General features: G+C 65.7%; 61 protein-coding genes and 1 tRNA gene (2 of these 62 only partly in view). 31 read left to right on the top strand and 31 right to left on the bottom strand.

The window, feature by feature from the left end:
* Positions 1 to 705: the 3' portion of an MBL fold metallo-hydrolase gene (locus tag FPZ61_RS05430; RefSeq protein WP_185465310.1), read on the top strand. The gene continues 75 nt to the left of window position 1, outside the view; only the last 705 of its 780 coding nucleotides appear in the window; its start codon lies off the left edge, out of view; its stop codon occupies positions 703 to 705.
* A gap of 31 nt (positions 706 to 736) precedes the next feature.
* On the opposite strand, the gene FPZ61_RS05425 is transcribed toward FPZ61_RS05430, so the two are convergent.
* Positions 737 to 1,576, bottom strand: a complete 840-nt coding sequence (locus tag FPZ61_RS05425; protein WP_185465309.1) for an Npun_R2479 family HD domain-containing metalloprotein — start codon at positions 1,574 to 1,576, stop codon at positions 737 to 739.
* A gap of 193 nt (positions 1,577 to 1,769) precedes the next feature.
* On the opposite strand from FPZ61_RS05425, the gene gorA reads away from it, so the two are divergent.
* The 3 genes from gorA (at position 1,770) to FPZ61_RS05410 (ending at position 4,333) form a co-directional block, all read left to right on the top strand.
* Positions 1,770 to 3,137 (top strand): glutathione-disulfide reductase, encoded by a 1,368-nt coding sequence (gene gorA / locus FPZ61_RS05420; RefSeq protein WP_185465389.1) that lies wholly within the window; start codon positions 1,770 to 1,772, stop codon positions 3,135 to 3,137.
* A gap of 108 nt (positions 3,138 to 3,245) precedes the next feature.
* Positions 3,246 to 4,079, top strand: coding sequence for a response regulator transcription factor (locus FPZ61_RS05415; protein WP_185465308.1), 834 nt, complete (start codon positions 3,246 to 3,248; stop codon positions 4,077 to 4,079).
* A gap of 38 nt (positions 4,080 to 4,117) precedes the next feature.
* The gene (locus FPZ61_RS05410) at positions 4,118 to 4,333 is read left to right on the top strand and encodes a hypothetical protein (RefSeq protein WP_185474770.1); all 216 of its coding nucleotides are present in this window, start codon (positions 4,118 to 4,120) and stop codon (positions 4,331 to 4,333) included.
* 33 nt (positions 4,334 to 4,366) lie between these two features.
* Here the strand turns inward: FPZ61_RS05410 and FPZ61_RS05405 are convergent, their stop codons facing one another.
* On the bottom strand, positions 4,367 to 4,954 hold the full coding sequence (locus FPZ61_RS05405; RefSeq protein WP_185465306.1) for a ferritin: 588 nt from the start codon (positions 4,952 to 4,954) through the stop codon (positions 4,367 to 4,369).
* Between the two features lie 175 nt (positions 4,955 to 5,129).
* On the opposite strand from FPZ61_RS05405, the gene FPZ61_RS05400 reads away from it, so the two are divergent.
* Both FPZ61_RS05400 and FPZ61_RS05395 read left to right on the top strand, forming a co-directional pair.
* Positions 5,130 to 5,402 (top strand): hypothetical protein, encoded by a 273-nt coding sequence (locus tag FPZ61_RS05400; protein ID WP_185465305.1) that lies wholly within the window; start codon positions 5,130 to 5,132, stop codon positions 5,400 to 5,402.
* 99 nt (positions 5,403 to 5,501) lie between these two features.
* On the top strand, positions 5,502 to 6,791 hold the full coding sequence (locus FPZ61_RS05395; protein WP_185465304.1) for an FAD/NAD(P)-binding oxidoreductase: 1,290 nt from the start codon (positions 5,502 to 5,504) through the stop codon (positions 6,789 to 6,791).
* Here FPZ61_RS05395 and FPZ61_RS05390 read toward each other — a convergent pair.
* Positions 6,779 to 7,609: a lysophospholipid acyltransferase family protein gene (locus FPZ61_RS05390; RefSeq protein WP_185465303.1), complete on the bottom strand. Its 831-nt coding sequence runs from the start codon at positions 7,607 to 7,609 to the stop codon at positions 6,779 to 6,781. The two genes, FPZ61_RS05395 and FPZ61_RS05390, sit on opposite strands and share 13 nt — an antisense overlap.
* A 114-nt stretch (positions 7,610 to 7,723) precedes the next feature.
* Here FPZ61_RS05390 and FPZ61_RS05385 point away from each other — a divergent pair, with 114 nt between their 5' ends.
* Positions 7,724 to 8,218 carry a hypothetical protein gene (locus tag FPZ61_RS05385; protein ID WP_185465302.1) on the top strand — a complete coding sequence of 165 codons (495 nt, stop codon included), beginning with the start codon at positions 7,724 to 7,726 and terminating at the stop codon, positions 8,216 to 8,218.
* On the opposite strand, the gene cysK is transcribed toward FPZ61_RS05385, so the two are convergent.
* Together cysK and FPZ61_RS05375 are read right to left on the bottom strand one after the other, a co-directional pair.
* Positions 8,152 to 9,138 (bottom strand): cysteine synthase A, encoded by a 987-nt coding sequence (gene cysK, locus FPZ61_RS05380; protein ID WP_185465301.1) that lies wholly within the window; start codon positions 9,136 to 9,138, stop codon positions 8,152 to 8,154. The two genes, FPZ61_RS05385 and cysK, sit on opposite strands and share 67 nt — an antisense overlap.
* 48 nt (positions 9,139 to 9,186) lie before the next feature.
* A complete protein-coding gene (locus FPZ61_RS05375) occupies positions 9,187 to 10,233 on the bottom strand; it encodes a calcium/sodium antiporter (protein ID WP_370594267.1) in 1,047 nt (348 codons plus the stop codon).
* Between the two features lie 260 nt (positions 10,234 to 10,493).
* On the opposite strand from FPZ61_RS05375, the gene FPZ61_RS05370 reads away from it, so the two are divergent.
* Positions 10,494 to 12,188 (top strand): SulP family inorganic anion transporter, encoded by a 1,695-nt coding sequence (locus FPZ61_RS05370; protein ID WP_370593380.1) that lies wholly within the window; start codon positions 10,494 to 10,496, stop codon positions 12,186 to 12,188.
* 689 nt (positions 12,189 to 12,877) lie between these two features.
* Here FPZ61_RS05370 and FPZ61_RS05365 read toward each other — a convergent pair.
* The 4 genes from FPZ61_RS05365 to FPZ61_RS05350 all read right to left on the bottom strand — a co-directional run bounded on the left by FPZ61_RS05365 (position 12,878) and on the right by FPZ61_RS05350 (position 17,757).
* Complete coding sequence (locus FPZ61_RS05365; RefSeq protein WP_185474763.1) at positions 12,878 to 13,027, bottom strand: hypothetical protein; 150 nt, start codon at positions 13,025 to 13,027, stop codon at positions 12,878 to 12,880.
* Positions 13,028 to 13,134: 107 nt separating this feature from the next.
* Positions 13,135 to 14,304, bottom strand: a complete 1,170-nt coding sequence (locus tag FPZ61_RS05360) for a GTP-binding protein (RefSeq protein WP_255441388.1) — start codon at positions 14,302 to 14,304, stop codon at positions 13,135 to 13,137.
* Between the two features lie 67 nt (positions 14,305 to 14,371).
* Positions 14,372 to 15,961, bottom strand: coding sequence for an iron uptake porin (locus FPZ61_RS05355; protein WP_185465298.1), 1,590 nt, complete (start codon positions 15,959 to 15,961; stop codon positions 14,372 to 14,374).
* A 767-nt stretch (positions 15,962 to 16,728) separates the two neighbouring features.
* Positions 16,729 to 17,757 carry a metal ABC transporter substrate-binding protein gene (locus FPZ61_RS05350; RefSeq protein WP_185465297.1) on the bottom strand — a complete coding sequence of 343 codons (1,029 nt, stop codon included), beginning with the start codon at positions 17,755 to 17,757 and terminating at the stop codon, positions 16,729 to 16,731.
* Between the two features lie 159 nt (positions 17,758 to 17,916).
* Here FPZ61_RS05350 and FPZ61_RS05345 point away from each other — a divergent pair, with 159 nt between their 5' ends.
* A complete protein-coding gene (locus FPZ61_RS05345) occupies positions 17,917 to 18,612 on the top strand; it encodes a metal ABC transporter ATP-binding protein (protein WP_185465296.1) in 696 nt (231 codons plus the stop codon).
* Between the two features lie 11 nt (positions 18,613 to 18,623).
* Here FPZ61_RS05345 and FPZ61_RS05340 read toward each other — a convergent pair whose 3' ends face one another.
* Positions 18,624 to 19,037 carry a transcriptional repressor gene (locus FPZ61_RS05340; protein ID WP_185465295.1) on the bottom strand — a complete coding sequence of 138 codons (414 nt, stop codon included), beginning with the start codon at positions 19,035 to 19,037 and terminating at the stop codon, positions 18,624 to 18,626.
* Positions 19,038 to 19,108: 71 nt separating this feature from the next.
* On the opposite strand from FPZ61_RS05340, the gene FPZ61_RS05335 reads away from it, so the two are divergent.
* Positions 19,109 to 19,903, top strand: coding sequence for a metal ABC transporter permease (locus FPZ61_RS05335; protein ID WP_185465294.1), 795 nt, complete (start codon positions 19,109 to 19,111; stop codon positions 19,901 to 19,903).
* A gap of 16 nt (positions 19,904 to 19,919) precedes the next feature.
* Here FPZ61_RS05335 and FPZ61_RS05330 read toward each other — a convergent pair whose 3' ends face one another.
* From FPZ61_RS05330 to FPZ61_RS05315, 4 genes are read right to left on the bottom strand one after another with little or no spacing between them, the layout of a single operon-like run.
* The gene (locus FPZ61_RS05330) at positions 19,920 to 21,335 is read right to left on the bottom strand and encodes a hypothetical protein (RefSeq protein ID WP_185465293.1); all 1,416 of its coding nucleotides are present in this window, start codon (positions 21,333 to 21,335) and stop codon (positions 19,920 to 19,922) included.
* Complete coding sequence (locus FPZ61_RS05325; RefSeq protein ID WP_185465292.1) at positions 21,332 to 22,072, bottom strand: TIGR03943 family protein; 741 nt, start codon at positions 22,070 to 22,072, stop codon at positions 21,332 to 21,334. Before FPZ61_RS05325 ends, FPZ61_RS05330 begins: the two co-directional genes overlap by 4 nt.
* Positions 22,048 to 23,019, bottom strand: coding sequence for a permease (locus FPZ61_RS05320; protein WP_185465291.1), 972 nt, complete (start codon positions 23,017 to 23,019; stop codon positions 22,048 to 22,050). The genes FPZ61_RS05325 and FPZ61_RS05320 overlap by 25 nt, the downstream gene beginning before the upstream one ends.
* Positions 23,019 to 23,486, bottom strand: coding sequence for a 6-carboxytetrahydropterin synthase (locus tag FPZ61_RS05315; protein WP_185465290.1), 468 nt, complete (start codon positions 23,484 to 23,486; stop codon positions 23,019 to 23,021). Before FPZ61_RS05315 ends, FPZ61_RS05320 begins: the two co-directional genes overlap by 1 nt.
* A 42-nt stretch (positions 23,487 to 23,528) precedes the next feature.
* On the opposite strand from FPZ61_RS05315, the gene hisIE reads away from it, so the two are divergent.
* Positions 23,529 to 24,239, top strand: coding sequence for a bifunctional phosphoribosyl-AMP cyclohydrolase/phosphoribosyl-ATP diphosphatase HisIE (hisIE, locus tag FPZ61_RS05310; RefSeq protein WP_221629797.1), 711 nt, complete (start codon positions 23,529 to 23,531; stop codon positions 24,237 to 24,239).
* 26 nt (positions 24,240 to 24,265) lie between these two features.
* A complete protein-coding gene (locus tag FPZ61_RS05305) occupies positions 24,266 to 24,616 on the top strand; it encodes a hypothetical protein (protein WP_221629796.1) in 351 nt (116 codons plus the stop codon).
* Here the strand turns inward: FPZ61_RS05305 and FPZ61_RS05300 are convergent.
* Complete coding sequence (locus FPZ61_RS05300) at positions 24,613 to 25,353, bottom strand: matrixin family metalloprotease (protein ID WP_255441387.1); 741 nt, start codon at positions 25,351 to 25,353, stop codon at positions 24,613 to 24,615. The two genes, FPZ61_RS05305 and FPZ61_RS05300, sit on opposite strands and share 4 nt — an antisense overlap.
* 7 nt (positions 25,354 to 25,360) lie before the next feature.
* A complete protein-coding gene (locus FPZ61_RS05295) occupies positions 25,361 to 25,867 on the bottom strand; it encodes a DUF2214 family protein (protein WP_185465289.1) in 507 nt (168 codons plus the stop codon).
* Between the two features lie 189 nt (positions 25,868 to 26,056).
* On the opposite strand from FPZ61_RS05295, the gene FPZ61_RS05290 reads away from it, so the two are divergent.
* From FPZ61_RS05290 to FPZ61_RS05270, 5 genes are all read left to right on the top strand, one after another.
* Positions 26,057 to 26,980 (top strand): sigma-70 family RNA polymerase sigma factor, encoded by a 924-nt coding sequence (locus tag FPZ61_RS05290; protein WP_185465288.1) that lies wholly within the window; start codon positions 26,057 to 26,059, stop codon positions 26,978 to 26,980.
* 95 nt (positions 26,981 to 27,075) lie between these two features.
* Positions 27,076 to 27,498, top strand: a complete 423-nt coding sequence (locus FPZ61_RS05285) for a YkvA family protein (protein ID WP_185465287.1) — start codon at positions 27,076 to 27,078, stop codon at positions 27,496 to 27,498.
* Complete coding sequence (locus FPZ61_RS05280; RefSeq protein ID WP_185465286.1) at positions 27,498 to 27,854, top strand: hypothetical protein; 357 nt, start codon at positions 27,498 to 27,500, stop codon at positions 27,852 to 27,854. The genes FPZ61_RS05285 and FPZ61_RS05280 overlap by 1 nt, the downstream gene beginning before the upstream one ends.
* A 107-nt stretch (positions 27,855 to 27,961) precedes the next feature.
* Entirely contained in the window at positions 27,962 to 28,189 is a 228-nt protein-coding gene (locus FPZ61_RS05275; RefSeq protein ID WP_370593379.1) for a hypothetical protein, read from the top strand.
* Positions 28,189 to 28,680: a phosphate-starvation-inducible PsiE family protein gene (locus tag FPZ61_RS05270; RefSeq protein WP_185465285.1), complete on the top strand. Its 492-nt coding sequence runs from the start codon at positions 28,189 to 28,191 to the stop codon at positions 28,678 to 28,680. The genes FPZ61_RS05275 and FPZ61_RS05270 overlap by 1 nt, the downstream gene beginning before the upstream one ends.
* Here the strand turns inward: FPZ61_RS05270 and FPZ61_RS05265 are convergent.
* Together FPZ61_RS05265 and FPZ61_RS05260 are read right to left on the bottom strand one after the other, a co-directional pair.
* Entirely contained in the window at positions 28,571 to 29,155 is a 585-nt protein-coding gene (locus tag FPZ61_RS05265) for a Nif11 domain/cupin domain-containing protein (RefSeq protein ID WP_185465284.1), read from the bottom strand. The two genes, FPZ61_RS05270 and FPZ61_RS05265, sit on opposite strands and share 110 nt — an antisense overlap.
* 10 nt (positions 29,156 to 29,165) lie before the next feature.
* Positions 29,166 to 29,645 (bottom strand): GNAT family N-acetyltransferase, encoded by a 480-nt coding sequence (locus FPZ61_RS05260; RefSeq protein WP_185465283.1) that lies wholly within the window; start codon positions 29,643 to 29,645, stop codon positions 29,166 to 29,168.
* 167 nt (positions 29,646 to 29,812) lie between these two features.
* Between FPZ61_RS05260 and FPZ61_RS05255 the strand changes: the two genes are divergently transcribed.
* Together FPZ61_RS05255 and FPZ61_RS05250 are read left to right on the top strand one after the other, a co-directional pair.
* Positions 29,813 to 30,046, top strand: coding sequence for a DUF3136 domain-containing protein (locus tag FPZ61_RS05255; protein ID WP_185465282.1), 234 nt, complete (start codon positions 29,813 to 29,815; stop codon positions 30,044 to 30,046).
* A 25-nt stretch (positions 30,047 to 30,071) separates the two neighbouring features.
* The gene (locus tag FPZ61_RS05250; RefSeq protein ID WP_185465281.1) at positions 30,072 to 30,482 is read left to right on the top strand and encodes a c-type cytochrome; all 411 of its coding nucleotides are present in this window, start codon (positions 30,072 to 30,074) and stop codon (positions 30,480 to 30,482) included.
* 43 nt (positions 30,483 to 30,525) lie between these two features.
* Here the strand turns inward: FPZ61_RS05250 and FPZ61_RS05245 are convergent, their stop codons facing one another.
* Positions 30,526 to 30,795, bottom strand: a complete 270-nt coding sequence (locus tag FPZ61_RS05245; protein WP_185465280.1) for a YciI family protein — start codon at positions 30,793 to 30,795, stop codon at positions 30,526 to 30,528.
* 258 nt (positions 30,796 to 31,053) lie between these two features.
* Here FPZ61_RS05245 and FPZ61_RS05240 point away from each other — a divergent pair, with 258 nt between their 5' ends.
* Together FPZ61_RS05240 and FPZ61_RS05235 are read left to right on the top strand one after the other, a co-directional pair.
* Positions 31,054 to 31,239, top strand: a complete 186-nt coding sequence (locus FPZ61_RS05240; RefSeq protein WP_185465279.1) for a hypothetical protein — start codon at positions 31,054 to 31,056, stop codon at positions 31,237 to 31,239.
* 199 nt (positions 31,240 to 31,438) lie between these two features.
* Positions 31,439 to 31,723 (top strand): FeoA domain-containing protein, encoded by a 285-nt coding sequence (locus FPZ61_RS05235; protein ID WP_185474762.1) that lies wholly within the window; start codon positions 31,439 to 31,441, stop codon positions 31,721 to 31,723.
* On the opposite strand, the gene feoB is transcribed toward FPZ61_RS05235, so the two are convergent.
* Genes feoB through FPZ61_RS05210 form a run of 5 tightly spaced genes read right to left on the bottom strand, consistent with a single transcriptional unit; the run spans position 31,659 to position 35,575 of the window.
* On the bottom strand, positions 31,659 to 33,467 hold the full coding sequence (feoB, locus tag FPZ61_RS05230; protein ID WP_185465277.1) for a ferrous iron transport protein B: 1,809 nt from the start codon (positions 33,465 to 33,467) through the stop codon (positions 31,659 to 31,661). The two genes, FPZ61_RS05235 and feoB, sit on opposite strands and share 65 nt — an antisense overlap.
* Positions 33,464 to 34,117 carry a DUF938 domain-containing protein gene (locus FPZ61_RS05225; protein ID WP_185465276.1) on the bottom strand — a complete coding sequence of 218 codons (654 nt, stop codon included), beginning with the start codon at positions 34,115 to 34,117 and terminating at the stop codon, positions 33,464 to 33,466. The genes feoB and FPZ61_RS05225 overlap by 4 nt, the downstream gene beginning before the upstream one ends.
* Before the next feature lie 8 nt (positions 34,118 to 34,125).
* Positions 34,126 to 34,956: a tryptophan synthase subunit alpha gene (gene trpA / locus FPZ61_RS05220; protein WP_185465275.1), complete on the bottom strand. Its 831-nt coding sequence runs from the start codon at positions 34,954 to 34,956 to the stop codon at positions 34,126 to 34,128.
* Positions 34,957 to 35,000: 44 nt separating this feature from the next.
* Positions 35,001 to 35,336, bottom strand: a complete 336-nt coding sequence (locus tag FPZ61_RS05215) for a DUF3007 family protein (RefSeq protein ID WP_185465274.1) — start codon at positions 35,334 to 35,336, stop codon at positions 35,001 to 35,003.
* Complete coding sequence (locus FPZ61_RS05210) at positions 35,333 to 35,575, bottom strand: NAD(P)H-quinone oxidoreductase subunit L (protein ID WP_185465273.1); 243 nt, start codon at positions 35,573 to 35,575, stop codon at positions 35,333 to 35,335. Before FPZ61_RS05210 ends, FPZ61_RS05215 begins: the two co-directional genes overlap by 4 nt.
* A gap of 69 nt (positions 35,576 to 35,644) precedes the next feature.
* Between FPZ61_RS05210 and FPZ61_RS05205 the strand changes: the two genes are divergently transcribed.
* Together FPZ61_RS05205 and FPZ61_RS15865 are read left to right on the top strand one after the other, a co-directional pair.
* A tRNA-Leu gene (locus tag FPZ61_RS05205) sits at positions 35,645 to 35,728 on the top strand.
* Positions 35,702 to 36,277, top strand: a complete 576-nt coding sequence (locus FPZ61_RS15865) for a rhodanese-like domain-containing protein (protein WP_185465272.1) — start codon at positions 35,702 to 35,704, stop codon at positions 36,275 to 36,277. The genes FPZ61_RS05205 and FPZ61_RS15865 overlap by 27 nt, the downstream gene beginning before the upstream one ends.
* 10 nt (positions 36,278 to 36,287) lie before the next feature.
* Here the strand turns inward: FPZ61_RS15865 and FPZ61_RS05195 are convergent, their stop codons facing one another.
* Together FPZ61_RS05195 and FPZ61_RS05190 are read right to left on the bottom strand one after the other, a co-directional pair.
* On the bottom strand, positions 36,288 to 36,923 hold the full coding sequence (locus FPZ61_RS05195) for a hypothetical protein (RefSeq protein WP_185474761.1): 636 nt from the start codon (positions 36,921 to 36,923) through the stop codon (positions 36,288 to 36,290).
* A 98-nt stretch (positions 36,924 to 37,021) separates the two neighbouring features.
* Complete coding sequence (locus FPZ61_RS05190; RefSeq protein WP_185465270.1) at positions 37,022 to 37,261, bottom strand: DUF3136 domain-containing protein; 240 nt, start codon at positions 37,259 to 37,261, stop codon at positions 37,022 to 37,024.
* Between the two features lie 421 nt (positions 37,262 to 37,682).
* On the opposite strand from FPZ61_RS05190, the gene FPZ61_RS05185 reads away from it, so the two are divergent.
* Positions 37,683 to 38,030: a 4a-hydroxytetrahydrobiopterin dehydratase gene (locus tag FPZ61_RS05185; protein ID WP_185465269.1), complete on the top strand. Its 348-nt coding sequence runs from the start codon at positions 37,683 to 37,685 to the stop codon at positions 38,028 to 38,030.
* 18 nt (positions 38,031 to 38,048) lie between these two features.
* Here the strand turns inward: FPZ61_RS05185 and FPZ61_RS05180 are convergent, their stop codons facing one another.
* From FPZ61_RS05180 to FPZ61_RS05170, 3 genes are all read right to left on the bottom strand, one after another.
* Entirely contained in the window at positions 38,049 to 38,939 is an 891-nt protein-coding gene (locus FPZ61_RS05180; protein ID WP_185465268.1) for a transglutaminase family protein, read from the bottom strand.
* Positions 38,940 to 39,439: 500 nt separating this feature from the next.
* Entirely contained in the window at positions 39,440 to 40,453 is a 1,014-nt protein-coding gene (locus FPZ61_RS05175) for a sensor domain-containing diguanylate cyclase (protein ID WP_185465267.1), read from the bottom strand.
* A gap of 78 nt (positions 40,454 to 40,531) precedes the next feature.
* Complete coding sequence (locus tag FPZ61_RS05170; RefSeq protein ID WP_185465382.1) at positions 40,532 to 41,668, bottom strand: PQQ-dependent sugar dehydrogenase; 1,137 nt, start codon at positions 41,666 to 41,668, stop codon at positions 40,532 to 40,534.
* A 139-nt stretch (positions 41,669 to 41,807) separates the two neighbouring features.
* On the opposite strand from FPZ61_RS05170, the gene FPZ61_RS05165 reads away from it, so the two are divergent.
* From FPZ61_RS05165 to FPZ61_RS05145, 5 genes are all read left to right on the top strand, one after another.
* Positions 41,808 to 42,413, top strand: a complete 606-nt coding sequence (locus FPZ61_RS05165) for a succinate dehydrogenase cytochrome b subunit (RefSeq protein ID WP_255441382.1) — start codon at positions 41,808 to 41,810, stop codon at positions 42,411 to 42,413.
* Positions 42,413 to 44,323, top strand: a complete 1,911-nt coding sequence (locus FPZ61_RS05160; RefSeq protein ID WP_185465265.1) for a fumarate reductase/succinate dehydrogenase flavoprotein subunit — start codon at positions 42,413 to 42,415, stop codon at positions 44,321 to 44,323. Before FPZ61_RS05165 ends, FPZ61_RS05160 begins: the two co-directional genes overlap by 1 nt.
* Complete coding sequence (locus FPZ61_RS05155) at positions 44,320 to 45,066, top strand: succinate dehydrogenase/fumarate reductase iron-sulfur subunit (protein ID WP_185465264.1); 747 nt, start codon at positions 44,320 to 44,322, stop codon at positions 45,064 to 45,066. Before FPZ61_RS05160 ends, FPZ61_RS05155 begins: the two co-directional genes overlap by 4 nt.
* Before the next feature lie 49 nt (positions 45,067 to 45,115).
* Positions 45,116 to 46,645, top strand: a complete 1,530-nt coding sequence (locus tag FPZ61_RS05150) for a bifunctional orotidine-5'-phosphate decarboxylase/orotate phosphoribosyltransferase (protein WP_185465263.1) — start codon at positions 45,116 to 45,118, stop codon at positions 46,643 to 46,645.
* A 125-nt stretch (positions 46,646 to 46,770) separates the two neighbouring features.
* Entirely contained in the window at positions 46,771 to 48,054 is a 1,284-nt protein-coding gene (locus FPZ61_RS05145; protein ID WP_255441381.1) for a cation:proton antiporter, read from the top strand.
* Here the strand turns inward: FPZ61_RS05145 and pyrC are convergent.
* Both pyrC and FPZ61_RS05135 read right to left on the bottom strand, forming a co-directional pair.
* Entirely contained in the window at positions 47,991 to 49,121 is a 1,131-nt protein-coding gene (pyrC, locus tag FPZ61_RS05140; protein WP_185465261.1) for a dihydroorotase, read from the bottom strand. The two genes, FPZ61_RS05145 and pyrC, sit on opposite strands and share 64 nt — an antisense overlap.
* A 53-nt stretch (positions 49,122 to 49,174) precedes the next feature.
* The gene (locus tag FPZ61_RS05135) at positions 49,175 to 50,614 is read right to left on the bottom strand and encodes a TrkH family potassium uptake protein (protein WP_370593378.1); all 1,440 of its coding nucleotides are present in this window, start codon (positions 50,612 to 50,614) and stop codon (positions 49,175 to 49,177) included.
* A 95-nt stretch (positions 50,615 to 50,709) separates the two neighbouring features.
* Here FPZ61_RS05135 and FPZ61_RS05130 point away from each other — a divergent pair, with 95 nt between their 5' ends.
* A complete protein-coding gene (locus tag FPZ61_RS05130) occupies positions 50,710 to 51,780 on the top strand; it encodes an amino acid ABC transporter substrate-binding protein (RefSeq protein ID WP_185465260.1) in 1,071 nt (356 codons plus the stop codon).
* Positions 51,777 to 52,509, top strand: partial view of an ABC transporter permease subunit gene (locus tag FPZ61_RS05125; RefSeq protein ID WP_185465259.1) — the 5' portion only. It continues 257 nt past the right edge of the window; the window shows 733 of its 990 coding nt (coding positions 1-733); its start codon is at positions 51,777 to 51,779; its stop codon lies off the right edge, out of view. Before FPZ61_RS05130 ends, FPZ61_RS05125 begins: the two co-directional genes overlap by 4 nt.

Genomic DNA, 52,509 nt, shown 5'->3' with positions numbered 1-52,509 from the left:
CCCTGGCTGACGGGGCCCCTGGAGTTTCCGCCCGGTCCCTGGTTTTTTAGGGCCGAGCTGAACCAGCCCTGGCCTGTTCCTGAGCGCCTGGATCTGCTGCTGCTCACCCAGGGACTGCCCGACCACTGCCACGCGCCGACCCTGGCCTTGCTGGATCCCTCCCTGCCGGTGGTGGGGTCCGCCAGCGCCGCCGAACGCGCTCGCCGACTGGGCTTCCTGTCGGTGACGTCCCTTGCCCCTGGGGAGCGGCACCAGGCCGGTGAGCTGACCGTCACCGCCAGCGCAGGGGCACCCGTGCCTCAGGTGGAAAACGGCTACCTGCTGGAACACCCCAAAGGCAGCCTCTACGTGGAACCCCATGGCTACCTCTCCGGCGACCTGCCGGCCCAGCCTCTGGATGCCGTGGTCACGCCTGTGCTCGATCTGGGCCTGCCCCTGGTGGGGGCCTTCGTGAAGGGAATGCAGGTGCTCCCAGAGGTGCTCGAGCGGTTTCAGCCCAGGGTGGTGCTGGCCAGCACCACTGGCGGTGAGGTGCGTTACGAGGGTGCCCTGACCAGGATTCTCTGGCAGAAGGGCAGCGTTGAACTGGCGGCCAGGATGGTGGAGTCCCGCCATGAACCCAGCAGAGCCGATTCAGAGCCTGGGCCGAGCTCTCGCTTGATCGATCCGGTGCCAGGGGTGAGTTACGACCTGATGGAGATCTGAGATCGCCAGTTCAGCAGAGGCCCTGGGCCGCTCAGGGCATCGTCAGCAGCTCGTGCTCCACCATGAAGATGTTCCCGTAAAGGTTGGCAAGAATGTCCTTGCCGGCCTGGGTCAGCTCCAGGTAAGGAATTGCCGTCCTGATGTAGGGGAAGACCTGGCCCCAGTAGAAGGTGGGATAGGCCTTGAGCAGCTGGCCGGGATTTTCACAACCCAGCACCTTGTTCACACCTGTTTCCTCGAATTCCCAGAACAGGGCGGGGATCTTGTTGAGATAGCGGGGATCGCTCAGCTGGCCGATCAGGTCAGAGGCCCTCACCAGACCGGGCATGTGGGTGGTGCACTGGTGGTCGGTGGAGGCTGGAACAGGGAATCGGGTGAGCTCGATGTTGCGCTTGATCGTTTCCGCATCAATCAGCCCGTGGCCACCAAAGCGCTCCTCGATGAACAGCTTGCCGCGATCGATGTGGTGGGGGGTGAGTGCGGCACAGGTGGCGCCTTCCTTCAGGCTGATTGATCCGCCATCCACCCCCGTGGCATAGAAGCCATCCTCGTCGTCACGGCAGACTCCCTTGATGTAGCCGATGTCGTGGCAGAGGTGCGAAATCGTGAAATGCAACCAGTCGTCGGGGGTGATGCCCCCTTCGCGAAGATGCTTGCCGTAAAGGATGTGCTGCCCTACCAGGGTCACCATGATGGTGTGCTCAACGTCGTGGTAGAGCGCATCCCCGGTGGCGATGTTCTCAAGGGCCATCGAGGCTGCCCAGGAAATGATTTCCTCGTACTCCCGCTTGAGCGTGCCGTAGGAGGATCGGTAGGTGGCGATCAGACGCTCCTGCACGTCTTTGATCATCAACCGAGTCGCGTTGAACATCGTTTCTGGAGACGGACAACCCGCCGGCTTCGTCGTTTCAAGTTAGGCATCACCCATAGCCGTTGCACGGATCGCTGGCCGGGCTCCGATCCGTCATCCTGGATGGATTGCAGCACCTTCGGCCGTGACCACCACCCCTGTCGATGCCGCCATCGAGCGCGCCTCTGACCCTGAAACCTGGCGCGACAAAACAGTGGGCGCTGAGAGCGACCACTTCGATCTGGTGGTGATCGGGGCTGGATCAGGTGGGCTGGCCGCCGCCAAACGCGCCGCCGGCCATGGGGCCCGGGTCGCTGTGGTGGAAGGGGATCGGGTGGGCGGCACCTGCGTGATCCGGGGCTGTGTGCCCAAGAAACTGCTGGTCTATGGATCGGCCTATCGGCACCTGCTGGCCGATGCGGCCAGCTACGGCTGGAGCGTGGGGGAGTCTCGTTGCGATCCAGGACGACTGCTGGCGGCGGTCCGCGCTGAGGTGGACCGGCTCAATGGGTTGCACATCGGCTTCCTCGAGCGCGCCGGGGTGGAACTGGTCACTGGATGGGGGCGCTTTCTGGATGCCCATCACGTGGAGGTCAGCCGTCCTGACGGCAGTCGACGGGTGCTGCACGGGGCACGCGTACTGATCGCTGCGGGAGGGCGACCGCACCGCCCTGCGATCCCTGGGGCTGAGCTGGGCTGGGTCAGCGATGACATGTTTCTGCTGGAAGACCTGCCCCAGAGGGTGCTGATCGTGGGCGGAGGCTTCATCGCCTGTGAATTCGCCTGCATCCTTCATGGTCTCGGTGTGGTGGTGGACCAGTTCGTGCGCGGGGATCACCTGCTGCGCGGCTTTGACATGGAACTCAGCGACGTGGTGCGCGAGGGCATGGAAGCCGCCGGCATCAACCTCCACTTCGCCCAGACCCTCACGGCCATTTCCGGCCAACCCGGTGATTTGATCGCCACCACCAGCGACGGGCTCCAGGAACCCTGCGGTGGCGTGCTGCTGGCCACCGGCCGCAAGCCCTTCCTGGCCGGTCTGGAGCTGGGAGCCGCCGGCGTGCGCATCGATGCTGAGCGCATCCCCGTGGACGGTGATCAGCGCACCAACGTGCCCCACATCTACGCCGTGGGGGACATCACCGACCGCATCAACCTCACGCCTGTGGCGGTGGATGAGGGCCGTGCGTTCGCCGACAGCCTCTACGGCGGCCGCCCCCGCCAGGTGGACCATGACCTGGTGGCCAGTGCCGTGTTCAGCCAGCCGGAGCTGGCCACGGTGGGGCTGAGCGAAGAACAGGCCCTCGCCCGCTACGGCCCCGACGGAGTGCGCCTCTACAGGGCTCGCTTTCGCTCCATGGCCCAGGCGCTGCCCCAGAGTGGACCCCGTTGCCTGCTCAAGCTGGTGGTGGAGGTGGCTTCAGGCCGGGTGCTGGGCTGCCACATGGTGGGTGAGCACGCAGCCGAGATCATTCAGATGGCTGCGATTGCCATCGGCATGGGGGCGACCAAGGCCGACTTCGATCGCACCATGGCGCTGCATCCCACCGTGTCTGAAGAATTTGTGACGATGCCCGAGTGAGGGAATCCTGGAGGGTCACTGGGGCCACGATGGTGTCAGCGGATGGAGACATCGGCAAAATTGACTACTTTCGTGGAGAACTCAAGACCACGGTGACGCACCGGTCCAATGTCGGCCCTCGTTCTGCTCATCGACCATGAAAGGGTTGGCCGTGATCGCCTGGCCACCCAGCTTCACGATGCGGGCTTTCATGTGCTTGTGGCCGATGATGGCCATCAAGGCCAGGCCATGGCCCTGCAGGCCAATCCCCAGTTGATCGTGGTGGAGCTGCTGCTGCCGGGAATCGATGGGCTGACGATCATGCAGCGGCTGCGGCGCGATCGGCGCACCAGCCGAACGCCCATGCTGGTGCTCACCGCCCTCAGCAGCCTCGATGACAAGCTGAGAGGCTTCAACTCCGGTGCCGACGATTACCTGACCAAGCCCTACGCCCCGGAGGAGCTTCTGGCCAGGGTCAAGGCACTGCTCCGCGGACGTGCCACCACACCCCAGCTGGTGCGGGCCTCCGAAGTGCTCAGCTACGGACCGCTCACCCTGGTGCCTGAGCGCTATGAGGCTGTCTGGTACGGAAGTCCCATCCGGCTGACACGCACCGAATTCGAACTCCTCCACTGCCTGCTGCAGCGTCATGGCCAGGTGGTGCCCTGGGCTGTGATCCTGAAGGAGATCTGGGGCTATGGGCCCGAGAAGGACGTGGAATGCATCCGGACCCACATCCGCCACCTGCGCGGAAAGCTGGAGGTTGACCGCCATAGACCGGCCCACATCAAAGCGATCTACGGAATCGGCTACTGCCTGGATCTTCCCCTTGATCCTGCTCAGCCGGCCGATGGCGCTCAGGCTGGCCTCGCTCTGGTGGGAGAGATCTTCGACCCGGCTGCTGGGATCAGCGCCGCGCCCCCTCTGCGCCTGGAGCAGAGGGGGCGGCGGCGCAGGGCCTGAGACGCCGATGTCACATTGATCACACCAGCCGGTGGTGTTTGTACGCGACCACCTGTTCAGCCGCGCTTGGATGGATCGAGGATTTCTCCACTCCGACCCTTCCTGCCGTGAACGACGTCTGTCCCTCGATCGATCCTTGCCTGGAGCGGGTGACCTGCCCGGTGATGGCCATGGCCAAATCGAAGAGCAAAGGCTGCAAAGCCAAGAAATGCTCCAACTGGAAGGGTGGCCGCTGCCGCTGCGGTCGCGACTGAGGGCCTCTGCAGGGTCCGGGTTTCAGGTTCGGTTCAGGCCGCAGCCGCTGCCGGCGCGTTCAGGGATTGATCCAGGATCATCAAGGCACCGAAATCGGTGCCGCAGTGGCGCACCTGAGCAAGCAGGTGCGCGACTTCGTTCTCTGCATCCACCTGGCTCTTGATCATCGGATCCAGAAAGATGGACGTACGGTAATCGCCGCAACGCTCGGCCAGGCTGTACAACTGCTGCAACGAAGTGGTGACTTCGGCTTCCATCTCGAAGACCGACACGAGCACGTCCTCAACGTTCGTCCATGTCTGCCGGGGCTGGGGCAGGGCGGCCAGCTCAACAGGCTGAGAGCGGGCCACCAGATAATCGACGAACAGCCCAGCATGGATCCTCTCACCATCAGATTCAGCTCTGGCGTAGCCGGCGAATCCGTTCAACTCACGCTGGATGAACCACACACCAAGTGACCAGTATGTGTAACTGGCCATCAATTCCATCTGGAGATGATTGCACAAACCCTGGTGCAATTCAGCCTCCATCTCCTGCGCGACTGGCCGACGTGGCAGAAGGGGAGCCGCGGACAGACTGCCGGCGCTGCTGCCGGCGCTGACAGGGTTGCTGATCACCATGAGGTCCATTTCACGACAACCACCCTACAAAGGGAGCCGGCACCCCTGCCTGACATCCATCTCTGTCCCCGCAGGACCCCCCGGCTGGTCCTGAACCGGACCCCCTAGGCTCCTCCCCAACCTCTGCGTGAAGTCGAACTCCCGCATGATTCCGGATCGCTTCGAACCAGCGGCCATGCCGGCCGATCTTGCCTCCCTCACACGCCTGTGCTGGTGTCTCGGGGTTCGCAGTCGTCAGGCCATCAAGGATCTCAGCACCTGCTCCAATCCTCAGCTCCGGGCCCGGCTGGAGCACCACCTGTTGCATCTGCGCCTGCAGGCCAACGCCATGGCACGGCATGCCGAGCTGATGGTCGAGTCGCTGGATTCAATCCACTGGGAAGTGGCGTTGTTGCATGAGGTCATGCGGCGCAATCGCCGTCTTTTCACCTTGGCCTCTCTGGTCTGATCGATCGGGAGAGCGTGCGGCCATGGGTGGGAGGACGCCCACAGCCCGTTGGCGAGGGGCTGCTTCGGGCCCTAGACAGGAGCGGTGAGATCAGATGACATGCGTCCTTCGAGCCAGTCGCGGCAGCACCACCAGATCCTGATTGTCGGAGGAGGCGCGGCGGGAATCACGGTGGCAAGCCAGTTGCTTCTTGCCCAGAGCGGACTGGATGTGGCGATCCTGGAGCCCTGCACCGATCACTACTACCAGCCCGGTTGGACCCTGGTGGGGGGAGGCATGATGACGCGGGAGCAGACCCGACGTGAAGAAGCTGAGCTGATTCCGACCGGTTGCAGCTGGATTCAAGCGGCGGCGGCTCGCTTTGAGCCTGAAGCCAACCAGGTGATCACCACTGACGGTGACACCATCTCCTACGACGCCCTGGTGGTGGCCACCGGCCTGCAGTTGTGCTGGGAACGCATCAAGGGTCTGAAGGATGCACTCGGTCGCCAGGGGGTCACCAGCAACTACTCCCGTGAGCACCTCCCCTACACCTGGGAGACCATCCGCAGCTTCCAGGGCGGCACCGCGATCTTCACCTACCCGGACACACCGATCAAGTGCGCCGGAGCTCCCCAGAAGATCATGTACATGGCCGACGACATCTTCAAGGCCACCAGCGGGGTGGGAGTGAACACCAAGGTGGTGTTCGCCACCGCAGGGCCCGGCCTCTTCGGTGTTCCTGTCTATGCCCGGGTGCTGAAGAAAGTGGTGGAGGAACGGGGCATCCAGGTGCTGCTTCGCCACAACCTCAAGGAGATCAGGGCCGATGAGCAGGTGGCGGTCTTCGAGGTCAGCGATCCGGAGGGGACAATCTCCCGCGAGGAGATCCCATTCTCGATGATCCATGCGGTGCCGCCGATGGCGGCCCCGGACGTCATTGCCGATAGCCCACTGGCCACGAGTGCTCCCGGCGGCTGGGTGGAAGTCGACAAGTTCAGCACCCAGCACGTCCGCTACCCCAACGTCTTCTCCCTGGGGGATGTGTCGTCGCTGCCCACCTCCAAGACCGCCGGGGCGGTGCGGGGTGAGGCCCCCGTGCTGGTCGCCAATCTGCTGGCCCACCTCGCCGGCAAGCCCCTGCAGGCCCGCTACGACGGCTACAGCGTCTGCCCGCTGATCACCGGCTACGACAAGGTGGTGATGGCCGAGTTCGACTATGACCTGGAGCCCGTGAGTTCCTTCCAGATCGACCCCACCCGCGAGCGCTGGAGCATGTGGCTGATGAAGACCAAGGGCCTGCCCTGGATCTACTGGAACCGGATGCTCAAGGGTCGGCCGCATGAAAGCCGCTTCCTCAAGCCCCTCAAACCCCTGGTCCAGGCCCTCGGACTGGCCTACAAGGGCTGATCGGCCAGCTCATCGAGCTGCTCCTGCATCTCCGCCACCACCCGCGCGTAGCAGGACTGCACGTAAGACCGGTCACGGCTGGCGGCATGGCCACTGCGCTCGAAGCGGATCGGCCGGCAGACGCGGGTGTGGATCTTGGCGGGCAGGGGCAGGTTGGGCAGCGGGCCCACGGCCAGGCCCCAGGGCAGCCCAAGGTAGAGCGGAAACACCTCGGGGTCGATGCCGAACAGCCAGGGAAGGCCGCGCTGATGCCAGCGCTGCATCGGTTCGTAGCAGTCCTCGAGAACGATCAGGGTGTCGTGGCTGCCCCAGGAGATCAGCGGCACGATCGGCACGTCGTGCCACAGGGCCAGCCGGATGAAGCCGGTGCGCCCCCTGAACTGGATGGTCTGGCGAAGCCGATGGGGACGGAAGGCATCCTGGCCCCCACCGGGGAACACCAACAGGCTGTCGCCCCGCTCCAGCACGGCCTTGGCCAGCCGGGGGTAGTAGGGAATCGCCCCGGTGCGGGCGGCCAGTTGCGCCGCCTGGGGGAACACCTGCCAGACCTTGGGGTGGGCGAGGCCGTACACGCGCCGCTCCAGACCGATGCGCCGGAACCAGTCGCGCATCAGCATCGGCAGATCAGGACTGGCCAGGCCACCGTTGTGGGAGCCCACCAGCAGCATCGGGCCTGCTGACGGAATCCGCTCCCAGCCACTGGTGCTCACCCGGAAATAGTGCTGGTAAAGCCAGTCCCAGAGTGGAAGCAGGCGCTGGATCACCCTCGGATCCCGCTCGGCTCCGGGCGCGGCGAACGCCGGGGGGCCATCAGGCATGGGAATGGGGTCGGAGCAAGGCCCTGACCCTAGGGGCGACGGCCGAGGGCGCCAAGGTTTCTGTTGGCTGCACCTGCCACTCTGGCCAGACTGAGATCAACACCACCGTTGGCCATGACAGCTGCGATCGACCGTCCCCTGCGGCTGCGGGCCCTGTGGTTGGCCTGGCTGCTCTGCATGCTCTTCCACGTGGATCTGGGGTTGATGCCCCTGTTCCATGGACTCTCGCCGGAGATCGAAAGCCATCTGGCCCAGGAACGGTTGCCGCTGCTGTTCACCGGGATGATGCTCTATTTCCTGGTGCCCGTGATCGCTGTGGTGCTTTTGGCTTACAGCGCCAGTGATCCCCGGCACCCTGAGCCCTGGCGGTCGTGGCGAAGGCTTCACTTCTGGCTGAGCGTGGTGTACACCCTCACCAATCTTCCCCATCTGGTGGCCGACATCCTGGTGCCCGACTCGAGGGGGGATCAGGTGGCACTGATGCTGGTTCTGGTGGTGATCGGGCTGCTGATCAACCGCGAGGCATGGTGCTGGTGGCGCGACTACCGGCCGGCTGGAGCCAGGCCGGCCGCATCGAACACCCCTTCGAACAGCACCGAGCTGAGGTAGCGCTCTCCGGAGTCGGGCAGCACCACCACGATCGTCTTGCCTGCGAAGCTCTCCTCGGCAGCCAGGCGAAGGGCGGCCGTCGTGGCGGCTCCGCAGGAGATGCCTGCCAGGATGCCCTCTTCGCGCATCAGCCGCCTGGCCATGGCCACGGCTTCCTGGTCGCTGACCGCCTCGACCCGATCCACCATCTGAAGATCAAGGTTTTCAGGGACGAAGCCGGCGCCGATCCCCTGGATCTTGTGGGGGCCGGGCTGGGGTGGCTCGCCGGCCTTGGCCTGGGCGATCACAGGGCTGTTCACAGGTTCCACGGCCACCGAGAGCAGCGACTGCCCGCGGGTGGCCTTGAAGTAGCGGCTGACCCCGGTGATGGTGCCGCCTGTGCCGACCCCTGCCACGAGCACATCCACATGGCCGTCGGTGTCGTCCCAGATTTCCGGTCCGGTGGTGTCGTGGTGAATCTGGGGGTTGGCGGGATTGGCGAACTGCTGGAGCAGCACATAGCGATCGGGATCGGAAGCGGCGATTTCATGGGCACGGCCCACCGCGCCGGTCATCCCGAGCTTGCCCTCAGTGAGCTCGAGCCGCGCGCCATAAGCGGTGAGCAGCTTGCGGCGCTCCAGGCTCATCGATTCGGGCATCGTCAGGGTGAGGGGGATGCCCCTGGATGCAGCCACGAAGGCCAGGGCGATGCCGGTGTTCCCGCTGGTGGGCTCGATCAGCTCCTTGCCGGGTCCGAGCCGCCCATCCTTCTCGGCCTGCCAGATCATGGCGGCACCGATCCTGCACTTGACCGAATAGGCGGGATTGCGCCCTTCAATTTTGGCCAGCACCGTCGCCCGGCTGTCACCGACCACCCGGTTCAGCTTCACCAGGGGGGTGCGGCCGATGCTCAGGCTGCTGTCAGCGAAAATCGATGCCATCGAGGACACGGGAACTTCGTGCACCTTCGCACCCTCGGGCCGTGAAGATCAATTGTCCTGCCAGGCCTCTCTCTGGTCCTGATGCCAGTGGTGCCACACCCGAATCGCCAGCAGGGCCACCAACACAGGAATCACAACGAAAAGGCTGAAGCTGCGCAGAGGGGAGGCCAGGTCGGGCGCAGTGAGGGGAAGGATCTGCTCCACCATGTAGAGGCCGTAGAGGCCCACCAGCAACACCCCTTCCCGTCGGGAAATCTCACCTCCGGTCCAGAAGATGGGCAGCAGAGCCACGGTGGTGGCCACCATGATCGGCAGATCCGAGCGAATCAAGGCGGGATCGACAGACAGCCCTCGCCCTCCGGAAACGAAGGCGCAGCTTCCAAGAATCAGGAGCTGATTGAGCAGGTTGCTGCCCACCACATTGCCGATGGCGAGATCGGTCTTGCCCCTGATGGCCGCCATGATCGAGGTCACCAGCTCCGGCATCGATGTGCCGGCCGCCACGATCGTGAGGCCGATCAGGGTCTGACTCACCCCCAGGCCCAGAGCGATCGCGGAGGCGCCCTTCACCAGGATCTGGGATCCCCACACCAGCAGGCCCAGCCCGGCAGCCAGTCGGATCAGGGCTGGGCCATAGCCGCCGTGCGCGTCAGCCGGATCGACTCCGTTGTGGTCTTCGGCCTGCTCTTCCCGGGCCGTGCGCGTTTCCCAGATGGTGTTGATCACCAGGGCGAACAGCAGGGCCAGGCCGGCCTGCCAGGTGACCCGCCCAGCCGAGGCCATGCCCCAGACCGCCATGGACACCGCCAGCAGCAGAGGCACATCCCGGCGAATCAGGCGGCTGTGCACCCGCATCGGCAGGATCACGGCGCTGATGCCGAGCACCACCAGCACGTTGAAGATGTTGCTGCCCACCACGTTGCCCAGCGCCAGATCGTCGATGCCCTGGAAGGAGGAGATCAGACTGACGAACAACTCAGGGGCGCTGGTGCCCAGGGCCACCACGGTGAGACCGATGACCAGCTGAGGAACTCCCAACAACAGGGCGAGAGCCACTGAGCCCTGAACGAAAAGTTCGCCGCCGCCGAAGAGCATCAGGATGCCCACCACGACCTCGATCACACTCAGCAAGGTGGCTCCTCGTGGAACCTGATTCTGCCTTCTGACGACCAGGACGCAGCAGCCGATTGCCGATCGCCTGAACAGGTGGCTGGAAGCGAACGGCTCTGATGGATCGGCTGTGCTCTGGGGCACAAAGGCTGTGGATTGTCACAAGCTGAGCCGATCGAGTGGACCGCAAGGAGCGCGGTCCCCCCCGGACCTTAAGGTTCGCCCCATTCATGTGAGGGGAACGAGTGGCAATCGCCCGCCCACTGACCTGGCTGAATCAGATCAGTTCGCAACACATCAAAGGGGATGTCTTCGGCGGTGTCACTGCGGCTGTTGTGGCTCTGCCGATGGCCCTGGCCTTCGGCGTGGCCTCAGGAGCCGGTGCGGTTGCAGGCCTTTGGGGGGCCGTGCTGGTGGGGCTGTTTGCCGCGCTCTTCGGCGGGACCCCCACCCTGATCTCGGAGCCCACGGGCCCGATGACGGTGGTGATGACGACGGTGATCGCCAGCCTGACCTCGCAGGCCTCCAACCCCGAAACGGGTCTGGCGATGGCCTTCACCGTGGTGATGATGGCCGGGGCATTCCAGATCCTCTTCGGGATCCTGAAGCTGGGCCGCTACATCACGATGATGCCCTACACGGTGATCTCGGGCTTCATGTCCGGCATCGGCTTCATCCTGATCATTCTTCAGATCGGTCCCTTCCTGGGTCAGGCCATCCCCAAGGGCGGAGTGATGGGAACCCTCTCAGCCCTGCCCCAGCTCCTTGCCGGGGCGAGGCCGGCGGAGGTGATCCTGGCGGTCGTCACCCTGGCAATCATCTGGTTCACGCCGGCCCAGGTGAAGCGCTTCGCCCCACCCCAGCTGGTAGCCCTGGTGGTGGGAACCCTGCTCTCCCTCACTGTGCTCAATGCCGGCAGTGGCCCTGAGGCGGAAGCGATTCGGCGCATCGGTGAGATTCCGAGCGGCTTCCCCCGACTTGTGGTCCCCCAGTTCGAGCCTGATCTGTTCAAGCTGATGGTGGTGGATGCCCTGGTGCTGGGTCTGCTGGGCTGCATCGATGCCCTGCTCACCTCCGTGGTGGCCGACAGCATCACCCGCACGGAGCACAACTCCAACAAGGAACTGATCGGCCAGGGACTGGGAAACATCGTCTCCGGTCTGTTCGGCGGCATTGCCGGTGCAGGAGCCACCATGGGCACCGTGGTGAACATCCAGACGGGTGCACGATCGGCGCTCTCCGGCATCACCCGAGCCCTGGTGCTGATGTTGGTGATCCTGGGGGCTTCCGGTCTGGCTGCTTCCATCCCGATGGCCGTGCTGGCTGGCATTGCCCTCAAGGTCGGCATCGACATCATCGATTGGAGCTTCCTGCGCCGCGCCCACCATGTGTCGATCAAGGGGGCGATGATCATGTATGGCGTGATCCTGCTCACTGTCCTTGTGGATCTGATCGTGGCCGTAGGTGTCGGCATCTTCGTGGCCAACATCCTCACGATCGAGAAGATGAGCACCCTGGAGACGAAGTCGGTGAAGGCAATCAGTACCGCCGACGATGACCTCAATTTGCCAGAGAATGAAAAGGCTCTTCTCGATCAGGGAGGCGGCAAGGTTCTCCTCTTTCAGTTGATCGGTCCGATGATCTTTGGTCTGGCTAAAACGATCTCCCGCGAGCACAATGCCATCAAGGAGTGTCAGTCAATCGTGTTCGATCTCAGCGAAGTGTCTCACATGGGGGTGACCGCATCCCTGGCTCTCGAGAATGCCGTGAAGGAGGCGATCGAGAAGCAGCGCAATGTCTACCTGGTGGGGGCTGAAGGGAGCACCCTCAAGCGCCTCAGGAGCCTCAAGGTGTTTGGTCTTCTGCCCTCCGACCACGTGGAAATGAGCCGGGCTGAAGCCCTGGCGGATGCGTTGGAAACCACGGCTGGAGCGGTCTGATCAGGTCAGTGATCAGCTCAGGAGTGCGGAAGCAGGAGGTCCCCCTGTCCCGGTGGGTCAGATTCATCTCCTCCATCGAATGACTGTGGCCCATGCTGTTGACCCGTCCAAACTGGGCAGCCATCCAACGCAACTTGTGGATCAGTCGGTCATCGGCCCTTGGACGGCGACTTTCGAGGTACAGATGGGAGAGCGCGCAGGTCTCGTTACGGCATTCAGATGTTGTCTGAGTTCCGAGAATTAGATCACCGGGCCCCCAGAGAGCATCAAGGTGATCAACTCAGCTTCCTGATTTCAGGTCACCTGCCTGACATAGCCATCGCTGATCAACCAAATCATCCCTGTCGGCAATACCGAATTGGGCTTGAGATTCAGGACAGGAGTCTGTCCGCGCATGAGTGGTTGCAACACTGGACAACAATGCGCAAGGGAATTCATCCAGACGGATCGTCGAAGTGGCTGATTGGAAGCGAACAGACTGATTCTTGCTCCACTTCAAGTGGGCCAAACATAGAAGCACCCCAATCGATTTGGACCCCTCGTTCAGACAGGATCCACAATTCATGGAATCAGCCGCGTTATTCAGTAGGTCTGCAGATGCAAAAAACCACCGAGGCCTCCTGGCTCCGGTGGATTGATGGGGGGCGGGGGCCGTGGGAACCCGGAGACTGTGGGGAGAGACCCTGGAATCAGCGGCGGTTGGAGCGTGAGACGCGAACCGGGCCCAGCACGGGTTGCATCATGCCACCGCCGCCACTGTCGTCGTCCGAGTCGGTGGTGAGCCAGAAGGCGAGACCGAACAGCGCGAGAACGCTGGAGACAAGCAGCAGTTCGGCCATCGATCAGGGCTCAGGGTGCTCACAACCTAGCCAGAATCCATGGCCCTGCTGTGACCGATGCTGCGATCGGACCCTCCCAGGCCATGGGTACGGGTTCCGGGAGGGCCTCAGGCGAAGCCCTGGCCAGCGTCCTTGGCCACACAGGCCTGAAGCTGGCGGCGCAGGCGCTTGTGATCCAGATCCTTGCCAATCAGGACCAGCTGGTTCTTGCGCTCACCCGTCCAGTCACCGTCGTCGATCGAAAAACGCTTCCCAGCCAGGTGGAAGACGTGGCGCCGCTCGCTTTCGTTGAACCAGAGGATCCCTTTGGCCCTGAAGACTTCCGTCGGCAGCAAATTATCGAGAAAATTCTGGAATTTGCGCAGGGCGAAGGGCCCATCGCTGGAGAAGGAGAGCGAGGTGAAGCCCTCGATCGCGAGGTGATCGGCTGGATGCTCAGCTGATCCCGCATCATGCTCGTGGCTATGGGCGTGATGGCTGTGGTCATGATGGCTGTGGTCGTGGCTGCAGTGGCCATGGTCGTGGTCACAGTCGCCATGGTCGAGCTGGTCCGCACCCTGGGGCTCGGCGGCGACTGTGGCGTCTCCGTCCACCACCCGGTCGGATTCGAACAGGCCCACGCTCAGCAGCAGCGGCAGGGCCACGTCTCCTTTGACCGAGCGCAGGATGCGGGCATCCGGTTTGAGGTTGCGCAGGAGGCTTTCCAGCTGCTGCAACTTCGGCTCGGGCACCAGATCGCACTTGTTGAGCATCAGGATGTCGCCGTAGATCACCTGGGCGCGGCCCACTTCGCTCTCGAAGCTGCTCTCTTCGAAGTTCTCGGCATCGATCAGGGTGATGATCGAATCCAGGCGGGTGGTGTCGCGCAGCTCACTGCCCAGAAAGGTCATCGCCACCGGCAGGGGATCGGCCAGCCCGGTGGTTTCCACCACCAGATAATCCACAGGCTCCGGGCGCTCCAGGATCCGCTCCACCGCTTCCAGCAGCTCGCCGTTGATCGAGCAGCAGATGCAGCCATTGCTGAGCTCCACCATGTCTTCACCGGTGGCGATGATCAGGTCGTTGTCGATGCCGATTTCACCGAACTCATTGACCAGCACAGCGGTCTTCAGACCGCTCTGGTTGGTGAGGATGTGGTTCAGCAGGGTGGTTTTGCCGGCACCGAGGAAGCCCGTGAGGATCGTTACCGGCAGAGAGCTGGGCGCCGGATCAATTCCGGCGACCAGGGGGGCTGCTGAGGGTTGACTCGAGCTGGCGGGAGTGGCGGTGGTGGTCATGGAGAAGGAATGGTGCCGCAGGGGAGCGCAGCGGCCTAGAAGGTGTGGCAGCAGTCTGACGCCTGGCTCAGAACTGGAAGCTGGTCTTCACCAGGCCTCCCAGCTGGCTGAAGCTCTCCCCTGATGGGGTGCCCTGGCCGAGGGGCCGGCTCAGATAGAACAGGGCCGGAGTGACCGAAATCGAGTCGCTGACCTGGAATCTGTACCACCACTCCCAGACGAAATTCTGATCCTGAGGCGTTGCTCCACCCTGCAGGGCCGTTGCAAACACAGGCTGGCCGACCGCCAGGCCCAAAGCGTTCCCCCTGGCGAACACATCGCTCCACTGGAGGCCCAGCATCCACGACTGGCTTGTGGCGAGAGCACCGTCGTCCTGGGTGTCGTCGTAGGAGGTGGTGTTGAGGCCCCAGCCGGCGCTGATCGAGGGGATCCAGCCTGAGGCGGCGGGCTGCCAGTAGCCACTCAGGCCGAAGGCGTTGGTGTGGCTGCCCGGCTCTGCACCAGCGGTGCTGGCGAAGGGCGTGGCGCCAGGCACCTCCACGCTGCTCTGCAGATAGGAATAGGTGGCCGCCAGAGCCCACTGCTCCTTGCGGTAGCCGATCTGAACGGTACCGGTGCCCGCGGAAGCGCTGGTGCCGATCCCCCCCACGTTCGGGTTGCCCAGGTTGCCGTTGGCGGCCACGTAGCTCCCGCTGACGCTCCAGCCATTGCTCTGCCACCAGAGGCCGGCTCCGGGGCCGAGATTCTTGTTGTAGGCCGCCGGCGCCCCGTTGAGGGTGAGCACGTTCAGGATGGTGTCGGTTGGATACACGCTGGGCCAGAGGGCAAGCATGTCCTCCTGCCCCACCCGGCCGCCGAGTGTCGCGGTGAACCCACTGCCCAGCGGGAACTGGTAGTAGAGCTTGTCGATACCGAGGGAATCGGCACCCGATGCTTCCTGGAAGGCGATCTCCAGGCCGGAGAGGTTTCCGGTGGGCCCGGCCCCACCAAAGGCCGAGTCTCGGAAGTTGCCCGCCCGCAGAATCGTGCGCAGCAGGTCCTTGCCAGTGAAGCTGGTGTCGAGAGTCAGCTGGAGGTCATAGCTGAACGTGGTGGCACCCACCTCGGCTCGGGCGGCGTTCACGGTATCGCTGGAGCTGCCATTGAAGGCATTGGCCCCCACCACGAAGGTGGCCAGGCCGCTGAGTTTGGTGGTGGTGGAGAACTGGTTGGCCTCCAGCTCACCGACCTTGGCCTCGAGGTTGTCGACCCGGCCGCGCAGGATGGCGAGTTCCTTCTCGAACTCCTTGAGCAGACCGCGCAGTTCGTCGGTCACCTCGGTGATCCGATCGAGACAGGCGTTGAGCAGAGCAGCGGCTTCCCAGCGGCTCAGCGGCTTCCTGCCACGGAAGATGCCATCGGGGTAGCCAGCGACGCAGCCATAGCGCTCGATCAGGTTCGAGAGCGCCTGGTAGGCCCACTCGGTGGGCTGCACATCCGAGAACTGGGTGATGCTGGTGACCTGGTCCTGGCTGTTGTCGAAGGAGCTGTTGGCGTATCGATTGATGCCGTCGAGGTTCAACTCAGCCGCCATTGCCTCAGGGCAGGGGTGGGGGGCAACAGGGGACAGCAGTGCAAGGGCGACTGGAGCGACCAGGCGCAGCAGCAGGTGAGTCATCGGTGGCGAAGGGCTCAAAAGTGACCTGGAGGATCCGGCCCGAGGCGTCGAGGCAACGCGTCGGTCTCCCAGGAGTCGGCATGAGAATGATAACGATTATCGCTTGACTCTTCGTCGTTCTGCGCCGGTTGTTGCTCTGGCGTTGTCGCTCTGGTGATGGGCGGGGCGGGCCAGCACCCTTCCTTTGGCTCGGGATCAGCGGCCCAGAACTTGGTCCACTCATTCGAGAGCGTATTGACCTGCAAAGTGAAGACGCCACTCCCATTGGGCGTTACCACCCGTGGTCAGGCAGGGCATCGGATTGCGCTTCATTTGAGCGATCTGGGCTTCGCTCTGCTCCTAAAAGAGTAAAAGATTCAGCCTGACATGTTGTTGATGGCTGCCAAAGGCCAGGTCGGCGGTCTTTCAGGCACGGCAGGTAGATGACAGGCCCACCGCTGCGCAGCACAGCCAGCAATGGTCACGAGAATGAGGCCTGTTGGAGATTGCGGTCGGGTCCCATCTGAGAGGCTGTCGCGCCAGCCATGGGGTTCACATGGCCAGCTGGAAGGGTCACTGCTCCGCCAGTGATTCCAACCCCCAGAGCGAAGACAATGACAGGCTGTGCTTGGACCATTGGAGCCGCGAACAGTCCACGAAAAGATTAGTAAGGAATCTGACTTTGTATTGCCCTGCGTCGAGTAAAAACGACGTTCTGTGAGATAAGATACGTCGCTGGGTGATCATGACTCCTTGATCATGACTCCTTGATCATGTCTCCTTGATCATCAGTTGATCTGCGACCAGGCTCGTACCAGGGCCTCACCCCCCTGGCGGTCGCAACGGCCGCCCCAGCCATCGACGATCGTGCAGGTGTTGCGCACCAGGGTGGCCATCAGGCTGAGGGGACCTTCGGGACCCATGGCCAGGCCATCGGCGGCCAGGGGCACCGCAGCGATCGGCACACCGCTGAGTTCGCTGATGCGCTGGAGCGTTCTCGCGGGAGGGCTCTGCTCGGCGAAGAGGCGCGGGGTGGAGCCGGCACGGAGAGTTTCGACGACCTGGCGGAAGGCGTCGGGCCGCAGTGCCTCACTGGTGCTGGTGGCATCCACCAGGGGCAGTTCATCGAGGCCGTAGGCCAGAGCCAGGCTGGCGAAGGCGCGGTGGCTGCTGGCCAGGGGAGGCCAGGGCCTGGGGATGGAGTTGAACTGGACCCGATTCCAGGCGTCAAGGCGCTGGAGCAGCGCGCCCATGGCCTTGGAGCGCCGCTGGATGCCCTCAGCTGCCGGCGGATCCAGCTGACTGAGTTGGTCCGCGATCACCGCCGCCATGGCCTCCGCCTGGCGGGGATTGTGCCAGAGATGTGGGTCCTGGCCGCCGTGATCGTGGCCGCTGTCGCTGCTGTGGTTGTGATCACTGGCGTGGTCTTGGTCGCCTTTTGGCGTGAGTCTGGGGGGCTGGGGCACCGCCTGCTCGGACACGGCCACCGCCCCCGGCAGACCCGCCAAGGCCGGGGTGAGGCCGTAGCCGCTGATCAGCAGCAGCCCGGCGCTGGTGATCTGGGCTTTCTGCTCGGGGCGGAGCCGAAAGTCGTGGGGATCATCGCTGGGCTGCAGCAGGCAGCTCACACTCAGCTTGCCGGCGGCCAGCCGCTGGCTGAGATCGCAGAGCACACCATCAGCCGCCACCACCTGAGGCGGATCCGGGCTTCGGCTGCAGGCCAGCAGGGCAATCCCCAGGCCTGCGCAGACCAGCAGCAGCGCCGGTGGGAGCGGCTTCCCCCAGGGGGACGGCCAGGGGCCCGGGCCGGGGGCCATGGGTGGCGGACTGCGTCGCACTGAGTGCAGGCAAGGCCTAAGAATGATAACAGTTCTCATCTCAGACCGCTCTCAGGCCCTCGCTCTCACCGGACTTGCGGCAGCCGGTCGCCTCGGTCGTCGGTAGGTTGCGACAACGTTTCCCCTCTGCCGGTGCCGATGGCCCTCGAGGCCCGTCATCTCAGCGTGCGCCGCGGCGAGGGACTGGCCCTGGAGGACATCAGCTTTCGCCTGGACCCTGGCACCCTCACCGCCCTGGTGGGACCCAATGGCGCCGGCAAGAGCACCCTGCTTCAGGCGATCGAAGGCCAGATCCCCCTGCTCTCCGGCGAACTCCTGCTCGATGGTGCAGCGCTCACCCCCCGCCGGGCCCGGCGCCAGCTGGCCCTGATGCCTCAGCGGGGGGAAATTGCCTGGCACTTTCCGATCAGCGTGCGTGAGCTGGTGGGCCTCGGCCGGCTGATGGCGGCCCGCCCCGGCTGCTGCGCCGTTGAGGCGGCTCTGCAGCGGGTGGGGATTGATGCCCTGGCCTCGCGCCGCCTTGATCAGCTCTCCGGCGGCCAGCAGCAACGGGCCCTGCTGGCCCGCCTGCTGGTGCAGCCCGCTTCGGTGCTGCTGCTGGACGAACCCTGCGCGGCGATTGATCCCCCCTCCCGCACCCAGTTGCTGCAGGTGATGGGCCAATTGCGTGATGCTGGCTTCACTCTGCTGGTGAGCAGCCACGACTGGGGCCACGACCTCGATGCCTACGACCGCGTGCTGGTGATTGACCGGCGGTTGCTGGCCGATGGTCCCCCGGCCTCAGTGCGCCACTCCCTTGGCGACCTGCGCCTGGGTAACCATTGCTGCGGCTGATGGCGCTGTGTTCAGGTGTCTGCGCTGGCGGAGTGGCGACAGCGCGGACAGCGGCCGAAGTATTCCAGGGTGTGGAACAACAGCTCAAAGCCCTGGGCCGCCTCGGGCTGGGGCTGGATGCCATGCATCGGACAGTGGTCCAGCGGCAGCGTCAGGCCGCAGGACACGCAGGTGAGGTGATGGGTGTCTCGCTCCCGGGGGGCATAGAGGGCCTCACCACTGGGCAGGTGGCGGCAGCGGGCCAGACCCAGGCGCTGGAGCTGGCGCAGGTGCCGGTAGACCGTGGCCAGTCCGATCGGCTGGCCGTTGAGACGCAGGCGCTGGTGCAGCTCCTGACCGGAGAGTTCCTCGCTGCTCTCGCGCAGCATCGCCAGCACGCTCACCTGTTTGGCGTTGAGCTGCTGGCTGTCCGCCTCGGAATCCATCGGTGTCTGACCCGGCCCCTGGGCGGGATCCTATGCAGACCCCCCCAGTTCCTCCGCCCAGAAGCAGCCCGATGACCGCGACCTGGTGGATGCTGCCCCTGGCTCTGGCCCTGCTCAGCGGCCTGCTCTGTCCCCTGGCGGGCACCCTGTTGCTGGTGCAGGGTCGCCTGTTCCAGGCCAATCTGATCTCCCATGCCGTGCTGCCCGGACTGGCGGTGGCCCTGGCGCTGGGCCTCGACCCAGGTCTGGGCGGGGTGGTGAGCGGAGTGGCCGGCGCCCTGCTGGCGGAGCGTTTCAGCCGGCCCGCCAGCTCCGGAGGCCGTGGCGATGAGGCGGTGCTGAACACGGTGCTGGCCGGATTCCTGGGCCTTGGGGTGCTGCTGATTCCGCTGTTGCGCATCCGTGTGAACCTCGAAGCGGTGCTCTTCGGTGATCTGCTCGCTGCCGGAGCGCCGGATCTGCTGCGCACCGGCCTGTCGCTGCTGGCGGTGCTGGGGCTGCTCTGCTTCCGCTACCGCCAGCTGGTGTTCCTGGGTGTGGACCCCCTCGGGGCGGCCAGTTCCGGGCTGGCGGTGGGACGCCTGCGCCTGCTGCTCACCGTTGTGACTGCGCTCACGGTGGTCAGCGCCATGACGGCGGTGGGGGTGGTGCTGGTGATCGCCCTGATGGCGGCTCCTGCCCTGCTGGCCCTGGAGGGGGCGATCAGCCTGCGCCAGGCCCTGCTGCGGGCGGCCCTGATCGGGGCCCTGCTGGCCGGCTGCGGCTTTGTGCTGGCGATTCAGCCAGCCATCAACCTGCCGCCGGGGCCACTGATCGGGGTGCTGAGCCTGCTGCTGCTGCCGCTGGTGCTCCGGCGCAGGGGCTGAGTGGCAACCGTCGGATTCAGGCGGCCTCCAGCCAGCTCACCCGTCGCACCGGTCCGTCGAGCACGCTCAGTTCGAGGCTGGTGGCATCGAGCAGGGCGGCCCTGGGCTCGGGGCGTGGTTGGCCCATGGCAGTGCCGGGGCTGACCAGGGGACGCAGGGCGAGCAGCAACCGGTCGGCGGTTGGGTCATAGCTCAGTCCGGTGCCCGGCTCCAGTTCCCAGCCCTTCAGGGTCAGCCGTCGTTCGCCACCGGCGCCGCCCAGGGCCAGAACCGTCAGCTCCGGCCGCTCGATCCCGTCGAGCAGCAGCGCCCAGACCCGCTCACCGCCCCTGGAACAGGCGCTGGCCAGCAGGGCCTCCTGACCCAGCCAGAGGGTTCTCGGGGCCTGGGCCGGCTCCACCAGCTCCAGGGAGCGGCGGAAGTCAGGCCAGTGTCGTGCGAGCAGGGCCCGGCCCGCCACGGGACAGAAGCTGCTGAGGTCACGGCTGCCGGGCAGCAACTGGCGGCGGGCCGGGCGCGGCGGCAGGGTCCTCAGGGTCAGACCATCGGCCTCGGGCACGATCATCGAGCCCCCCTGGGGCACCAGCGCCACCGGCCCTCGGGCCTCGAGGTCCAGTCGCCGGCGCGAGCCCGACCTCCCCCAGAGGACCACCTCCTCCTGAGGGGGCTCCAACGCCTGACTCCACTCCTCCCCTGGATCATCCCTGCCCCGGGAAGCGGGTGCCGCCTGAACCAGCAGATCGCCATTGTCGTTGCTGCTCAGCCTGGCGTAGACGAAGCTCTGTGAACTGAACGGCTGCAGCTGACCCGGATGGGCCGACCCCAGGGCACTGGATCGCCTGGCCAGGTGGCTGCGGCGCAGGTCGAGCCGCCAGACCCGGTGCCGTCCCTGCTGATCCCGGCTGACCACTCCGAGGCCCGAGCCATCCCCGAGAGCCACCGCCTGGGAGATCGCGGGCCAAACCGGCGTGAGCGACTTCCAGTGGCCATCAGGTGTGCGCAGACGCACCTGCTCGCCTCCCGCCACGGGCACCACCGCCAGCAGGTCAGGGCGGGGATCCCAGAACCAGCGCTGAAGCGGAAGGGCCAGGCCCCGTTGGTCGACCCCCTTCAGCCGAAGCTCCAGAGGCTGATCGATGCGGGTCCCCACGTCCGGCAACAGCAGCAGTGGGTTCCCCTCCCCCTGGATCGTGAAGGGCAGTGCCGGTAGCAGTCGACTGCTGCCGGCCACACTGAGAGCCCGCATGGGCCGGCTGAATCGCAGGCTCAGGGCCGCGGGGCCTGAACTGGCACTGGCCTGGCGCAGCTCCAGCAGCCTCGGAGGACGATGCCAGAGCAGCTGCTGCTGCAGCAACGCCAGGGCGCCGGCCGCCAGCAGCAGCACCATCAGTCGCCGCTGCCGGCGCCACCAGCCCAGGGGGGACTGCCTCATGGCTCCAGGGGTTGGCGAGGCCGGGGAATGGCCTTCACCCGATCGGCCCTGACCACGCTGCGCTGGCGACCAGCCACGGTCTCGCTCTCCATCACCCCCTCCACGCTCAGCCACTGGTCAGCCCGGGGAGTGGGCCGGTCATCGGGCCAGCGCACCGGCAGGCCGACAGGTACGGCATCCACCAGGCAGCAGCGCACCAGAAGGCGGGCCAGGTGGGGCTCCTCGCCCGGCATGGGCAGCACGAAGCCGCTGATCCGCACGGAATTCCCCGCGTGGAGGCTCGGGTCAGGATCACTGCGCAGCAGACGCACCCAGTCGGTGAGGCTGCGCTGGGCCGGGGGCAGCACGAAGCTCAGGCCTGGTTCCTCCAGCAGGTTGGCCTGCCGGTTGGCGGCCAGATCGGCAAAGGAGGGCCTGGGGGGGAGGGCCAGCACCGCCAGGGCTGCGCCGATGCTCAGCCATGTGGTCCAGCGCCCGCACGTCCTGTTGTCGTCCCCCCGGCGGCCCCTGATCTCCACGGCGGCCATCAGCAGGAGCAGGATCCCGCTGGCCCAGACGAGGGGATGAAACACGGCCCGCAGCAGCAGATCAAGGCGTCCGCTCAGGGCGCTCTGCAGGAGCGCGATGCCCCAAAGGGCCAGGGCCAGGGCCTTTAGCACCTTGGGCTCCAGGCGCTGCAGAAGCCCGGAACCGGCGGGCCGGCGCCTGGGGATCAGAGCAGGAGAAGGTTGACCCATTGGCTGATCAGTAACACCACCAGGGACGCTGCCCCGGCCGTGAGCAGAATGGCGCGGGGCCGCAGCAGAACGCCGAACAGCCCCACCAGCTTGAGGTCCATCACGGGGCCGAGCAACAGAAAAGCCAGCACCGCCCCGGGGGTGACCTGCGCCGCAAAGCCCAGGGCCAGGAAGGCATCCACGCTGGAGCAGACCGACACCACCAGGCTGAGCAGCATCAGGCTCAGGATCGAGAGGGTGGGGGCGCCTCCCACCGCGATCAGCCACTGGCGCGGTACCAGGGTCTGCACCAGGGCGGCGATGGCGCAGCCCATCACCAGCAGCAGACCCAGCTCCAGAAACTCGGCTCCCCCATGGGACAGCACCTGGCCCAGGGGTGGGCGCCGAGTGGTTCCGAGCGTGGTCGTCCCTGCTGCGGTCGCGGGGCTTCCGATCAGGCCGCCCCGTCGCTCCAGCAGGTTCACCTCATCAAGGGGCTGGCTCAATCGCCGCTCCTCCAGGAGAGCCGGCTGCAGCAGCTCGGTGTCGGGGAGCAGTCTCAGCAGTGTGGCCAGGGCCACCGCGATCAGCACGGCCCCCAGGGGACGTGCCGCCAGCAGCCAGGGCTGATCGGGAAACGCCGCCCAGGTGCTGGCCAGCACGATCGGGTTGAGAACCGGCGCTGCGAACAGAAAGCCCAGAGCGGTGGCCACCGGCGCCCCTTTCACCAGGAGATGCCGGGCCATGGGGACGTTGCCACATTCACAGGCGGGAAGGGCAAAGCCCAGGGCGGCCCCGCTGAGGGGGCCCATCAGCGGGTGGGATGGCAGGGACCTCACCCACCGCCCCCCCGGGCTGATCCAGCGGGCCAGGCTGGAGAGGACCACACCGATCAGCAGAAAGGGCATCGCCTCCACCAGCAGGGCCTGGAACAGGGCCCAGGTCGTGGCCAGCCGCTCCACGTTCATCACAGCAGGGCCTGGGCGAACCACCCAGGGGTGGCCTCGAAGCAGGCGGCGTTGCGGACGTCTTCGCGGGCTTCCACCTTCCAGCAGCAGCTGCGGCCGTCGTCGCGGGCTAGCAAGAGTTGATTGGCCCATGTCCAGACCAGCTCGGCGCTGCTCTCCATCCCGACATTCGCCATCACCCGCAGGTCGAGGGCACCCTGGGCGTGCAGGGCCTGCCACTGCTCCAGGAGGGGATCATCGGCGTTCACCAGAAAGGTGTGATCGAACTGCCCGGCCAGCTGCGCCTCCAGCTCGCGCAGCCCGGAGAAGTCGACCACGAACCCGTTGGCATCGAGCTGGCGGGCGCGGAACCAGCAGGTGAAGCTGCGGCTGTAGCCGTGCACGAACCGGCAGTGTCCCTGGTGCCGCCACTGCCGATGACAACAGGGGTAACCGCTGAATTGTTTCGAGCAGGTGTACGAGGCCATCGCTGAGATGGGAGAGGATCGCAACAGCCGGACTCCCCTCCCTTGGAGGCATCATTTCAGCCCCACAGCCCGATCGGTGGCGACCCGGCCTCCTGGCTGGATCAACTGCGCTTCGATGACGCCGGATTGATTCCCGCCATTGCCCAGGACTGGCTGGATGGCGCCGTGCTGATGCTGGCCTGGATGAACCGCGAGTCGATCGCCCGCACGCTGGCCACGGGTGAGGTGCACTACTGGAGCCGTTCCCGAGCCGAGTTGTGGCACAAGGGCGCCACCAGCGGCCATCTGCAGCGGCTGCGGGGCCTCCGCTACGACTGTGACAGCGATGTGCTGCTGCTGACGGTGGAGCAGGTGGGCGATGTGGCCTGCCACACCGGCTCCCGCAGTTGCTTCTTCACAGCGGGTGGCTCTTTGGAGAGCAGGAATCCAGAGCCTGCGGATCCTCCGGCCGATGCCTGCAGTGAGCTGGCGCGGCAGATCCAGGATCGCCACGATCATCCGGTGGAGGGGAGCTACACCAACCGCCTGCTGGCGGGAGGCGACAACCGCATCCTCAAGAAGATCGGCGAGGAGAGCGCCGAGTTCGTGATGGCCTGCAAGGACGACGAGGCCGACGGCATCGCCGGGGAAGCGGCTGATCTGATCTTTCATCTGCAGGTGGCCCTGGCCCATCACGGGGTCGAGTGGCGTCGGGTGCTGGAGGTGCTGGCCGCCCGCCGCGGCGCCCCACGCCGCAGTCAGGGCCGCGAATAGGGTCGGATCACTTGCGGCAGGCACCCTTGCTTCCTCCAGCTCAGGACCCTTCCGCCAACTGCGGCGGCCGCCCGCCGCTTCTGGCCACCGGCGTCGCTCCCCTGGGGATCATCTCGATCGGGATCGTCCCGATGGGTGTGGTGGCCATCGGTGTGGTGCCGATGGGGGTAATCAGCCTCGGGGCCGTCTCCATGGGTCTGGTGTCGGCCGCAGTGGTGAACATGGGGGTGCTCACCGCCGGGGTCACCACCATGGGGGTGTGGTGGGCCGGCCTCGAGGGCCATGGACTGGTGCGACTGAACCCACCGGCCTCGCCACCTGTGTCCCTGCCGGTGGATCCGGCCGGTGCCCCGTCACACCACCATCACCAGCCTTAGGGACGCGCCCCGAAGCGGCTGGGTTGCTTGTACAACCAGCGCACCGTGGCCCGGTCACGGGCGCTGAGGGTCAGCACCGGCCGGGGGCCAGGCACCGCAGCCATGGCATCGGCAGGCTGATCACTGTGGCCCCAGAGCCCGATGGCGTGGCCCAGCTCGTGCAGCGCCGTGGCCTGCAGGGCTTCCTGGCGCTGATCAGGGCTGATCAGCACCACCACCCGAGGCTCCAGGCGCCACTGCCCCTGCCGTTGAACCTCCACCAGTTCCAGCTGGGCCCGCCCATGGCTGGCCCGGCGGCGGCGACCCTGGGCATCCAGCAGCGGTGGACGGCGCCGCTCGATCAGGATCTGGGCCCGGCTGGAATCGCTCACCTGCACCAAGGTCAGTTCCGAGCCCCAGCTGGCCAGGGCGGCATCGACCGCCTGCTGCCAGCGATGCTCGAAGCGTGATCCAGGACCCTCTTCCCCCAGGGGCTCCACCCACACGCACCAGCGATCAAGCCGCGGCCAGCCCAGAGGAGTGGTCTCCAGCCGGTGGCGATAGTCGGGGCCACCGTCGGCCAGGACAGGGTCCTGCTGCTGGGCTGAACTGCCTTCATGGGCGGCCGCGGCAGCGGGGGAGACCGTGGCGGGTCGGCTGGCGCTGGCGGCAGGGCAGAGCTCCTGGCGGTCTGGAATGGCCTGAGCAGGGCCGGCCATCACCAGGGCCAGAAGGGCCAGGCAGGGCAGGGCGCGCATCTCAATCTCAGCCCGGAAGTCCCACACCGCGGGCCATCAGTGTGGCCAGCAGGGGGATGGTGGCAAAGCCCACCAGTTCGATGTTCAGGATCCAGCCGAGGCGGCTGGCGAGAGCCTGGCTCACCTTGGGGAGATCCCCCTTGCGCAGCGGGATGGCCCAGAGGATGTAGGTGACTGTGGGATACAGCGAGAGAGCACCCACAGACAGGTAGACCCCCACCTTCCACCAGAAAAGAGGGTTTTCCGTGTAGAAGCTGCTGCCCTGGCCGTAGTGCAGCACCCGCAGGATTCCGCTCAGCAGCACCAGGAGAGCCGCAAGGCCATAGACGATGTCGGTGATCACCATGGTGATCGCCACGGACCGATCCGGATCCGGGCGAATCAGGCGGCGTTCCAGCACCAGAGCCCCGAAACAGACCATGAAGCTGAGGTAGTGGACATAGGCCACCGCAGCACTGGGAAGCACGCCGGTGGGCAGGACCAGGGCGGCAGGCAGATGAACCAGGGCTGTCATGGCCGGGGTTGGGCTTGAACGGCCCATGACCGTAGCGAGGCAGGGGCGGCGTCGAGCCGAAGCGCCCCTGGCGTGAGCCAATCGAAGTGAATTCCAAAAACCGAAGCAAGTTGGAAGTTGGAAACCTTTCCGGTGGTTTTGGGATGTGTGAAATTTCGCCTTAGATTCAACAAAGCTTCGAGGCAGATCATGGTCAGTTCGCTGAGTGCCTTTCTCGGAGAGATCGGACGTCACCAACTACTCACCCCATCCCAGGAGCTCACCCTCGGCCGCAAGGTGCAGGCGATGATCGCCCTCAACGAGCGCTGCTCCCAGGCCGGTGGCAGTGGTGAAGCCTGCGACTACAGCGATGTGGAGCGCCGCACCATCCGCACCGGTGAACGGGCCAAGGATCAGATGATCACGGCGAATCTGCGCCTGGTGGTGAACCTGGCCAAGCGCTACCAGGGCAAGGGCCTTGACCTGCTCGACCTGATTCAGGAAGGAACCCTTGGCCTGGTGCGGGCCGTCGAGAAGTACGACCCGACCCGGGGTCATCGTTTCAGTACTTATGCTTATTGGTGGATCCGTCAAGGCCTCAATCGGGCTCTGTCCACCCAGAGCCGCACGATCCGCATTCCGGTGAATGTGAATGAAAAGCTCACAAAACTTCGTGCTGCCAAAGCACGGTTGCTGCAGGCCAATGGCCTCTCCGCATCCCCGAAGGAACTGGCCACGAGCATGAATCTTCCGCTCACTGATGTGGAAGATCTCCTGGCCTGCGAGCTGCGCAGTGTCACGGTCAGCCTGCAGGGGGTGGTCAAGTCCAAGTCGGATCCCACTGAGCTGGTCGACGTCCTCCCCAGCAACGAGATGCCCCCCCTGGAGAGAGCCGAGCTGGCCGAGCGCAGTGCATCCGTGTGGCGGTTGCTCGATGTCTCGAACCTCACCCCCCGTGAGCGCGCTGTGGTGATGCTCCGCTTCGGACTCGACGGCAGCCACGAATGGCGCACGCTCGCCGAGGTGGCCCGGCAGCTGGGCTGCAGCCGCGAATACTGCCGTCAGGTGGTGCAGCGAGCCTTGCGCAAATTACGCAAGGCCGGTGTCCAGAGCGGTCTCGTGGAAGCCGGCTAGGGAGAGATCACCGCCCCAATCCGGCCTGAAACCGTCCTTGTGCTCTCCATCAAGGTTGAGGATGATGCCGGGGTTCGTTGCTCCCCGAGCGAGCCATGGCTCCAATCGACGCCGGTTTTTCTGACCCCTCCGAAGGGTCCCCCTATGCCGGGGAATCCAGCGCTGGGGATCAGTCCACCGTGGAGGCGGAGGTGCTGGAAAGCACCGTTGTCGATGAAGGGGTGCTGCAACGCCTGCTGCGCAGGGCGGGTCGTGCCATTGCTCTGCCGGCCCTGGAATGCCTTGAACTGCTGCTGGATGGCAACACGCCTTCCCAGGTGAGGCTCACGATGCTCGCGGCCCTCACCTATCTGTTGCTTCCGCTCGATCTCATCCCAGATTTCATTCCCGCAGCCGGTTTCAGCGATGATCTGGTGGCGCTCACGGCCCTCCTGGGACTGACGGGCCGTCACCTCACTCCTGACATCCGGACCCGGGCACGCCGCAAACTGGATCGCTGGTTCCCCCCCGGCCGTTGATGCCTGACCACAGCAGCGAGGCCCGGGCCCTTGCGGGCATCGCCTCCCTCGACACCGCTCAGCTGGAGGATCTGCAGAGCTTCCTCAAGGACTGGCTTCGCCACCGGGGACGGACGCAGGCAGACCTGCGCCGCGCACTGCGCGCCGAGTCGATCCGGATGCCTGTTCTGCTCGAGACCCTCCAGGACCTTCACGCTGAGGCAGGTCTCACTGCCTTGGCTGCACGGCTCTGCGGCATCGATGAGCTGTGGCAACGGGAAGAGGGAGGGCCCGGAAGCCCGAACGAGGCAGGGGAGGATCCCTTCAGCCAATTGGATCTGCTGCTGGAAGAGATCCGACAGGATCAGCGGATCTAGCCTTCAGAAGGCAGAGTGGGCTCAGCCACGTCATTCATATCTCCATGGCGCCAACGCCCCAAAAGCCTCTGGCGAGTCCGCGATTCCGCCTGCAGTCCTTTGTTCCCGTGGCCGCAACGGTCCTGGCACTCCTCTCCAGTGCGCCCACGGCTCTGAGGGCCCAGAGCCTCCGCTACAACCTCGGGCCGGGCAGCAACGTGGGTGTTCCCACCCAGGTGGAGCCCACCGACTGCGTCACCGATCCCACCGATGGGGCGGTCACCTGCGACACCAAGCTCAAGAACCCTCCGGGTGATACCCCCGCGCGACCCAGATTCGAGCCGTTCAACAACTGATGAGCAGGTTGTCCGGCCTTTTCGACGACGAGACGTTCCTGGCCCTCGTCGATCGCTTCGAGCGTCAACTGGCCAAGGCGCTCTCAGCTCTGCTCTGCGTGGTGCTGATCGCCGCCTCGGCCCAGCTGTTCCTTCGGGTCTGGCAGGAATTCTTCAACCCCAGCACCGGCTGGCTCGGGAACGATCTCATGGGGATCCTCGGGGATGTGCTCACCGTGCTGATCGCCCTTGAGGTGCTTCAGAACGTCACGGCCTACCTGCGACACCATGTGGTGCAGATCGAGCTGGTGCTGCTCACGGCCCTCACCGCCGTGGCGCGGAAGGTGATCGTGCTTCAGCCGGGGGCGGAGGACAAACCTCTTCTGCTGGTCGGACTGGGGGTCACGGTGGTGAGCCTGTCGGCGGGCTACTGGCTGGTGCGCTCTTCCACACTGATGGGGAAGGTGTCCAGAAGAGGGCGAACCAAAGTGTTCCGGGAGCCGGATCTGTAGCCACCACCCTGTGGCGGCGCCGGGGGGCGATCAGTAGGCTGTCTCCGGCCACCAAATCGCGGGCTTCTTCCTCATCCTCGAACTGCAACCTGGCACTGCCACGAAGCAGCAGGATCCATTCGGATTCCAGCTGGTCGTACCAATGGCCGGCTCTGGTGCTGTGGGAGCAGGAGTGAATGCGCTCCAGGCGCAGACCTGAGTCGTCCAGCAGCACATCCACCCGCTCCTCGCCCGATGGGGGGCAAGGGCTCTCGAGCAGGTTTCCCAACCCATCCTTGCGCTCGGCGCCGGCGGCAGGTTCACCCCAGCGCCTGCCGATTTCATAGCCCTGCGCCCGGGCCAGGGACACCACCTCCTGGTGGCTGGAGCACGCCCTCAGGGCCTGGCGCAGTTCAGGCCGGGCCTCGCTGAGGGCGATGAAGGCATTGAGCTGGAGCACTTTCTCCAGAAAGACCTGCAGCTGCTCCTCGGCCATGGCTGCGCGGTCAGTCGGGGGGCAGGTCCTTGACCATACGGAAACGGCGGAAGGGCACTGACCCGATCGTGAGCTCCTCGGTCCAGTCCACCGACCAGCCCTCCCGCTCGAACAGAGGACGGGAAAGGAAGCTGGCTTCGGTGCGCAATTGTCGGCTGCCAAACCCCCGCGCCAGTGATTCCAGGGCCCGCAGCAGCGCAGTGGCCCGGCCCTGGCGACTGGCCCGTCCGCGGCAGTAGAGCAGCGAGATGCGATCGGCGGGCTCCAGCACGGCGAAGGCCTCGATCACGGCACCGGCGCCGGAGCAGCTGGCCAGGCCAACCCCCCGCTCCAGGATGGTCTCGAACGGGGAGCTTTCGAGCACCACATCCGCCCAGGCCTTCACCTGCTCGGGTGTGTAGAGCAGCGGCGCCTGGCTGAGCACGGCGTCGCGATAGACCTCACGCACCGGCTCGAGGTCATGGGGGGTGAGGGGTCGCAGGCTGTGCATCGGCAGGCCCCGGGCTGGATGCTGGGAGGGTATCGGGGCAGCCCAACGTTTTGAGACAACTTTCTGGCGGGCCATGGGCAGAGCCCAGGCCCCCAGGCGAGCGCTGCATACCGTGGAATCAGGTTCAGCGCCTGCCCGTGCCCGCACGGGGCGCGCCAGGGATCGCCATGGCCGACTCACGCCCGCTCAGCATCGGTGAACTGGAGGCTGGCTTCTCGGCCTACTGCCAGGCCCTGCGCCGCCTCGTGGCCGATGGGCGCACCCTGGAGCGCATCGAGCGCACCCTCTGCTGGCACAACCTGAACGCGCTGCACAGTTCCCTGCCCCAGCGCTACCGATCTCCACAGGATCTCTACCGCCGCTACGTGCGTGCCCTTGCAGCCGAGCAACCGCCAGACTGAATCTCCCGAAATGGACCGAACCCGGATGTCCGCGATTCCCACCTCAGCTTGGTCCGTCAAGGCCTGGCGCCGGCTGCTGGGGTTCCTGGCGCTGCTCGCTCTGGTGCTGCTGATCTGGTGGCCGCGGCCCGTGTGGGGTGAATCCCTGGCAACCGCCAGCGGCCCTTCGGGGGAGAGCCTGTTCGCGAACCATTGCGCCGGATGCCACGTCAACGGCGGAAACATTCTTCGCCGCAGCAAGACCCTCAGGCTCAGAGCCCTGGAGCGCAACGGCATCACAGGTCCCGAGGCCATCGCCACCATCGCGGCCGGCGGACTTGGACAGATGTCCGGCTACGGGGAGGCTCTGGGGCTGGGGGGGCCTGAGGCGGTGGCGGACTGGGTGTGGCAGCAGGCCCAGCAGAACTGGGTAGGAACAGCAGAACCTGCCACCTGAGTTCAGAGCCCAGCCCGTGGGCCTCGAAAGGCCACAGAGGACCTCAGAAAGCCTGAATCCATGGGTAGACCTCCATTCTGGTCCATATCCCCTGGCGCCAGTAGACATCACCCTTCACCAGGGCCTCCACCTGCTCCTGGCTCTCGGCTTCATAGAGGCCGAACACCCTGGTGGTGCAGGCGGTGGGCCCCAGGGTGAGCAGCGTCCCCTCCTCCTTCTGCCGCCGCAGCCCGGCCAGGTGCTCCTCCCGGTAGGCCCCGCGACGCTCCAGCACGTCGGTGCTGTAGCTGCCCCAGAGGACAAACTTGGCCATCGGATGCCTCTGGGCAGTGGTTCTGGTCGGAAGGTTAAGGGTGGAGGCCTTTCACCATCCATCTGAAGCCCAACCGCGACCTGGTGTGCATCCACAAACAGTGCCAACTAAATGGTGACTGGCTGTCAAGCTACTGAAATACACCGTTACGTTTGCTGAGGTTCCAGGCAGGCCCACGGCTGCCGCCACAGTGCAATCCAGACGCCCGTAGCTCCCGCACGCCCAAGCCTGAACCAGCCAAGACCACCCCTGCTTGCCATGAACCTTCACCAAGGACAGATGGTCCGGGTCGCCAGCAACCCCGATCACACCTACCAGGTGCTCAACATCGACCCTGACGCCAGCACCTGCTGGGTGCGTCGCTGGCCCCTCTCGCGCCATGGCTCACCGCCCTTTGCCCTGCCGCTCAACCAGCTCACGAGCCTCGAGCGTCCAGGCGGCTGACGCCGCACACCCATTGGATCTTGAACCACAGGAGACATTGTTTTGATACCGATTCGCTTCCTGATCTGCTCCCGCCTGCTGGGGGGCACCACCCGCCTGCTCCTGCTCGGTGCTCTCACGGCCACCCTGGGTGAGCTTCTGGTGCACACAGGTCTTTGATGGCGGGGCTGTACAAGTTCAGAAGGGCCTGAATCAGGAGATGACCCTGGCCGCCGCGCCACTCGATCAGCCGCTGGAGCTGCTCACCCTCCCCGCCTGCTCCAGCCTGGAGGCTCGTCTGCGGGCCATGGGCGTCAAGCCTGGCTGCCGCCTGGTGGTGATGCGCCGGGGCCGGCCAGGAGGCCTTCTGCACCTGCGCATGGGGCTGCTTGATTTCATGCTGCGCCGTCAGGATGCCGCCCAGATGGAAGCCGTGCTGCTCAGCCCAGACCAAGCCCCAGACCCGCCTGGTAGAGAAGAAACGCCATCAGCCAGGCCAGGCTGAACGACCACACCAGCGAGAGCGCCACAAATCGGCCACTTCGGCTTTCCCTCAGCTGCACAGCGACCGTGGAGAGGCAGGGGGTGTACAGCAGCGTGAACATCATGAAGCTGAGGGCCTGAAGCGGGCGGATGGCCCCCACGACCGCCATGGCCAGTTCACTCTCGCGGGTGGCGTAGATCACGGCCATGGCCCCCAGCAGGATTTCCTTGGCGATGAAGCCGAAGATCAGCGAAATCGTCAGCTCGGGGTTCATGCCGATCGGACCCAGGAATGGTTGCACCAACCGCCCGATCTGGCCGGCCAGCGACTGGCCGGAAAGGTTGTCCACACCAGGGGGAAGGTTGTTGAGCAGCCAGATGCTGATCACCCCGAGGACGATGAAGCGGCGGGTGGTGAAGAAGAACGTCACCATTTCCCGCCAGCCGCGGCTGAACACCGTGACGAGGCTGGGAAAACGGTAGGGAGGCAACTCCAGCACGAATCCGCCCTGGCTGGGAAACACCCGTTTGAACAGCAGGGCGGTGAGAACCGCGGCCGCGAAGCTGACCACGTAGAACCCGAAGATCACCAGCCCGGCCGCCCACCAGGGCCTTGGGAAGAAGGCGCCGGCCATGAACACGAACACCGCCAGCCTGGCCTGGCAGAGTGAAAAGGGAATCATCAGCATCGCCAGCCAGCGCTGGGGCCTCTCGCGAATCACCCGGGTGCCCATGATCGCGGGCACGTTGCAGCCGAAGCCCATGATCTGCAGCACGAAGCTGCGGCCGTCGAGGCCCAGCCAATGCATCACCCCATCCATCAGAAAAGCCGAGCGCGCCAGATAGCCCGAATCTTCGATCAGGGCGATCATCAGGTAAAACAAAAAAATGATCGGCATGAAGCTGATCACCGTGGTGGCGCCCATCCACAGACCTTCGCTGATCAGCCGGCTGAGGAACTCAGGCAGGTCCAGGCTCTGCAGGGCCGGTTGGAGCAGCCGGGCCTGCAGGCCATCGAACAGGCCCCCCAGCCAGACCTGGATCGGTCCGCCCACGGCATAGATCAGCTGGAACACCGCCAGCATCACCACGAAAAAGCTGAGCAGCCCAAGCAGCGGATGCAGCAAGACCCGATCAAGGCGGTCCCGTTGGGGATCCGCGTGGGGTTGGTCGTGCCCCTGGATGCAGCCAGCCACCAGCCGGGCCTGGCGCTCCTCCAGCTCCTTGTCAGGCAGCAGGCGGGTCGGAGCTGGGTGCAGCTCCGTGAAGCCGTGGATGTGCTCCAGCAGTTCATCGAGGCCCTGGCCCTGGCGGGCGCTGAGCACCAGCACCGGCAGCCCCAGGGCCTCCGCCAGCCGCTGGTGGTCGATCCGCACCCCGAAGCGTTGGGCTTCATCGCCCATGTTCAGCGCCAGGATCATGGGCAGCCCGGTGGCTTCCAGCTCCAGAGCCAGCCTCAGCTGGGTGTCGCTGCGGCTGGCATTGAGCACGACCACGGCCAGATCCGGACGGGTCGCGCTGAGAAAGCGGCGCACGATCGCTTCATCCTCACTGCTGCCGTGAAGGTCGTGGATGCCGGGCAGGTCGATCAGCTCATAGGGCCTGCCGGACGCGTCGGCGGGCAGGGAACCACGCAGCAGCTCCACCGTGAGTCCAGGCCAGTTCGCCACACGGGCGTGGCCGCCGGTGAGCCTGTTGTAAAGCGTCGACTTGCCGGTGTTGGGCAGTCCCAGCAAGGCCACCTGCACCGCAGCGGCGGCGGTCATGGCTGGGGCTCAGCCTCCGCGGCAGGCTCCCGGCGGAACACCAGCAGCCGGTTGTTGGCGGGCATGGGCAGGTCGTCGATGGCCTGCAGCCCGCAGCTGGCGGCCAGGTCGGTGATCTCCAGGACATCACGCACCCCCATGGCGGGATCAAGGCTGCGCAGGTGCTGATCGAAAGCGGCGTTGCTCGGACTGGTGTGACGGCCGCCGTCGTGGAATGGACCGTAGAGAAGCAGCAGGCCTGCGTCCTGCAGCACCTGGGCGCTGCCCTCCAGCAACCTCGGCACAGCGCTCCAGGGCATGATGTGGGCCGTGTTGGCGCTGAACACCGCGTTGAAGGGTCCTTCAGGCCAGAGTGGCTGGAGCACATCGAGCTCGACAGGCGGAAGCAGCCAGCCCAGGCTGCCTTTGGCCTGGCCCTCGAGCTGGCAGCGGCGATGCAGATCTCCCAGGTTGATGGCCCGGTCGCTGGGCTGCCACACCACCCGCAGATGGCGACTCATGTGTACGGCGTGCTGGCCAGTGCCGGAGCCCACCTCAAGCACCCGGCCGTCTTCCTCAAGCCACTGACGCAGGGCCATCAGGATCGGTTCCCTGTTGCGTTCGCAGGCCTCCGAGAAGGGCAGGGCGACGCGGGAGTCCTCAGGGGCCATGGTCGGCCTCAGGCATCGAGGGCCCGGCGCAGCCCGGCGATGAATCCAGCAGCCGCCTGGGCTGGATCCTTCCCTTCCTGGTGAGCCGCCGCCATCACCTTCACAAGGGCGCTGCCCACGATCGCTCCATCGGCCCCCCAGTCGCGCACCTGGCGGGCCTGATCGGGCCCGGAGATCCCGAAACCCACCGCCACCGGCCTGGGGCCCAGGCCCTTGAGCTGCTGCACCAGATCGCCCACCCGGGATTCCAGGATGGTGCGGACGCCGGTGACCCCGGTGACGCTCACCAGATAGGTGAAGCCACGGCTGGCCTCAGCGATGCGCGCCATCCGCTCGGCGGGGGTGGTGGGGGCCACCAGCAGCACCAGATCGAGGCCGTGGCTGGCGGCGATGGGCGAGAGGCGCTCCGCCTCCTCCAGGGGAAGATCGGGCACCACCAGGCCAGCGGCACCGGCGGCGGCGGCCTCACGGCAGAAGGTTTCGAGCCCACGGTTGAGCAGCGGGTTGGTGTAAGTGAAGAGCACCACCGGCAACGTCAGCTCCCCCCGGAGGCCGGAGAGCATCTCCAGAACAGCGGTTGGGGTGGTGCCGGCGGCGAGGGACCGGCTGGCGGCGGCCTGGATCACAGGCCCATCCGCCAGGGGATCGCTGTAGGGAATGCCGAGTTCGATCAGATCGCTTCCCTCGGCCTCCAGGGCCAGCAGAGTGGCGCGGGTGGTGGCCAGATCGGGATCCCCCGCCATCAGGAAGGGCATCAGGGCGCAGCGGCCGCGCTCCTTGAGGCCAGCGAAACGCCGCTGGATCGGGGTGCTGGCGAGGCTTGCGGGAGCGGCGCTCATCGTGGCCGAGGGGGCTGAGGCGGGCATGCTCCGAGCCTATGGGGTCAGGCAGCGGCATCATCCTTCCACTGGCCGATCTCCCGCAGCAGCTTCTCCTGCTCCCCAGGGCTGAGGGCATCGAATTCCTTCTGCAGTTCCTCGGTGGTGAGGGCATCGAAGGCGGCGCGGTAGCGGCGGCGCTGTTCCATGAAACTCATTTTTCCAGTCACCACCCGCAGCAGGTAGGTGCCGGTCCAACCCATCACCACGAGGATCAGCAGGGCCTCGGCGGCGATGCCGGCCGAGAACCCCTCGAACCCCGCCGCCTTGAAGCCCGCATACCCCACTCCGCCGGCAAGAAAGACTCCCAGCCCGATCAGCAGCGCCTGACCCCGGTTCATTCCCCCTGTCCCGCCATTCGCAGATTGAGGAAGGGGGCAAACAGGATCAGGCCGGGAAAGAACAGAAACACGAGCCCGTAGATGCCCGTGCGCTCGATCTTGCCCATCACGGTCCAGCGCTTGTGCATCCAGGCGTAGAGGGCCAGGGGAACCACCACCAGGTAGGCACCCCCGATCGCCAGGTAGGCGCCCAGCACCAGAAGCGTTTCCGAAGAGATCGACCCCAGGGGCGTGGACATGGAGCTCAGCAACCCAGGCAGCAGCATGTCCACGGAAGCAAGGTGGCGCAAATCTAGGATCCCTGAGTCGGGGGCATGGCGGAATTGGTAGACGCAGCGGACTTAAAATCCGCAGACGGCGACGTTGTGGGGGTTCAAGTCCCCCTGCCCCCATCGCCGCAGCGGCCATCGGGCCGCCTGGCCGTTGTGCTGGGAGCCCTGGCGGCCCTGGCGCTGATCACCCCTGCCGGAAGTCAGGCTCCCGGGGCTCTGAGCTCCGCCGACCAACGTCTGGCCGTTGAACTCTCCCGTCGCTATGCCGGTCTGAAACGGCGCCATCTCGCCGAGGTGCCTGAGATCAGCGTCAGCCAGTGGCTGGGCCGCCCCAGGGGCCAGAGCGCCGTGCTCGTTGACGTACGCGAGCCGCGGGAGCAACGGGTGTCGATGCTGCCGGGGGCCATCTCCCTGGAGGAATTCGAGCGCACCAGGGATCGTTACCGGGGAGCGCTCGTGGTGCCCTACTGCACGATCGGGCTGCGCAGCGGTCTTGTCGCGCGCCAGCTGCAGGAGCAAGGCTTCCGGGTCCGCAACCTGGCAGGGAGCGCCCTGGCCTGGGCCCATGCCGGTCTGCCCTTCGCCTCAGGCGACCGCCCCAGCAATCGTCTTCACGTCTACGGGGCGGGTTGGAACCTGCTTCCCAGCGGCTACATCGGAGTGCTCTGAACTGCCGGGCTCAAGGGGCCTGTTTGGCGGGGGGTTTGGCAGCAGGTTTGGCGGGAGGTTTGGCTGGAGCCGGAGCTGGCGATTTGGGCTGGAGAGGAGGGGTGTTGACCTTCGGCTTGCTCGTGCTGGCCGCTCCCGGCTGGGAGGGTGCCTTGCTGGCCGCATTGGGCTGAGGCCTGGCATTGGCACAGAGATTGGCCACCATCTTGTCTTCACCGCCCGTGGCCGCCGACTCAGCCACGCTCAAGGGCAGTCGCCAGGACTCCCAGTCGGCATCGGCGACACGGCGGCTGATCCTCAGACTGGGGCAGTAGACCGCCACATTGCCCGTGATCGGAGGTTCACCGCACTGGAAACTGGTGGTTCGAACCCCTTTCTCGCTCAGTCGCCAGGAAGTCCAGTCGTACTGGCAGGAGCCGAAGCTGCGCCAGCGGGGAGCCTTGAGCTTGCGGATCTTCTCCAGCAGTTCCTTCTCCTTGCCCGTTGGGGGCTCGGCGGCCGGTTGGTCCGCCGCCGGTTGGGGGACAGCCGACTGCCCCGGCACCCGGCTGGGGCTGAAGACCAGCAGACCAAGCAACGCCGGCAGAACAATCCCTGCCCATCGCCTGGGCCGTGCGGATCGCCGCAATGAGGCTCGCGCGGGCATTCTGTAGGGCGCTCCGAGGTGCATCAGGATGGCCTGAGGTCAGGGGACATCAGCCTGCAGCAGGGCTGACGGCCTGACAAGTGCTCAGCAGGAGGAAGTTATTTCGAATTCTTATTCTGGAGGTGTTCTCGCCGCAGCAGGGTAAAGAGATAGTCGGGCGCCTTGTACATACCCGGAAGGCAATTGTGCAATGTTTCCAGGCGGCTCCAGCACACAGTTCGCTGGATCTCCTGGGAGGTTCTTTCCTCCTTGATCAACATTTTCATGGCTTTGCAATAGAGGTGATAGTTCGCCTCAAGCTCGCCGACCGTCAGGGAGGCAGCTTCAGTCATGGCCATGGAGAAGGGTTATGGAGGGAAGTGGATCGAATGATTTCCGGTCTGGACGCTGGGACGATCAGAATGTCCGTCAGCCAAGGTCGATCCGGCATTCAGCGGCTTTCGGATACACAGAAGCCTAAACCTCCATTGGCAAAGCGCTCTTGTCTCTGCTGGCCGCGTGACCGACAGGGCGCGATCCGGCGCCTCCAGGGCCATGGCCGGCACAAGGGGTTGGCGGTGGATGAACCCATGAACTTGAAAGATAATGTCATCGGAGCAAGCCGAAATCACGGTCATTTCTGAGGAGAAATACCTAGAGCGAATCGATCGCCCTGGCCGGGAACAGATTGGTCGCGGCCCTCAGCCTGTGACGGTCTCTGGAGTGTCATGGCAGCGCTGCGCTCCCTTCGCCAGACTTGGGGTCCCGATCGGCCCAGCCATGCAACTGAGCGACGAGCGCTGCGTCCCCTGCCGCGATGGCGCACCCACCCTCACCAGCGAGGAGCTTGATGAGCTCCTCCCCAGCCTGAGCGGCTGGCATGTGGTCGACCACCATCACTTCCACAAGGTGTGGTCGTTCCCCGATTTTCAATCGGCACTCGACTGGGTCAACCAGGCTGGCGCGGTCTGTGAAGCCGCTGGGCACCACGCTGATTTCTCCCTGGGATGGGGCCGTGCCGAGGCCGTGATCTACACCCACAAGGTGGGTGGCCTCACCCGTGCCGATGCGGTTCTGGCCGCCAAGCTCGATGCGATCGGAGAAATGCCGGCCGCCCCCCTGACCTGAGCAACCGGCTCATTCGGCTCATTCCCCCGCGTGATCGGGGGGGGGAGAATCCATGGCCCTGAGCTGGATTGTGTAGCCCAGCCGGGATCCCACATCGGTTCCTCGGTACGTCCCTGTGGTGGGAGCCGCCATGCGGTGATCCGGCGCCGCCGCCAGGGCCACGTGGCCATCAGCCACAGCCAGCCCGAGGCTGGGGTCATAGCCACGCCAGCCGCCTCCAGGCAGATACACCTCGGCCCAGGCGTGCAGTTCGTGTTCGCTCACCTCCGGAGGGTGATGCATGGAATAGCCGCTCACGAACCGCGCCGCCAGCCCCTGGCTGCGACAGGCCGTCACGTACAGCATGGCGGTGTCACGACAGGCCCCGCAGCGGCTGGAGAGGGTGTCCTCGGGGCTGAGCGGTTCGCCGTCGAGGCGGCCGATGTGGTGGAAGCCATGGTGAATCTGATCAGCCAGGCGCATCAGGAAGGCCGGGGTGGCGTGGTCGACACTGGCCGCGTGTTCATTCGCCCAGCTTCGGATGGAGTCCGGGATGGCCTGGCTGCCACCACCCCCGGCGCACGCTGGGGCGAGGGACGCGGCCTCAGCCACGGGATAGGTCACCGGCAGGCGCTGGGCGTCGGGGTGGGTGAGGATCCAGTCGAAGGGGTTCCGCCGCAGAGTCTCCACGACCGATCTGACCTGGAGCTGCAGCTGCTCCCGTTTGTCACTGAACCAGAGAACCCTGGCATCGGTGCCATCGGCCTCGAGAATCCGGCTGTGTCCAGCCGGAGCTTCCGACACGGTGAGCTCATGCTCGAGCAACCGCTGCGTCGCATCCTGCCGAGGACTGAGCCGCACGGTCATCGGCTCAAGGAAGACCGGGTGATCGTAGTGAAAACGGATGGAATGGTGGATCTCGAAGAGCATGCCGGTGGGTGCGCAGGCTGATGGATTCCGCGCAGTTGACGATGCTGCCAGGCAGAGGCTTGAGACCGCGGCTTGCTTCAGCGACGCCCGAGCAGATCCTCCCAGCTGGGGGGAGCCTGATGCTGGCCACTTGGGGGCTTGGTGCCGAAGCGATTCGAACGTGGGGAGGCCGGACCTGGGCGGCGGTTTCGCTGGCTGGCGTTACGCCTGCTGGAGCGGCTGCTCGGACGGGAGGTGGGAGAAACTGCCGACGGGGAAGAGAACGTGTTCATGGGAATTGGAAGTGGTCTGGATATGGTTTCTGCACCGGGCGACACCCGCAGGTCCTGAAGGACCGGCGTGACGGGTGGCGTTGTGAACCTGATGGTCGCCCCGGGAAGCGATGGGGCAGACGCGGTGCTGGGACAGGCCTGGTGTGAGCTGCGCGGCTCACAGGCTTCGACCTGACATCAAGATCCTAACCCCTGCCCGCTGTTCCTTAAGGCCTGTGGGGGGATCCGTCACACCCTGAACAGGGTGGCGATCTGGTTTCGGCCGTTGGTCTTGGCCAGTTCCAGGGCTTGCTCGGCCCGCCCGACCAGGTCGCCGAAGCTGGTGTCGTCGTGGGCGAGGGCCGAGACACCACCACTGATGTGGAGGTGGTAACCCGAGTGGGAGAACACGCCGCTCATCCGACCCGTGGCGTCTCGGATGCTCTCGGCAATCTCCAGAGCCGACTCGCCGCTCTGACCGATCAGCAGGATCACGAACTCCTCATCGCCGAGGCGGGCGATGAAATCCTGCTCGCGTACGAACCTCTTGCAGAGGTGGCTGAAATCAAGCAGCACCTGGTCACCAGCGGGGTGTCCCCAGCGGTTGTTGATCTGGCGGAAGTTGTCGATGTCGAGGCAGATCAGAGCCATGGGCTCATCGGCGCTGCGCGCCTGCTCCATCTCGCGCTGACCGACGGAGAAGAGGGCACCGCGGTTGGAGAGACCCGTGACGGGGCAGAGGGTGGCGTCGCGGCGCCACTCGATTTCGCGCATCACCACCTCGGCGAGCATGCGCAGCTGCTGCTTCTGCTCGGGGCTGAACTCCCTCGGCTTCTTGTCGATCACACAGAGGGTGCCGAGGTTGTGCCCCTCGCTGGAGCGCAGAGGGGCCCCCGCGTAGAAACGGATGCCAGGGTCAGCGACCACCAGAGGATTGCTGCTGAATCGCTCATCCCGGGAGGCATCGGGCACCACCAGCACGTCGTCTGTGGCGATGGTGTGGGCGCAGAAGGCCACCTCCCGCGGGGTTTCGCTCACCTTCAGCCCCTCGCGGGAGAGGAACCACTGGCGATCCTTGTCGACCAGAGAAATCAGGGCGATCGGCACCTGAAAGATCGCGCTCGCCAGCTTCACAATCCGATCGAAGTGATGGTCGCCGGGGCGATCGAGCAACTGATGACGCTGGAGATCGCGCAGCCGCAGGGCTTCATCGGCTGGAACGGGATAGGAGCGGGCCGACGCATCCCCAGAGGTCTCGATCACGTCATCCGCCCACAGCCCTGAAACCAATCTAGGCAGAGCGGTTACGCCGGGCGACTCCCCGAGTCCAGGCCGCCTGCATCAGGGAGTGCTGCCTGATCCAGCCGGCTCCAGCCGGATCAGGGCGCCGTCGCTGGCCTCGTCGGTGAGCACATGCAGATGGCCGTCGGGCCCTTCGCTCACCGCCCGCACCCGGGCGCCCACCGCCAGGCTGCTCTGCTCAAGCACCTCCCCCGATGGACTCAGCTGGATGCGGCGCACATCGCGCGACACGAGGCCACCGGCAAACAGATCTCCCTTCCAGGCCCTGACTGCGCGGCCGCTGCCCATGGCCAGACCCGAAGGGGCGATGGCCGGGGTCCAGACCAGCCGAGGGTCCTCGTAGCCCGGGGCACTCCTGAGAGAAGAGATCTCGGGTCCGAAGTACTCACGGCTGTGGGTCACCACGGGCCAGCCATAGTTCCCCCCCGCCACGAGCTGGTTGAGCTCATCCCCTCCCCTGGCGCCATGCTCACTCGCCCAGATCCGCTGCTGCAGAGGGTCGAAGGCGAGCCCCTGGATGTTGCGGTGACCCAGGCTCCAGACGGCAGGATCAGCTCCAGGATCCAAGCGGAATGGGTTGTCCCCGGGGATGGATCCGTCGTCGTTCAGCCTCAGGATCTTGCCCAGACCACTGGCCTTGTTCTGGGCCTGGAGTCGGATCGCCTTGCCCTCCATCTGGATCGGTGGGTTGCCGCCATCGCCCACCGACACCAGCAGAGTCCCGTCCGGGAGAAATAGCAGACGCGAGCCGAAGTGCTGACCGCCGGGCTTGGGTGGCTTCACCCGATGGATCACAGACAGCTCCTCAAGGCGGTGATCGAGCAGGCGTGCGCGGCCCACTTGGGTCTGGTTCGCCGCGGCATCTCCTGCCACGTAGGTGAAATACACCAACTGGTTGCTGGCGAAGCTTGGGTGGACAGCCACATCCAGCAGCCCGCCCTGGCCCATGGCCAGCAGCGGTGGCAGTCCAGCGATCGGCCTGGGATCCAGCACCCCCTGGCGCACCAGGCGCAGCCGCCCCGGGCGCTCGGTGATCAGCAGGTCGCCATCGGGCAACCAGGCCAGGCCCCAGGGGTGCTCCAAGCCGCGCACCAGCACCGTGCGCCGCACTCCAGGTTCCTCAGCGACCGTTGACTCCTGCCTGGCCCAGGAGCAGCCCGGTGCAACGCCCAGCATCAGCACCGCCAGCAGGGCAATGCCGCGTTTCAGCCCAGCCGACGCGGGGAGACAGGCCTGCCTCGCTAAACTCCAGTGAGGCCGATGCGAGGGCTGGAAAGCAGGCACAGGCATGGCCCAGGCAGTACCGATCACAGGTTTGATTCTGATCGCGTTCGTTGTCGCCCACGGGCTGGGAGTCGGCCTGGTGCTGCTGGATCCAGCGGCCTTCGAGCATTACGCCACGGCCTTGCATCACGCCAGCTGGCTGCCATACCTGGAGATCATCCTGACGCTGGCCGCCTCGGCCCACCTGGCCCACACCCTGCAGCGGGTGCTCGCCAACCGTCGGGCCCGGGGCGTGGTGCCCTACGCCCAGTGGCGCAGCCGTCGCCTTCAACCCCTGGCGGCCCTGGCGGGACGCACAGCTCCCTTCAGTGGCGGGCTGATGCTGCTGTTCCTTGGGGTCCATCTCTGGCAGTTGCGCTGGCCCCGGCCCGGCGAGGGTCTGGAGCGCGAAGCCCTGCTGCTGGCGCTGGCCAGCCCCTGGGCCGTGCTGCTTTATGTGCTGGCAGGGGTGGCCCTGGGCTTGCATCTCCTCCACGGCGCCGAGAGCCTGACCCGCAGCCTTGGCTGGCTGGATGAGCAGAATGCTCCCGGCCTGCGCCTGGCCAGCCGTGTGCTGGCTGCCGTGCTGGGAGGAGGCTTCGCCCTGCTGCCCCTGGCGCTGCGGGCCTCCGGCACCCTGGCTCGGATCGGGCTCTGATGCGACTGGATCCCCGATTGCCATCAGGCCCTGTGGCCGAAGCCTGGAGCCGTCGCAGGCAGGAGCTGCCCCTGATTGCGCCGGCCAACCGGCGTCATTACCGGGTGCTGGTGGTGGGCAGTGGCCTGGCGGGCGCCTCTGCGGCCGCCAGCCTGGCCGAGCAGGGCTACAGGGTGAGGCTGCTCACCTACCACGACAGCCCCAGGCGCGCCCATTCCGTGGCGGCCCAGGGGGGCATCAACGCGGCCAGGAACTACCAGAACGATGGCGACAGCGTCGAGCGCCTGTTCCGCGACACGGTGCGGGGTGGTGATTTCCGCGCCCGTGAGGCCGGCTGTCACCGGCTTGCCGAGATCAGCGGCTCGATCATCGACCATTGCGTGGCGCTGGGGGTGCCCTTCGCCAGGGAGTACGGCGGGACCCTCTCCAACCGGAGCTTCGGCGGCTCCCAGGTGAGCCGGACCTTCTATGCCCGCGGCCAGACCGGCCAGCAGCTGCTCTACGGCGTTGTTCAGGCCCTGCTGCGACAGGTGGAGGCCGGACGGGTGGAACTCTGCCCCCAGCGGGATCTTCTCGATCTGATCACCGTTGATGGTGTGGCCCGCGGTGCCATCTGCCGCCACCGGCTCAGTGGTTCCCTCGAGACCCACACGGCCCATGCCGTGGTGCTGGCCAGCGGTGGGTACAGCAACGTGTTCCACCGCTCCACCAACGCCGTGCGCTCCAACGCCAGCGCGATCTGGCGTGCCCACCGCCGCGGAGCTCTGCTGGCCAACCCCTGCTTCACCCAGATCCACCCCACCTGCATCCCCAGCGGTGATCCCGACCAGAGCAAGCTCACCTTGATGAGCGAGAGCCTCCGCAATGACGGGCGGGTCTGGCTGCCGCGACGGGCAGGGGATCAACGGCCACCCGATCAGGTGCCGGAGGCTGAGCGGGACTACTTTCTCGAGCGGCTCTACCCGGCCTACGGCAACATGGTGCCCCGCGACGTGGCCTCCAGGCGCTCCCGCGAGCTCTGCCTCAGCGGCCATGGGGTGGGCCCCACTGGCCGTTCGATCTACCTCGATTTCGACGAGGCCATCCGGCGCCAGGGGCGGTCCGTGATCGAAGGCCGGTACGGCAACCTCTTCTCGATGTATGAGCGCATCACGGGCTCTGATCCCTACCGGGAACCGATGCGCATCTATCCCGCTCCCCACTACACCATGGGGGGCCTCTGGGTGGATTACCACCTGATGAGCACGGTCCCTGGCCTGTTCGTGCTGGGCGAAGCCAACTTTTCCGAACACGGCGCCAACCGGCTCGGTGCCAGTGCCCTGATGCAGGGCCTCGCCGATGGGCTGTTCATCGCCCCGGCCACCGTTCCGGCCTGGCTGGCCGATCAGCCACACCCGAAGCTCGGGGAGGATCACCCCAGCTGCCGCGAAGCTCTGGAGGGGGTTCGCCGACGCATCGCCCACCTGCGCTCCATCGGCGGCCGCCAGCCGGCGGAAGTGCTGCGGCGCCAGCTGGGAACCCTGTTGATCGAGAGCTGCGGCATCAGCCGCTCGGCGGCAGGCCTGCGTCAAGGGATCGAGGGGGTGGCCGCCCTGCGTGAAGGCTTCCAGCAGGAGCTGCTGCTTCCCGATCCCGGCACGCCACTCGATCCCGAGCTGGAGAAGGCCCTGCAGCTGGAGGACTACCTCGAGCTGGCCGACCTGATGCTGCGCGATGCCCTGTCGCGAGAGGAGTCGTGTGGCGCCCATTTCCGCGAGGAGCACCAGAGCGAGAACGGCGAGGCCCTGCGCCGCGACGACGACTTCTGCCACATCGCCGCCTGGGAGTGGCGAGCGGAGGGAGAGCCCCTCCGCCATCAGGAGCCCCTGAGCTTCCGCGCCATCCACCCCACGGCCCGCAGTTACCGATGAGCAACGCCTCCAGCCTCAGCCTGGCACTGCGGATCTGGCGCCAGCGTCACGACGAGCCCGCTGGTCGCTTCCTCACGTACCGCCTCACGGGCCTCAGCCCCGATCTGTCACTGCTGGAGGCGCTTGATCGGCTCAACCAGCAGTTGCTGCTGGAGGGCGAGCGGCCGGTCCACTTCGAGCACGACTGCCGTGAGGGCATCTGTGGTTCCTGCGGTTTCCTGGTCAACGGCCAGGCCCAGGGTCCCCAGAGCGGCAGCACCGTCTGCCAGCTCTACCTGCGTGAATTCAGCGATGGACAGACACTGACCCTCGAGCCCTGGCGTGCCCGAGCCTTCCCCCTGATCCAGGATCTGGCCGTCGACCGCTCCTCCCTTGATCGGGTGCTGATGGCCGGGGGGTATGTGTCGGTGAACATCGGCAGCGCCCCGGAGGCCAACGCCCTTCCGGTGGGCCGTGAACTGGCCGCCCAGGCCTTTGAAGCCGCCAGCTGCATCGGCTGCGGCGCCTGTGTGGCGGCCTGTCCCAATGCCTCGGCAAGCCTGTTCGTGGCAGCGAAGCTGGCCCATCTCGACCTTCTGCCCCAGGGGCAGCCGGAAGCCGCCCAGCGCTCCAGGCGGCTGCGCGAGCGCATGGCCCAGGAGGGCTTCGGAGTGTGCGGCAACCAGCTGGAGTGTGCCGCCGCCTGCCCGAAGGAGATTCCTTCCGCTCTGATCAGCCGCATGAACCGCCACGCCAGAAGCTGAGCGGGCGGAAGGTGGCCTGCACTGCCATGCTGGCCGAGGGGCAGGCGCCATGAGCTTTTTCGTCAAACTCACCGAAGCGATGGCCAGCCGCCAGTCGCTGCTGATCACCGGGTTGGATCCCAATCCGGAGATGTTGCAGACCTGGACGCGCCACAACACCGGCAGTGGCTCATTCCTGGCCCAGGCCCGCCGCTGGATCAAGGCGGTGATCGAGGCCACCTCCGACAGCGTCTGCGCCTACAAGCCGAGTCTGGGTTTTTACCAGGCCCTGGGGCCGATCGGCATCGAGCTGTTGCGGGAGGTGCGCGAACTGGTACCGCTGGAGTTGCCGCTGATCCTTGATGCCAAGCACGGCGACCTCAACACCTCTTCAGCCCTGGCCCACTACCTGTTCCGCGACCTCGGTGTGGATGCGGTGACCCTCTCCCCCCTGGCCGGCCAGGACATCGCCGCCCCCTTCCTGCTCTATCCCGACCGGGCCGTGGTGCTCACCTGCCACAGCTCCAACCCCAGCTCCCGGGTGGTGCAGCACCACCCCGATGAAGACGACCCGCTCTACATCACGATCGTGCGCGAGACCCAGCGCTGGGGCACACCGGAGCATCTGCTGCTGGAGGTGGGAACCAGTGATCCCGCCGTGCTGGCCCGGGTGCGGCGGGAGGCACCTGAGCGTTTTCTGATCCTGCGCAGTCTCTGGGGGGAGGAGGAGCGGCTGGAGGCGCTGCTGAAGGCCGGCCTCAACGCCTCGGCAGATGGGTTGTTGCTGCCTTTGCCCCAGCACCTGCTGGTGGAGGAGGGCATGGCCGCTGGCACCCGGGCCCTGCGCCGGCAGATCGAGACTATGCGGGCCCACTGGGAGGGCGGAACGGCTGACCGCTGTGACCTCTGGCTGCCTGCCCAGAGGGTCGACGCCGGCAGCGTCGAGCAGCAGCGCCTGGAAGACCAGCACGTCGATGATCAGCGACTCGATGAATTGCTGGTGGATCTGTTCGACATCGGCTGCCTGCTGTTCGGGGAGTATGTGCAGGCCTCCGGAGCTGTTTTCAACTACTACATCGACCTTCGCCGGATCATCTCGGATCCGAATCTGTTCCACCGAGTGCTCCATGCCTATGCGGAACCCCTGGGCCACCTGAAGTTCGATCGCATCGCCGGCATTCCCTATGGATCCCTGCCCACGGCCACGGGGCTTTCGCTGCAGCTGCATGTGCCGCTCATCTACCCGCGCAAGGAGGTCAAGGCCCACGGGGCCAGGCGACTGATCGAAGGGGATTTCGAGGAAGGCGAAACGGTTGTGGTCGTCGATGACATCCTGATCACGGGCGGAAGCGTGCTGGAGGGCATCGGCAAGCTGGAGTCCTCGGGCCTGAAGGTGCGCGACGTGGTGGTCTTCATCGACCACGGCGGCAACGCCTCCGGCCGGCTGGCCTCGGCGGGCTACACCTGCCATGCAGTGGTGGGGATCGAGCGGATCACTTCCGTTCTGCGTGCGGCCGGGCGCCTCAGCCAGCAACAGGCCGACCTGCTGGCCGAGCACACCGGCGCAGTGCCTGCCAAAGCCGTGCAGGCCACGGCCTGAGGCCGTCACCACCGATTACAACAACGCCTAAACGGATGCTCAACACCCCAACGGTTTCCATGGTTCTGGCCGAGGTGTCATCCGATCAGATGAATGCTCTGGATTTTCCAATCCAGACCCATCTCTTGTTCGTCGGCGTTCTGTTCCTTGGAACGCTGACCATCAGCAGATTCTCGCCGAAGATCGGCATCCCAGCCATCCTCGGCGTGCTGCTGCTTGGTCTGTCGATCAACGTCAGCACACTCGACATCACCCGTGCACAGGCGGCGAACTTTCAGTTGCTGGGCCTGGCACTGCTGTTGTTCTACGCCGGGCTCAAGACGGATCTGACGGCCATCCGGGGATTCTTCGAGTATGGAATCCTTCTGGCCGTCGGCGGGGTGGTGGTTTCTTCGCTGATTCTGGGGAGTGTGCTCTGGTTTCTGGGCTCCTCCAATGCCGGCGCGCTCTCGCTGGGAGGGACCGAGGCCATTCCACTGGGCGCGGCCATGCTGATCGCCGCCTGTCTTGGTTCCACCGATGCCGGAGCCACTCTGAGCGTGTTGCGATCGGTGCGCCGAAAGGTTCCCTTGCGCTTGCAGCATCTGCTGGAGTTCGAATCCTCGGTGAACGATCCCTCCGCGCTGCTCTTCTACGGCCTGGTGGTGGGCATTTTCGTGACCGCAGGCGCGGCTGGATCAGTATCCAGTCTGGAGAGCACGGTGCTCACCCAGGTCAGGATCTTCCTGCAGCAGATCGGTGCTGGCCTGGTGGTGGGTTTCGTGTTCGGCTATCTGGCCCGCTTCGTTGTCAATTACCTCGTGGAGGAGCGTTCCCAGTTGCTGCTGGTGGCCATGTCCATCGCTTTTGTGGTTTATGGCGTGGCCACCTCCCTGGGGGGCTCGGGATTCATTGCCATCTACGTGACAGGACTGTTCCTCACCAGCAGCGTGTATCGATCACCCGAGATCAATCACATCACGATCCAGGAGGTGCTGCTCCCCTTCAACACGATGGCGGAGATCACCATCTTCCTGGTCTTCGGGCTTCTGGTCTATCCCCCGGATCTGATCGATGCGCTGCCGATCGGGATCCTCGCGGCTTTCGGTCTGATGCTGGTGGCCCGGCCGATCAGCGTGCTGATGTTTCAGCCATTCTCACCCTTCAGCCTCAAGGAGTCACTGCTGGTGTCGTGGTGCGGACTGCGCGGTGCCGTTCCACTCGCCCTCTCCCATGATCTCAGCCTGGCGATCCCCAGGGTTCGTGGCATCGATCCGGCCATCGTTGACGAGCTGAGCCGGAATGCCGAGAGCATCATCTTCATCGTGGTGGTGGTCAATCTGTTGGTTCAGGGCATCAGCCTGCCTTACCTGGCCAGGGTTCTCGGGCTGGTGCCCTCCCCCCCCGCCAAGCCGGGTCTGGCCTCCTGACGGGGCGATCCTGCGATCCGCCAGGGCAGGGTTTCACCAGCCTGAAAGGGCACCAGAAGCTCGGGCTCCTCGCCCTCTCCCCCCAGCTCCAGCTGCAGGGGGACGTCCAGGGGCTGGCGCAGCAGCTCGATCGAGTCGTCGTTGAGCGGAAGGCCGTAGAAGCGGGGCCCGTAGACCGACGCGAAGTTTTCCAGCCGCTCCAGTGCGCCCTCCTGCTCGAACACCTGGGCGTAGCTCTCGAGCGCGTGGGGGGCATTGAAGATGCCGGCGCAGCCGCAGGCCGATTCCTTCGCCGCACGCCCGTGGGGAGCTGAATCGGTGCCGAGAAAAAACCTGGGATGGCCGGAGGTGGCTGCGGCCCGCAGGGCGATCCGGTGCAGCTCCCGCTTGGCCACGGGCAGGCAGTAGGCATCAGGACGCAAGCCACCCCGGAACATGGCATTGCGGTTGATCTGCAGGTGATGGGGGGTGATTGTGGCGGCCAGATTGGGCGGTCCTGCCTCAACGAAGGCCACAGCTTCGCTGGTGGTGATGTGCTCAAACACCATTTTCAGCCCCTGGTGTCGTTGCAGCAGGGGGGCCAAGTGGCGCTCGATGAACACCGCTTCGCGATCGAAGACATCCACCTCCGGGTCGGTCACCTCCCCGTGAATCAGCAGCGGCATGCCGATCCGCTCCATGGTCTCCAGCACCGGTGCGATGAGCGCCAGATCGCTCACCCCGGCCTCGGCGTTGGTGGTGGCCCGTGCCGGATAGAGCTTGGCAGCTGTGAACACACCGTCGCGCTGTCCCCGCTCCAGCTCGCCGGGATCGATCGTGTCGGTGAGGTAGGCCGTCATCAGGGGCTGGAAACCAGCCTGACCCTCCACCGCCTCGAGAATGCGTTGGCGATACGCCACCGCCGCTGCCACCGTGGTGATCGGTGGCACCAGGTTGGGCATCACGATCGCCCGGGAGAACACCCTGGCGGTGCTGGGTGCCACGGCCCGCAGCATGGCCCCATCCCGCAGATGAACGTGCCAGTCGTCGGGACGGCGGATGACCAGGCTGTCGGGGCGGTCCGCCATGAAGGGATGATCGGGTGCTGGCCAACCATTCTCCCGCCCGGGGCGATCCGGCTTCAGATGTACAACTCCTCGTGCTGGTAGGAGATGCGCGAGCTGGTATGGCTGCCGAAGATGGCCGAGAGCAGCAGCAGGATGCCGATCCGGCCCACGAACATCCCCACCATCAGCACCAGCTGACCCCAGCGGTTGAGCTCGGCGGTCACCCCCACATCCAGGCCCACGGTGGCGAAGGCGGAGATGCAGGTGAACAGCTTCTCCAGAAACGTGAAGGGCTGACCGTCGGTTCCGAGCCCACGGTCAAGGCCAAGGACCAGGGCCATCAGCAACACGAACAGCATCGAAGCCAGGGTGACGCCCACGGCTCGCAGCACCACTTTGTCGGAGATTGCCCGCCTCCCGATCACCACGGTGTCCTCGCCTCTGAGGGTGGAGCGGGTGGCAGCCACCAGGGCCGCGAAGGTGGTGGTCTTGATGCCACTACCGGTCCCTCCCGGACTGGCACCGATGAACATCAGGGTCATCATCAGAAGGAGCCCTGCCTCAGAGAATGTCTCCACCGAGAAGGACACGGTGCTGAAGCCTGCGGTGCGCGCGCTCACCGACTGAAAGAACACCACCTGAAGCTCCTCCCACCAGGGCAGCGGCGTCAGGCCACTGGAGCGGGTGAAATGCTCGGTGAACATCAGGCCTGCCGCGCCAATCAGGATCAGGCCGATTGTGCAGCGCAGCACCAGCCGGGTGTGCAGGCTGGTGCTGCGGATCAGGCGCACCCGGAAACGGTTCTGCCAGAGATCCTTGATGACCCGGTAGCCGATGCCTCCGGAAACGATCATCGCCATGATCACCAGATTCACGACTGGATTGGCGCGATAGCCCATCAGGCTGTCGCTCCAGAGGCCGAAGCCGGCGTTGTTGTAAGCGCTGATCGAATGGAACAGGGAGGCCCAGAGCCGTTCCCGCGGCATGGGGATGTCACGGAATCCGACGGTGTAGAGCACGAGGGTTCCCATGCCGATCACCCAGGCCGCGGTGATCAGGATCGAGTTGAACGTGTCACCGATGCCGCCGACGCCGAACTCATCCATGGCCCGGCCGCGATCAAGCCGGCGGCGCAAGCTCGACCCCCTCTGAACAAAACCCTGCAGGAACGTGGTGATGGCCATCAACCCCAGGCCTCCGGTGAGGATCAGGACCGCCAGCAGCACCTGACCGGCGAAGGTGAGGTCCTGCCCCACATCCACCACCGAAAGGCCCGTCACCGTGATGGCGGAGATCACCGTGAACAGGGCCTCCCACAGCCCGACCCTGCCGGTGGAGAAGACGGGCTGGGCCATCAGCACGGTTCCGACTGCGATCACCAGAAGCCCGGTGAGGACCGTGAACTGGGGAACCGTCAACCGGGAACGCCGCTGCTGGAAGCGTTCCAGCAGCTCACGGATGGGGTTGGCGGTCGTGCTGGATGGCCTGGGGGTGGAACTGGCGCTGCCTGGCACCCATCGAATCCGGAGACGCCCCCATTATCAGGTCGAAGGAGCGGCAAGCCTGTGGCGGAGCTGGCAAACTGCGCCCACTGCGTTGCTCCTCGTTGATGCGCCCCTCGCCCCGCTGGCTCGTCGCCCTGCCCCTGCTGCTGGCCTTCGCTCTCGGGGGCTGCGCCGATGACGGCGGCAGCGGTGGTGGGGTCCAGAGCGTGAAACTCTCCACCATCCGTGGCCGCGACAAGCTGGTCTGTGGAGTGGACGGCAAGTTGCCCGGCTTCAGTTTCCTCGGCCCGGATGGCACCTACAGCGGCCTGGATGCCGATACCTGCCGCGCCGTAGCCGCCGCGGTGCTGGGCGATCCAGCCAAGGTGGAATACCGCGATCTCAACTCGAGCGAACGGTTCGCGGCCCTCGCCAGCGGTGAAGTGGACATGCTGGCCCGCAACACCACCTTGACGCTCAGCCGTGATTCAGCCGGTGGCAATGGCATTTCCTTCGGACCCACCACCTTCTATGACGGCCAGGGGGTGATGGTCCCTGTGGCCAGTGGGGTCCAGTCCCTCAAGGATCTGGACGGCAAGCCGATCTGCGTCGAGAGCGGCACCACCACCGAACTCAACCTGGCCGATCGCATGCGCGAGCAGTCGATCGACTACACGCCCCTCAAGTTCCAGACCGGCGATCAGACCTACGCCGCATACCTGGGCGGACGCTGCGTCGCTGTCACCAGCGATCGCTCCCAGCTGGCGGCCAAACGCAGCAGCTTCCCCAAGCCCGATGAGCACACCCTGCTGCCGGTGGTGATGAGCAAGGAGCCTCTCACCCCCGCCAGCATCAATGGAGACCCCGCCTGGGCCGATGCCCTGCGCTGGACCGTGTACGCGCTGTTCCAGGCCGAGGAGCTGGGCATCACCCAGGCCAACGTCGCGGCCAAGGTGGCCGAGGCCGAGGCCAACACCAACCAGGCCGATCTGCGCCGCTTCCTCGGTGTGGAGGGAGACTTCGGCAAGCAGCTGGGGCTGCCGGCCGACTTCGTTCCCAAGACGATCGCAGCTGTGGGCAATTACGGCGAGATGTTCGAGCGCAACGTGGGCACCGGTTCACCCCTCAAGCTCGAGCGGGCCGAGAATCGCCTCTGGACCGAGGGCGGCCTGATCTATTCGCCCCCCTTCCGTTGAGCAGGAGTCTCGAGCGAATTCCCTGGTGGCGTGACCGCCGGGTGCTGCCCTGGATCGTGCAGGGGGTGGTGGGCCTGACACTGCTTCTGGTGATCGCCCTGCTGCTGGGCAACCTGGTCCGCAACCTCACCGCGGCCGGGCTGCTGCTCAGCTGGCGCTGGCTTGGTCAGCCGGCCAGCTTCGATGTGGCCGAGAGCCTGGTGCCGTTTGATGCCTCCATGCCCTACTGGCGAGCCCTGCTGGTGGGTCTGGTCAACAGCCTGCGGGCCATTCTGGTGGGTCTGGTGGGTGCCACGCTGCTCGGCACGGCCATGGGCATGGCCTCCTTCAGCGGCAATGGACTGCTGCGCCGGCTGGCCCGAGGGTATGTGGAGGTGATCCGCAACATCCCCCTGCTGCTGCAATTGCTGTTCTGGTATTTCGTGGTGTTCCTGGCCCTGCCCAACGGCACCGCCGCCTTTCAGCTGCCCGGGATCGTGCTCTCGAAGTCGGGGCTTTACCTCGCCTGGTTCTCCCAGGGGTTCAGCTGGCAGGGTCCAGAACTGGTCAATGAAGTCTGGCGCGCACCGCTGCGCCTGTCGGTGGAGTTCTCCGCCCTGCTCACCGGTCTGATCACCTACACCGGTGCCTTCGTCGCCGAGGTGGTGCGAGGGGGCATCGCTTCGGTGCCCAAGGGCCAGTGGGAGGCGGCCACTTCCCTGGGCTTGCACTGGAGCGCGAGCATGCGCT

This window comes from Synechococcus sp. BSA11S, assembly GCF_014224355.1.
Lineage (GTDB): Bacteria > Cyanobacteriota > Cyanobacteriia > PCC-6307 > Cyanobiaceae > Regnicoccus_A.
Note: the sequence above shows the minus strand (reverse complement) of the source record. Positions and strands in the feature narration are given on the sequence as shown.

Excerpts from the sequence above, each read along its gene's own strand:
- FPZ61_RS05425 (WP_185465309.1), bottom strand. The coding sequence starts at position 1,576 with ATGTTCAACGCGACTCGGTTGATGATCAAAGACGTGCAGGAGCGTCTG.
- FPZ61_RS05415 (WP_185465308.1), top strand. The coding sequence starts at position 3,246 with ATGTCGGCCCTCGTTCTGCTCATCGACCATGAAAGGGTTGGCCGTGAT.
- FPZ61_RS05405 (WP_185465306.1), bottom strand. The coding sequence starts at position 4,954 with ATGGTGATCAGCAACCCTGTCAGCGCCGGCAGCAGCGCCGGCAGTCTG.
- FPZ61_RS05400 (WP_185465305.1), top strand. The coding sequence starts at position 5,130 with ATGCCGGCCGATCTTGCCTCCCTCACACGCCTGTGCTGGTGTCTCGGG.
- FPZ61_RS05395 (WP_185465304.1), top strand. The coding sequence starts at position 5,502 with ATGCGTCCTTCGAGCCAGTCGCGGCAGCACCACCAGATCCTGATTGTC.
- FPZ61_RS05390 (WP_185465303.1), bottom strand. The coding sequence starts at position 7,609 with ATGCCTGATGGCCCCCCGGCGTTCGCCGCGCCCGGAGCCGAGCGGGAT.
- FPZ61_RS05385 (WP_185465302.1), top strand. The coding sequence starts at position 7,724 with ATGACAGCTGCGATCGACCGTCCCCTGCGGCTGCGGGCCCTGTGGTTG.
- cysK (WP_185465301.1), bottom strand. The coding sequence starts at position 9,138 with ATGGCATCGATTTTCGCTGACAGCAGCCTGAGCATCGGCCGCACCCCC.
- FPZ61_RS05375 (WP_370594267.1), bottom strand. The coding sequence starts at position 10,233 with ATGCTCTTCGGCGGCGGCGAACTTTTCGTTCAGGGCTCAGTGGCTCTC.
- FPZ61_RS05365 (WP_185474763.1), bottom strand. The coding sequence starts at position 13,027 with ATGGCCGAACTGCTGCTTGTCTCCAGCGTTCTCGCGCTGTTCGGTCTC.
- FPZ61_RS05360 (WP_255441388.1), bottom strand. The coding sequence starts at position 14,304 with ATGACCACCACCGCCACTCCCGCCAGCTCGAGTCAACCCTCAGCAGCC.
- FPZ61_RS05355 (WP_185465298.1), bottom strand. The coding sequence starts at position 15,961 with ATGACTCACCTGCTGCTGCGCCTGGTCGCTCCAGTCGCCCTTGCACTG.
- FPZ61_RS05350 (WP_185465297.1), bottom strand. The coding sequence starts at position 17,757 with ATGGCCCCCGGCCCGGGCCCCTGGCCGTCCCCCTGGGGGAAGCCGCTC.
- FPZ61_RS05345 (WP_185465296.1), top strand. The coding sequence starts at position 17,917 with ATGGCCCTCGAGGCCCGTCATCTCAGCGTGCGCCGCGGCGAGGGACTG.
- FPZ61_RS05340 (WP_185465295.1), bottom strand. The coding sequence starts at position 19,037 with ATGGATTCCGAGGCGGACAGCCAGCAGCTCAACGCCAAACAGGTGAGC.
- FPZ61_RS05335 (WP_185465294.1), top strand. The coding sequence starts at position 19,109 with ATGACCGCGACCTGGTGGATGCTGCCCCTGGCTCTGGCCCTGCTCAGC.
- FPZ61_RS05330 (WP_185465293.1), bottom strand. The coding sequence starts at position 21,335 with ATGAGGCAGTCCCCCCTGGGCTGGTGGCGCCGGCAGCGGCGACTGATG.
- FPZ61_RS05325 (WP_185465292.1), bottom strand. The coding sequence starts at position 22,072 with ATGGGTCAACCTTCTCCTGCTCTGATCCCCAGGCGCCGGCCCGCCGGT.
- FPZ61_RS05320 (WP_185465291.1), bottom strand. The coding sequence starts at position 23,019 with ATGAACGTGGAGCGGCTGGCCACGACCTGGGCCCTGTTCCAGGCCCTG.
- FPZ61_RS05315 (WP_185465290.1), bottom strand. The coding sequence starts at position 23,486 with ATGGCCTCGTACACCTGCTCGAAACAATTCAGCGGTTACCCCTGTTGT.
- FPZ61_RS05300 (WP_255441387.1), bottom strand. The coding sequence starts at position 25,353 with ATGCGCGCCCTGCCCTGCCTGGCCCTTCTGGCCCTGGTGATGGCCGGC.
- FPZ61_RS05295 (WP_185465289.1), bottom strand. The coding sequence starts at position 25,867 with ATGACAGCCCTGGTTCATCTGCCTGCCGCCCTGGTCCTGCCCACCGGC.
- FPZ61_RS05290 (WP_185465288.1), top strand. The coding sequence starts at position 26,057 with ATGGTCAGTTCGCTGAGTGCCTTTCTCGGAGAGATCGGACGTCACCAA.
- FPZ61_RS05285 (WP_185465287.1), top strand. The coding sequence starts at position 27,076 with ATGGCTCCAATCGACGCCGGTTTTTCTGACCCCTCCGAAGGGTCCCCC.
- FPZ61_RS05280 (WP_185465286.1), top strand. The coding sequence starts at position 27,498 with ATGCCTGACCACAGCAGCGAGGCCCGGGCCCTTGCGGGCATCGCCTCC.
- FPZ61_RS05270 (WP_185465285.1), top strand. The coding sequence starts at position 28,189 with ATGAGCAGGTTGTCCGGCCTTTTCGACGACGAGACGTTCCTGGCCCTC.
- FPZ61_RS05265 (WP_185465284.1), bottom strand. The coding sequence starts at position 29,155 with ATGGCCGAGGAGCAGCTGCAGGTCTTTCTGGAGAAAGTGCTCCAGCTC.
- FPZ61_RS05260 (WP_185465283.1), bottom strand. The coding sequence starts at position 29,645 with ATGCACAGCCTGCGACCCCTCACCCCCCATGACCTCGAGCCGGTGCGT.
- FPZ61_RS05255 (WP_185465282.1), top strand. The coding sequence starts at position 29,813 with ATGGCCGACTCACGCCCGCTCAGCATCGGTGAACTGGAGGCTGGCTTC.
- FPZ61_RS05250 (WP_185465281.1), top strand. The coding sequence starts at position 30,072 with ATGTCCGCGATTCCCACCTCAGCTTGGTCCGTCAAGGCCTGGCGCCGG.
- FPZ61_RS05245 (WP_185465280.1), bottom strand. The coding sequence starts at position 30,795 with ATGGCCAAGTTTGTCCTCTGGGGCAGCTACAGCACCGACGTGCTGGAG.
- FPZ61_RS05240 (WP_185465279.1), top strand. The coding sequence starts at position 31,054 with ATGAACCTTCACCAAGGACAGATGGTCCGGGTCGCCAGCAACCCCGAT.
- FPZ61_RS05235 (WP_185474762.1), top strand. The coding sequence starts at position 31,439 with ATGACCCTGGCCGCCGCGCCACTCGATCAGCCGCTGGAGCTGCTCACC.
- feoB (WP_185465277.1), bottom strand. The coding sequence starts at position 33,467 with ATGACCGCCGCCGCTGCGGTGCAGGTGGCCTTGCTGGGACTGCCCAAC.
- FPZ61_RS05225 (WP_185465276.1), bottom strand. The coding sequence starts at position 34,117 with ATGGCCCCTGAGGACTCCCGCGTCGCCCTGCCCTTCTCGGAGGCCTGC.
- trpA (WP_185465275.1), bottom strand. The coding sequence starts at position 34,956 with ATGAGCGCCGCTCCCGCAAGCCTCGCCAGCACCCCGATCCAGCGGCGT.
- FPZ61_RS05215 (WP_185465274.1), bottom strand. The coding sequence starts at position 35,336 with ATGAACCGGGGTCAGGCGCTGCTGATCGGGCTGGGAGTCTTTCTTGCC.
- FPZ61_RS05210 (WP_185465273.1), bottom strand. The coding sequence starts at position 35,575 with ATGTCCACGCCCCTGGGGTCGATCTCTTCGGAAACGCTTCTGGTGCTG.
- FPZ61_RS05195 (WP_185474761.1), bottom strand. The coding sequence starts at position 36,923 with ATGCCCGCGCGAGCCTCATTGCGGCGATCCGCACGGCCCAGGCGATGG.
- FPZ61_RS05190 (WP_185465270.1), bottom strand. The coding sequence starts at position 37,261 with ATGGCCATGACTGAAGCTGCCTCCCTGACGGTCGGCGAGCTTGAGGCG.
- FPZ61_RS05185 (WP_185465269.1), top strand. The coding sequence starts at position 37,683 with ATGCAACTGAGCGACGAGCGCTGCGTCCCCTGCCGCGATGGCGCACCC.
- FPZ61_RS05180 (WP_185465268.1), bottom strand. The coding sequence starts at position 38,939 with ATGCTCTTCGAGATCCACCATTCCATCCGTTTTCACTACGATCACCCG.
- FPZ61_RS05170 (WP_185465382.1), bottom strand. The coding sequence starts at position 41,668 with ATGCTGGGCGTTGCACCGGGCTGCTCCTGGGCCAGGCAGGAGTCAACG.
- FPZ61_RS05160 (WP_185465265.1), top strand. The coding sequence starts at position 42,413 with ATGCGACTGGATCCCCGATTGCCATCAGGCCCTGTGGCCGAAGCCTGG.
- FPZ61_RS05155 (WP_185465264.1), top strand. The coding sequence starts at position 44,320 with ATGAGCAACGCCTCCAGCCTCAGCCTGGCACTGCGGATCTGGCGCCAG.
- FPZ61_RS05150 (WP_185465263.1), top strand. The coding sequence starts at position 45,116 with ATGAGCTTTTTCGTCAAACTCACCGAAGCGATGGCCAGCCGCCAGTCG.
- pyrC (WP_185465261.1), bottom strand. The coding sequence starts at position 49,121 with ATGGCGGACCGCCCCGACAGCCTGGTCATCCGCCGTCCCGACGACTGG.
- FPZ61_RS05130 (WP_185465260.1), top strand. The coding sequence starts at position 50,710 with ATGCGCCCCTCGCCCCGCTGGCTCGTCGCCCTGCCCCTGCTGCTGGCC.